This is a genomic window from Massilia sp. TWR1-2-2 (assembly GCF_049897565.1).
Lineage (GTDB): Bacteria > Pseudomonadota > Gammaproteobacteria > Burkholderiales > Burkholderiaceae_D > JAFCUW01.
On sequence record NZ_JAFCWM010000001.1, the window covers coordinates 222250 to 277041 of the forward strand.

The 54792-nt window shown below is 66.7% G+C and carries 59 protein-coding genes, 1 tRNA gene and 2 pseudogenes (2 of these 62 cut by a window edge); 37 read left to right on the forward strand and 25 right to left on the reverse strand.

Annotation, left to right across the window (positions count from 1 at the left end):
- A pseudogene (locus ACP7DD_RS01180) lies at positions 1–13 on the reverse strand (LysR family transcriptional regulator) (its annotated part extends 98 nt beyond the left edge of the window); the annotation flags it as partial.
- Between the two features lie 43 nt (positions 14–56).
- Between ACP7DD_RS01180 and ACP7DD_RS01185 the strand changes: the two are divergent.
- Positions 57–182 carry a hypothetical protein gene (locus ACP7DD_RS01185; RefSeq protein WP_426172852.1) on the forward strand — a complete coding sequence of 42 codons (126 nt, stop codon included), beginning with the start codon at positions 57–59 and terminating at the stop codon, positions 180–182.
- A gap of 110 nt (positions 183–292) precedes the next feature.
- On the opposite strand, the gene ACP7DD_RS01190 is transcribed toward ACP7DD_RS01185, so the two are convergent.
- Positions 293–1108 carry a TlpA family protein disulfide reductase gene (locus ACP7DD_RS01190; protein WP_426172853.1) on the reverse strand — a complete coding sequence of 272 codons (816 nt, stop codon included), beginning with the start codon at positions 1106–1108 and terminating at the stop codon, positions 293–295.
- Between the two features lie 134 nt (positions 1109–1242).
- On the opposite strand from ACP7DD_RS01190, the gene ACP7DD_RS01195 reads away from it, so the two are divergent.
- The 8 genes from ACP7DD_RS01195 to ACP7DD_RS01230 all read left to right on the forward strand — a co-directional run bounded on the left by ACP7DD_RS01195 (position 1243) and on the right by ACP7DD_RS01230 (position 7513).
- A complete protein-coding gene (locus ACP7DD_RS01195; RefSeq protein ID WP_426172854.1) occupies positions 1243–1392 on the forward strand; it encodes a hypothetical protein in 150 nt (49 codons plus the stop codon).
- Positions 1393–1400: 8 nt separating this feature from the next.
- Positions 1401–1571, forward strand: coding sequence for a hypothetical protein (locus tag ACP7DD_RS01200; RefSeq protein WP_426172855.1), 171 nt, complete (start codon positions 1401–1403; stop codon positions 1569–1571).
- A 36-nt stretch (positions 1572–1607) separates the two neighbouring features.
- A complete protein-coding gene (locus tag ACP7DD_RS01205) occupies positions 1608–1820 on the forward strand; it encodes a hypothetical protein (RefSeq protein ID WP_426172856.1) in 213 nt (70 codons plus the stop codon).
- A 98-nt stretch (positions 1821–1918) separates the two neighbouring features.
- The gene (locus tag ACP7DD_RS01210) at positions 1919–2998 is read left to right on the forward strand and encodes a hypothetical protein (protein ID WP_426172857.1); all 1080 of its coding nucleotides are present in this window, start codon (positions 1919–1921) and stop codon (positions 2996–2998) included.
- Complete coding sequence (locus tag ACP7DD_RS01215; RefSeq protein WP_426172858.1) at positions 2991–4205, forward strand: cation:proton antiporter; 1215 nt, start codon at positions 2991–2993, stop codon at positions 4203–4205. The genes ACP7DD_RS01210 and ACP7DD_RS01215 overlap by 8 nt, the downstream gene beginning before the upstream one ends.
- Positions 4198–5439, forward strand: a complete 1242-nt coding sequence (locus tag ACP7DD_RS01220; RefSeq protein WP_426172859.1) for a YbdK family carboxylate-amine ligase — start codon at positions 4198–4200, stop codon at positions 5437–5439. The genes ACP7DD_RS01215 and ACP7DD_RS01220 overlap by 8 nt, the downstream gene beginning before the upstream one ends.
- Positions 5436–6098 carry a response regulator gene (locus ACP7DD_RS01225; RefSeq protein ID WP_426172860.1) on the forward strand — a complete coding sequence of 221 codons (663 nt, stop codon included), beginning with the start codon at positions 5436–5438 and terminating at the stop codon, positions 6096–6098. The genes ACP7DD_RS01220 and ACP7DD_RS01225 overlap by 4 nt, the downstream gene beginning before the upstream one ends.
- Positions 6074–7513 (forward strand): sensor histidine kinase, encoded by a 1440-nt coding sequence (locus ACP7DD_RS01230; protein WP_426172861.1) that lies wholly within the window; start codon positions 6074–6076, stop codon positions 7511–7513. Before ACP7DD_RS01225 ends, ACP7DD_RS01230 begins: the two co-directional genes overlap by 25 nt.
- Here ACP7DD_RS01230 and ACP7DD_RS01235 read toward each other — a convergent pair.
- From ACP7DD_RS01235 to ACP7DD_RS01245, 3 genes are read right to left on the reverse strand one after another with little or no spacing between them, the layout of a single operon-like run.
- On the reverse strand, positions 7449–7649 hold the full coding sequence (locus ACP7DD_RS01235) for a hypothetical protein (RefSeq protein WP_426172862.1): 201 nt from the start codon (positions 7647–7649) through the stop codon (positions 7449–7451). The genes ACP7DD_RS01230 and ACP7DD_RS01235 overlap by 65 nt on opposite strands.
- Positions 7586–8233 carry a histidine kinase dimerization/phospho-acceptor domain-containing protein gene (locus ACP7DD_RS01240; protein WP_426172863.1) on the reverse strand — a complete coding sequence of 216 codons (648 nt, stop codon included), beginning with the start codon at positions 8231–8233 and terminating at the stop codon, positions 7586–7588. Before ACP7DD_RS01240 ends, ACP7DD_RS01235 begins: the two co-directional genes overlap by 64 nt.
- 43 nt (positions 8234–8276) lie before the next feature.
- Positions 8277–10217, reverse strand: coding sequence for a diguanylate cyclase domain-containing protein (locus ACP7DD_RS01245; protein ID WP_426172864.1), 1941 nt, complete (start codon positions 10215–10217; stop codon positions 8277–8279).
- A 256-nt stretch (positions 10218–10473) separates the two neighbouring features.
- Between ACP7DD_RS01245 and ACP7DD_RS01250 the strand changes: the two genes are divergently transcribed.
- The 3 genes from ACP7DD_RS01250 (at position 10474) to ACP7DD_RS01260 (ending at position 11583) form a co-directional block, all read left to right on the forward strand.
- Positions 10474–10547: transfer RNA gene (locus tag ACP7DD_RS01250), tRNA-Cys, on the forward strand.
- Positions 10548–10726: 179 nt separating this feature from the next.
- Positions 10727–11203 carry a hypothetical protein gene (locus ACP7DD_RS01255; protein WP_426172865.1) on the forward strand — a complete coding sequence of 159 codons (477 nt, stop codon included), beginning with the start codon at positions 10727–10729 and terminating at the stop codon, positions 11201–11203.
- Between the two features lie 2 nt (positions 11204–11205).
- Positions 11206–11583 (forward strand): four-helix bundle copper-binding protein, encoded by a 378-nt coding sequence (locus tag ACP7DD_RS01260; RefSeq protein WP_426172866.1) that lies wholly within the window; start codon positions 11206–11208, stop codon positions 11581–11583.
- A 42-nt stretch (positions 11584–11625) separates the two neighbouring features.
- Here ACP7DD_RS01260 and ACP7DD_RS01265 read toward each other — a convergent pair whose 3' ends face one another.
- The 3 genes from ACP7DD_RS01265 to ACP7DD_RS01275 form a co-directional block, all read right to left on the reverse strand.
- Positions 11626–13260, reverse strand: a complete 1635-nt coding sequence (locus ACP7DD_RS01265; RefSeq protein ID WP_426172867.1) for a M28 family metallopeptidase — start codon at positions 13258–13260, stop codon at positions 11626–11628.
- On the reverse strand, positions 13257–14441 hold the full coding sequence (locus tag ACP7DD_RS01270; RefSeq protein WP_426172868.1) for an acyl-CoA dehydrogenase family protein: 1185 nt from the start codon (positions 14439–14441) through the stop codon (positions 13257–13259). The genes ACP7DD_RS01265 and ACP7DD_RS01270 overlap by 4 nt, the downstream gene beginning before the upstream one ends.
- Positions 14442–14506: 65 nt before the next feature.
- The gene (locus tag ACP7DD_RS01275) at positions 14507–15004 is read right to left on the reverse strand and encodes an ASCH domain-containing protein (protein ID WP_426172869.1); all 498 of its coding nucleotides are present in this window, start codon (positions 15002–15004) and stop codon (positions 14507–14509) included.
- Positions 15005–15361: 357 nt separating this feature from the next.
- On the opposite strand from ACP7DD_RS01275, the gene ftsZ reads away from it, so the two are divergent.
- Positions 15362–16576: a cell division protein FtsZ gene (gene ftsZ / locus ACP7DD_RS01280; protein ID WP_426172870.1), complete on the forward strand. Its 1215-nt coding sequence runs from the start codon at positions 15362–15364 to the stop codon at positions 16574–16576.
- Positions 16577–16668: 92 nt separating this feature from the next.
- Here the strand turns inward: ftsZ and cphA are convergent, their stop codons facing one another.
- The 3 genes from cphA to ACP7DD_RS01295 are packed head-to-tail and all read right to left on the reverse strand — an operon-like array spanning position 16669 to position 20614.
- A complete protein-coding gene (gene cphA, locus ACP7DD_RS01285) occupies positions 16669–19374 on the reverse strand; it encodes a cyanophycin synthetase (protein ID WP_426172871.1) in 2706 nt (901 codons plus the stop codon).
- Positions 19371–19616: a hypothetical protein gene (locus tag ACP7DD_RS01290; protein ID WP_426172872.1), complete on the reverse strand. Its 246-nt coding sequence runs from the start codon at positions 19614–19616 to the stop codon at positions 19371–19373. The genes cphA and ACP7DD_RS01290 overlap by 4 nt, the downstream gene beginning before the upstream one ends.
- Positions 19613–20614 carry a methyltransferase gene (locus ACP7DD_RS01295; RefSeq protein WP_426172873.1) on the reverse strand — a complete coding sequence of 334 codons (1002 nt, stop codon included), beginning with the start codon at positions 20612–20614 and terminating at the stop codon, positions 19613–19615. Before ACP7DD_RS01295 ends, ACP7DD_RS01290 begins: the two co-directional genes overlap by 4 nt.
- A 298-nt stretch (positions 20615–20912) precedes the next feature.
- On the opposite strand from ACP7DD_RS01295, the gene ACP7DD_RS01300 reads away from it, so the two are divergent.
- The 13 genes from ACP7DD_RS01300 to ACP7DD_RS01360 all read left to right on the forward strand — a co-directional run bounded on the left by ACP7DD_RS01300 (position 20913) and on the right by ACP7DD_RS01360 (position 33435).
- A complete protein-coding gene (locus ACP7DD_RS01300; RefSeq protein ID WP_426172874.1) occupies positions 20913–21308 on the forward strand; it encodes a hypothetical protein in 396 nt (131 codons plus the stop codon).
- A 131-nt stretch (positions 21309–21439) separates the two neighbouring features.
- Positions 21440–23017, forward strand: coding sequence for a methyl-accepting chemotaxis protein (locus ACP7DD_RS01305; protein WP_426172875.1), 1578 nt, complete (start codon positions 21440–21442; stop codon positions 23015–23017).
- A 146-nt stretch (positions 23018–23163) separates the two neighbouring features.
- Positions 23164–24579, forward strand: a complete 1416-nt coding sequence (gene hemN / locus ACP7DD_RS01310) for an oxygen-independent coproporphyrinogen III oxidase (RefSeq protein WP_426172876.1) — start codon at positions 23164–23166, stop codon at positions 24577–24579.
- Between the two features lie 10 nt (positions 24580–24589).
- Positions 24590–25351: a sulfite exporter TauE/SafE family protein gene (locus ACP7DD_RS01315; RefSeq protein WP_426172877.1), complete on the forward strand. Its 762-nt coding sequence runs from the start codon at positions 24590–24592 to the stop codon at positions 25349–25351.
- Positions 25348–27747 (forward strand): heavy metal translocating P-type ATPase, encoded by a 2400-nt coding sequence (locus tag ACP7DD_RS01320; protein WP_426172878.1) that lies wholly within the window; start codon positions 25348–25350, stop codon positions 27745–27747. Before ACP7DD_RS01315 ends, ACP7DD_RS01320 begins: the two co-directional genes overlap by 4 nt.
- A gap of 2 nt (positions 27748–27749) precedes the next feature.
- Positions 27750–27899 carry a cbb3-type cytochrome oxidase assembly protein CcoS gene (gene ccoS, locus ACP7DD_RS01325; RefSeq protein WP_099787611.1) on the forward strand — a complete coding sequence of 50 codons (150 nt, stop codon included), beginning with the start codon at positions 27750–27752 and terminating at the stop codon, positions 27897–27899.
- A gap of 151 nt (positions 27900–28050) precedes the next feature.
- Positions 28051–29511: a cytochrome-c oxidase, cbb3-type subunit I gene (gene ccoN / locus ACP7DD_RS01330; RefSeq protein ID WP_426172879.1), complete on the forward strand. Its 1461-nt coding sequence runs from the start codon at positions 28051–28053 to the stop codon at positions 29509–29511.
- Positions 29495–30109 (forward strand): cytochrome-c oxidase, cbb3-type subunit II, encoded by a 615-nt coding sequence (ccoO, locus tag ACP7DD_RS01335; RefSeq protein WP_426172880.1) that lies wholly within the window; start codon positions 29495–29497, stop codon positions 30107–30109. The genes ccoN and ccoO overlap by 17 nt, the downstream gene beginning before the upstream one ends.
- Position 30110: 1 nt before the next feature.
- On the forward strand, positions 30111–30278 hold the full coding sequence (locus ACP7DD_RS01340) for a cbb3-type cytochrome oxidase subunit 3 (protein ID WP_426172881.1): 168 nt from the start codon (positions 30111–30113) through the stop codon (positions 30276–30278).
- Complete coding sequence (gene ccoP, locus ACP7DD_RS01345) at positions 30271–31209, forward strand: cytochrome-c oxidase, cbb3-type subunit III (protein WP_426172882.1); 939 nt, start codon at positions 30271–30273, stop codon at positions 31207–31209. Before ACP7DD_RS01340 ends, ccoP begins: the two co-directional genes overlap by 8 nt.
- On the forward strand, positions 31206–32627 hold the full coding sequence (ccoG, locus tag ACP7DD_RS01350) for a cytochrome c oxidase accessory protein CcoG (protein WP_426172883.1): 1422 nt from the start codon (positions 31206–31208) through the stop codon (positions 32625–32627). The genes ccoP and ccoG overlap by 4 nt, the downstream gene beginning before the upstream one ends.
- A gap of 14 nt (positions 32628–32641) precedes the next feature.
- Positions 32642–33190: a FixH family protein gene (locus ACP7DD_RS01355; RefSeq protein WP_426172884.1), complete on the forward strand. Its 549-nt coding sequence runs from the start codon at positions 32642–32644 to the stop codon at positions 33188–33190.
- Complete coding sequence (locus tag ACP7DD_RS01360; RefSeq protein ID WP_426172885.1) at positions 33187–33435, forward strand: hypothetical protein; 249 nt, start codon at positions 33187–33189, stop codon at positions 33433–33435. Before ACP7DD_RS01355 ends, ACP7DD_RS01360 begins: the two co-directional genes overlap by 4 nt.
- Positions 33436–33444: 9 nt before the next feature.
- Here ACP7DD_RS01360 and fnr read toward each other — a convergent pair whose 3' ends face one another.
- The 3 genes from fnr to ACP7DD_RS01375 all read right to left on the reverse strand — a co-directional run bounded on the left by fnr (position 33445) and on the right by ACP7DD_RS01375 (position 34986).
- Complete coding sequence (gene fnr, locus ACP7DD_RS01365; RefSeq protein WP_426172886.1) at positions 33445–34221, reverse strand: fumarate/nitrate reduction transcriptional regulator Fnr; 777 nt, start codon at positions 34219–34221, stop codon at positions 33445–33447.
- Between the two features lie 143 nt (positions 34222–34364).
- Complete coding sequence (locus tag ACP7DD_RS01370) at positions 34365–34814, reverse strand: hypothetical protein (RefSeq protein ID WP_426172887.1); 450 nt, start codon at positions 34812–34814, stop codon at positions 34365–34367.
- Position 34815: 1 nt separating this feature from the next.
- Positions 34816–34986: a hypothetical protein gene (locus ACP7DD_RS01375; RefSeq protein WP_426172888.1), complete on the reverse strand. Its 171-nt coding sequence runs from the start codon at positions 34984–34986 to the stop codon at positions 34816–34818.
- A gap of 233 nt (positions 34987–35219) precedes the next feature.
- Here ACP7DD_RS01375 and ACP7DD_RS01380 point away from each other — a divergent pair, with 233 nt between their 5' ends.
- Positions 35220–35831, forward strand: coding sequence for a DUF805 domain-containing protein (locus ACP7DD_RS01380; protein WP_426172889.1), 612 nt, complete (start codon positions 35220–35222; stop codon positions 35829–35831).
- A 217-nt stretch (positions 35832–36048) separates the two neighbouring features.
- On the opposite strand, the gene ACP7DD_RS01385 is transcribed toward ACP7DD_RS01380, so the two are convergent.
- The 4 genes from ACP7DD_RS01385 to ACP7DD_RS01400 all read right to left on the reverse strand — a co-directional run bounded on the left by ACP7DD_RS01385 (position 36049) and on the right by ACP7DD_RS01400 (position 40077).
- On the reverse strand, positions 36049–37869 hold the full coding sequence (locus ACP7DD_RS01385; protein ID WP_426172890.1) for a S8 family serine peptidase: 1821 nt from the start codon (positions 37867–37869) through the stop codon (positions 36049–36051).
- 413 nt (positions 37870–38282) lie between these two features.
- Positions 38283–38633, reverse strand: a complete 351-nt coding sequence (locus tag ACP7DD_RS01390; protein ID WP_426172891.1) for a hypothetical protein — start codon at positions 38631–38633, stop codon at positions 38283–38285.
- Between the two features lie 221 nt (positions 38634–38854).
- Positions 38855–38998: a hypothetical protein gene (locus ACP7DD_RS01395; protein ID WP_426172892.1), complete on the reverse strand. Its 144-nt coding sequence runs from the start codon at positions 38996–38998 to the stop codon at positions 38855–38857.
- A gap of 101 nt (positions 38999–39099) precedes the next feature.
- Complete coding sequence (locus tag ACP7DD_RS01400; protein ID WP_426172893.1) at positions 39100–40077, reverse strand: GGDEF domain-containing protein; 978 nt, start codon at positions 40075–40077, stop codon at positions 39100–39102.
- A gap of 385 nt (positions 40078–40462) precedes the next feature.
- Here ACP7DD_RS01400 and ACP7DD_RS01405 point away from each other — a divergent pair, with 385 nt between their 5' ends.
- The 5 genes and pseudogenes from ACP7DD_RS01405 to ACP7DD_RS01425 form a co-directional block, all read left to right on the forward strand.
- The gene (locus ACP7DD_RS01405; RefSeq protein ID WP_426172894.1) at positions 40463–41566 is read left to right on the forward strand and encodes a hypothetical protein; all 1104 of its coding nucleotides are present in this window, start codon (positions 40463–40465) and stop codon (positions 41564–41566) included.
- A gap of 15 nt (positions 41567–41581) precedes the next feature.
- On the forward strand, positions 41582–42424 hold the full coding sequence (locus tag ACP7DD_RS01410; RefSeq protein WP_426172895.1) for a GNAT family N-acetyltransferase: 843 nt from the start codon (positions 41582–41584) through the stop codon (positions 42422–42424).
- Positions 42421–43638, forward strand: coding sequence for a lysophospholipid transporter LplT (gene lplT, locus ACP7DD_RS01415; protein WP_426172896.1), 1218 nt, complete (start codon positions 42421–42423; stop codon positions 43636–43638). Before ACP7DD_RS01410 ends, lplT begins: the two co-directional genes overlap by 4 nt.
- Positions 43635–44423: a lysophospholipid acyltransferase family protein gene (locus ACP7DD_RS01420; protein WP_426172897.1), complete on the forward strand. Its 789-nt coding sequence runs from the start codon at positions 43635–43637 to the stop codon at positions 44421–44423. The genes lplT and ACP7DD_RS01420 overlap by 4 nt, the downstream gene beginning before the upstream one ends.
- 29 nt (positions 44424–44452) lie before the next feature.
- Positions 44453–44584 (forward strand): annotated as a pseudogene (locus ACP7DD_RS01425) (glutathione binding-like protein); the annotation flags it as partial.
- Positions 44585–44742: 158 nt separating this feature from the next.
- On the opposite strand, the gene ACP7DD_RS01430 reads toward ACP7DD_RS01425, so the two are convergent.
- Positions 44743–45087, reverse strand: coding sequence for a zinc ribbon domain-containing protein YjdM (locus ACP7DD_RS01430; RefSeq protein WP_426172898.1), 345 nt, complete (start codon positions 45085–45087; stop codon positions 44743–44745).
- Between the two features lie 162 nt (positions 45088–45249).
- On the opposite strand from ACP7DD_RS01430, the gene ACP7DD_RS01435 reads away from it, so the two are divergent.
- The 5 genes from ACP7DD_RS01435 to ACP7DD_RS01455 all read left to right on the forward strand — a co-directional run bounded on the left by ACP7DD_RS01435 (position 45250) and on the right by ACP7DD_RS01455 (position 50107).
- Positions 45250–46674, forward strand: a complete 1425-nt coding sequence (locus tag ACP7DD_RS01435; RefSeq protein WP_426172899.1) for a cytochrome ubiquinol oxidase subunit I — start codon at positions 45250–45252, stop codon at positions 46672–46674.
- A 3-nt stretch (positions 46675–46677) separates the two neighbouring features.
- The gene (cydB, locus tag ACP7DD_RS01440; RefSeq protein WP_426172900.1) at positions 46678–47685 is read left to right on the forward strand and encodes a cytochrome d ubiquinol oxidase subunit II; all 1008 of its coding nucleotides are present in this window, start codon (positions 46678–46680) and stop codon (positions 47683–47685) included.
- A complete protein-coding gene (locus ACP7DD_RS01445; protein ID WP_426172901.1) occupies positions 47682–47807 on the forward strand; it encodes a DUF2474 family protein in 126 nt (41 codons plus the stop codon). Before cydB ends, ACP7DD_RS01445 begins: the two co-directional genes overlap by 4 nt.
- An 83-nt stretch (positions 47808–47890) precedes the next feature.
- Positions 47891–49567, forward strand: coding sequence for an AMP-binding protein (locus ACP7DD_RS01450; protein ID WP_426172902.1), 1677 nt, complete (start codon positions 47891–47893; stop codon positions 49565–49567).
- Positions 49568–49600: 33 nt separating this feature from the next.
- Entirely contained in the window at positions 49601–50107 is a 507-nt protein-coding gene (locus tag ACP7DD_RS01455) for an SET domain-containing protein (protein ID WP_426172903.1), read from the forward strand.
- 225 nt (positions 50108–50332) lie between these two features.
- Here ACP7DD_RS01455 and ACP7DD_RS01460 read toward each other — a convergent pair whose 3' ends face one another.
- The 6 genes from ACP7DD_RS01460 to ACP7DD_RS01485 form a co-directional block, all read right to left on the reverse strand.
- A complete protein-coding gene (locus tag ACP7DD_RS01460; protein ID WP_426172904.1) occupies positions 50333–51694 on the reverse strand; it encodes an erythromycin esterase family protein in 1362 nt (453 codons plus the stop codon).
- A gap of 14 nt (positions 51695–51708) precedes the next feature.
- Positions 51709–52389: a phosphoribosyltransferase gene (locus tag ACP7DD_RS01465; protein WP_426172905.1), complete on the reverse strand. Its 681-nt coding sequence runs from the start codon at positions 52387–52389 to the stop codon at positions 51709–51711.
- Between the two features lie 110 nt (positions 52390–52499).
- Positions 52500–52979 (reverse strand): Hsp20/alpha crystallin family protein, encoded by a 480-nt coding sequence (locus ACP7DD_RS01470; protein ID WP_426172906.1) that lies wholly within the window; start codon positions 52977–52979, stop codon positions 52500–52502.
- Positions 52980–53095: 116 nt separating this feature from the next.
- Positions 53096–53935 carry an S-formylglutathione hydrolase gene (fghA, locus tag ACP7DD_RS01475; RefSeq protein ID WP_426172907.1) on the reverse strand — a complete coding sequence of 280 codons (840 nt, stop codon included), beginning with the start codon at positions 53933–53935 and terminating at the stop codon, positions 53096–53098.
- A gap of 65 nt (positions 53936–54000) precedes the next feature.
- A complete protein-coding gene (locus tag ACP7DD_RS01480; protein ID WP_426172908.1) occupies positions 54001–54564 on the reverse strand; it encodes a DUF1353 domain-containing protein in 564 nt (187 codons plus the stop codon).
- Positions 54565–54638: 74 nt separating this feature from the next.
- Positions 54639–54792: the end of a chromate transporter gene (locus ACP7DD_RS01485; protein WP_426172909.1), read on the reverse strand. It continues 431 nt past the right edge of the window; the window shows 154 of its 585 coding nt (coding positions 432–585); its start codon lies beyond the right edge, outside the window; its stop codon occupies positions 54639–54641.

Consider the following 54792-nt stretch of genomic DNA (forward strand, 5'->3'; position numbering starts at 1 on the left):
CGGCGGCCAGCACGCAGGTCGCGATCACCTGGCTCCTGCGCAGCTCGCCCGACGTCTTGCTCATCCCAGGCACGTCTTCCAGCGCTCACCTTCGCGAAAGCATCAAGGCGGCAGAGCTGGTGTTGTCGGATGAGGTCATGAACAGGTCAGCGGGCCTTGCGAGCCAGGAAGGCGACCGATAAGGCGGTGGCGCTGTCAGCGGGTTCGAGCAAAATCTGGCAACATTCATGTCTAAGTGGAATCCGTCAGGCAGACACCTGAGGTTGCACCATTCATGTTTTCGGCCGAGAATTCAGGGACGAGCCCGAATTTTTGCCAGCTTTTGCTCGAGCGAGGCTTCCGACAGCGGGCCAAGATGCGCATCGACCAGCTGGCCTCGCGCATCGAAGAACAATGTCGTTGGCATGCCCGCCGAACCGACCGCGCGCGACGTGGCCGATTGCCGGTCGATCAAGACGTTTTCCATCTTCAAACCCCGAGCGCGCAGGAAGCTTTGCACCGTGTCGGCCGATTCGCCCTGGTTGGCAAAGGCGTAGTGGACGCCGCCATCCCGGCGCTGTGCTGCCGCAAGCACCGGCATTTCGCGGATGCATGGTGGACACCAGCTGGCCCACAAGTTGACGACGGCAGGCTGTCCGCGCACCAGTTCCGGCAGCCGCACAGCGCCGCCATCGAGTGCGGCGAGGGCTACATCCGGCACCGACTTACCTGCTTGCACCTGGGTCATCGCGGGGCCTCCCGACATGAACCATGCAAGCGTGCCCGCCAGGATGCTTGCAATCAGCGGCTGGAGCAGGGCCCGCTGCCGCATCGCGCGCCATGTACCGAATGCCAGCGCCGCGCCGAGGGCGGCCGGCACGTGGAAGCCGCCGTCGCGGATGTCGAGCATCGTCAACGGCGCCTTGCTGTACTGCTCGAACCAGATGGTGACGAAGACCAGGCGGCCGGCAACGAGGCCAGCGAGCAGCATGTCCGCCAGAACGGGGAGGACCTTCACGTTGGCGCGCCGTCCGGCAACCATCCCCACGGCAGCGGCTGGCAAAAGGCTGAGCAAGAGCATCAGGTGAGCACCAAGAATGCTGACTGGTCCGATGTTGAAAGTATTCATGGCGGCATTTTAACGCGGGGCTGGAAGACCTGAACCAGTCGCCGCATTCTTAGGGCGCAATGCGCGTAGAGCGTGTGCCTGCAGGTGCCGGTGACGATGGAGGCCGATTACGCCACGCCGGGCGGCAGCGCGCCGTGCGCCGGCATCGTTCGCGCCTGCACCAGCGCGCCGCGCAACACCGAGTAGCGATCGTCGACGTCTGGAGCGTGCACGCGCTCGAGACGTCGGCCCGGGTGTCGGCGTATGCGGCGGCCAAGGCGGCGCTGCTGTCGCTGACCCGCTGATCGCGCGCGTGCATGCCGAGGCCGGCCAGGTCATTGATGGCGCCGACGCCAAGGCGCTGGCGCAGATGGGCATCACGCGCACCAATGATGGCTTGACGCTCAACGTGGCGACGCTGAACGCGGCGATCGCGGCGACGCCGGACAAGGTCGCGCAGCTGTTCAGCGCGCCCGGCACGTGACTGGCGCAGCAGCTGTCGGCGCGCGTGTCGGAGCACATGGCGAACGGCGGCAGGCTGGCTAACCAGGCCGTCGCCGCGCAGGGATCGGTCGACAAGCTGGCCGCCAAAAAAGCCCAGATGACCGAGGCAATCCAGCGCCAGGCCAGCATCTTGGTGCAGCAGTATTTCCAGGCGGCGAGCGGCGGCAACTCGCCGTTCGGCACCGATGGCGCGAACAAGGCGATGTCGCTGTTCGATATCCTGTCCTGAGCCGCCGTACTAAGTATTCGCTAAGTGTCGCCCTTTATTATTGCTGAGCCGGCAAGCCAGATTGCCGCGCGCCTTCAATCAGCAAAAAGGGCTGCACATTGTTTCAAATCTTTATTTCCGGCAAAACAGCAGTAGCGTTCAGCGTGCTGTCCGCGCTCGTGTGGACGGCCGCTTCGCCGGCCAGCGCGGCGCGACCGCGACCGCGAGCGCTGCCGGCCGCCGTTGACTTCACGGCAGACTTCAAGGCGCTGGCCCGGCAACGGCCATGGACCTGTGCGGCGCAGCCGGCCATCGGCGTGCCGCCAACCGGCTGGGCCGCGGTAGCCGATGAGTGCGCCTGGCAAAACCGGCTGCGGATGCGGCGCTGGAGCGGACCGGGCGACGCCAAACCGGGCGCATGTGGCAGCGCGCAGGCGCAGTGGTGGGCCTGGGCGCGCGGCGCCGCGCCGGCCACCGCCGCGCCGGCAGGCTGGCGCACAACGTGGGCAATCCAGAGCCTCATCGACGAACGCGGCGCGGAAAAGCGCATCGTGGTTATGCGGCGCCTGCCAAGCGGCGAGTGGAGCGCCACCGAATGGCGCTGGAATCCGTCGCCGCGCGCCGCCACCCGGGCCTGGCAGGAGGGCCGCTGGAAATTGCTGGCCGAGCGCGCCGCCGAGCTGCGTGCGCCCGTCGAGGCCGCCCAGGGAGCGCCGCAGGCGCGCATGCTGAGCGGCGTGCTGGAAGCGAACCTGGGCATGCGCGCCGGCGAAATCGGCGAGCACGGCTGGAAGTGGCAGCGCGACGGGCTCTGTCTGGCCGTCGACGAAGTAGGGCTTGGCCAGCAAATCATGCAACTGCCGTATTCGAGCGACGACAGCCGCCTCGAACAGCGCGCCGCGATGCAGCTGCAACTGGCGCGGCGCTATCCGAAAGCTGTCTGGCTGACCAATTTCAGCCTGGTGCCGGCGCCGCCGAACGAGCGCGGCGGCGCCAAGTTCTACGCGATCTGGACCGAGCAGGCCACGCTCAAGGGGCAGCTGTGGATTCCGACCAGGGGCGACGGTCCGCTGGTGCGGCTGCGCCTCACCGCCGCGCTGCCAGCCGCACCGGATGCGCCGGCCGTCGCGCGCGCCGAACAGGCGATGCAGCGCGAACTGATGGCACTGGCGTCGCGCTGGGCAGCCCGGCATGAATGACGACTTCGGCGCCATGCCGTTGTGGATGCTGTCGCCGCTGGCGGTGGTCGGCGCCGGCCTGCTGCTGTCGCAGGTGTTCGGCGTGCTGATGCAGGCGCGCGGCTGGCCCAGGCTGTATGGCGCGGTGATCGCCGGTCTGATCCTCGGCGTGAGCGGCCTGGGCATCGTCGATGCCGCGCTGCTGACGCAGTTCCAGGAACTGTTCAACGCCGCCTCCGCGCTGGTGCTGTTTGAAGTGGGCCGCAAGATGGACCTGGCATGGCTGTGGCGCAGCGCTCGCCAGGGCGGGGTGCTGGTGCTCGGCTGCGTGCTGCGCGGCCTGGGCGCGTGCGCGCTGCTGGTCGCGTTCGGCCTCGGCTGGGGCGAAGCGGCCTTCATCGCCGCCATCCTGATCGCGGTCAACCCGGTCGTCTTCACGTCGATGGTGTCGGACTCGAACGCCAGCGGCGTGGCCACCTACGCCGCCGCCAACACGGTTGGCATCAGCAACCTGATCGCCTTGCTGGCCCTGTCGGGATCGCTGGCGTGGATGCGCAGCCACAGTATCAACGCCGAACTCGGTTTCTCCGGCGAGCTGTTGCGCCAGGCCAGCAAGCTCGCGCTCGGCGCAGGCATTGCCGTCTTCTGCTATGGTCTGTATGCACTGGCCACCCGTATTTCAAAAGCGCAAGCAGGCCTGCGCCCCGGAATCCTGCTCGCTGCGCTGATGATGGACCTCGGCCTGTGCTCGGTGAGCTCGTCGAGCGCGCTGTTGTCGCTGCTGTTGATGGGATTGCTGCTGCGAAACGTCGAGACGCGTGAAAACGTCTTCCAGGCCCAGGTCAAGACGGCGCAGGACATCGGCTACGCGCTGCTGTTCATGATGTCGGCGGCGCTGGTGCAGATCCAGCAGCTGTTCGAATGGGTGCCGTTGCTGGCGGCAATCTTGGTGTTCGCCTCGCGCATCGGCCTGACCCGCCTGGCCTTGCTGCCGAGCGGCGCCTGGAGCGGCGACAAGAAGCATGCGATCGCGCTGTCGCTCTGTTCGCTGGTCGGCTTCGGCTCGCTGGTGGTGGACAATTCGATGACCGGCGCGTCGTACATGAGCGAGAGCGCGGCGAGCATCATGGCCGCGCTGCTGGCGCTAAATGTGTTGGTAGGGCCCGGTCTCACCTGGTGGGGGCTAAAGCTTGCCGGCGAGACACACGAAGGAGACAAGCATGGCTGAAGCCACCCTCGAACAGGAACGTTTCGACGCCGCCCAGGCGCTGGCGGTGGCCGGCCAGGGACCGGCCTTCCTGCCGCCGTTCATGGCGTCGCAACTGGGTACGATGGGCATCGAACTGGAATTGATGGTGCTCGACCGGCTGACGTACGACCTGATGCCGGCCGCACCCGACATCCTGCGCCTGCTCGACCAGCAAACCAAGAAATGGGTTGCAACGCCCGAGATCACTACGTCGATGCTGGAGGTGGCGACGTCGATCCTGAACGGCTACGACGGCGCCGCCGCCGAGATCGAGGAAATCCGCGCCAGCGTGCAGCGCGCCGCATTCCAGGTCGGCGCGGCCATTTCGGGCGGCGGCGCCCACCCGTTCCAGAAGTGGAATGAACAGCGCATTTATCCGAAGGAGCGCTACCGCGAATCGGCCAAGAAGTACGGCTACCTGGCCAAGATGTTTACGGTGTTCGGCATGCACGTGCACATCGGCATCCCCAACGCCGACGAAGCGATCCGCACCTGCGCCTGGCTCACGCAGCGCGCGCCGCTGTTCATCGCGCTGTCGGCCAATTCGCCGTGCTGGCAAGGCGAGGATTCCGGCTTTTGCAGCGCGCGCAGCAATGTGGTCGGCGCCTTCCCGATGAGCGGCACGATGCCGTCGCACATCCGCAGCTGGCACGATTTCGACCAGCACTTCGAGCGGCTGGCCGCGCACGGCATCGTCAACAGCATCAAGGATTTTTATTGGGACGTGCGGCCCAAGCCGGAATACGGCACGGTCGAACTGCGCGTGCTCGACACGCCGCTGCAACCGGCCCACGCCGCCGCGCTGGCCTGCTACGCGCGCGAGCTGTGCGTGGAAGTGGCCGACAACGAAGGGCGCTGGCCGCGCGACGATTCGCGCGAGCTGTATGCGTGGAACCGCTTCAACGCGGCCAAGGAGGGCGTCGCGGCGAACTGGATCAATCCCTGCACCGGCGTGGCGCTGCCGGTCGGGCAGGTCGTCATGCAAGACCTGGAGCGGCTCGCCGGGCGCACGACCGATCCCGGTTTTTTCGAGGCGTGCCGGATGATCGAAGACCTGATGCGCGGCGGCGGCCAGGCGCGCTGGCTGCGCTCGCACATGGATGCCGGTTCCGGCATGAACGACCTGTCGCGCGTGGCCAGCGAACTGTTCGAGCAGCCCTTTGCCAGCACCCGGCGCAGCCACGAGCCATTGGCCGCGGGAGTGCCGCCATGAGAGTGCTGGTGGTGGAAGACGATCCGATGATCGGCAGCGTGCTGCAGCAGGAGCTGCGCGACGCCAGCTATGCGGCCGACTGGGTGTGCGACGGCCAGGCGGCCTTGAACAGCATCGCCGCGCTGACGTACTCGCTGATCCTGCTCGACCTGGGACTGCCGAAGATGGACGGCATGGATGTGCTGCGCGCCATCCGCCTGGCCGAGAACGATGTGCCGATCCTGGTGCTGACGGCGCGCGACGCGACGGAAGACCGTGTCGCTGGCCTCGACGGCGGCGCCGATGACTACCTGGTCAAGCCGTTCGCGATGAGCGAGCTGCTGGCGCGAATGCGCGCGCTGACGCGGCGCAAGGAAAGCGCGGTCGGGCCGAAGCTGTCGAACGGGGTAGTCAGCCTCGATCCTGCCACCCACGTCGCCAGCGTCGATGGCGCCGAAGTGCGGCTGACCGCGCGCGAATTCTCGCTGTTGCAGTCGCTGCTGCTGCGCCCGGGCGCCATCCTGTCGCGCGCGGAACTGGAAAATCGCCTGTACGGCTGGAACGAGGAAGTCGAGAGCAACGCCGTCGAGTTCCTGATCCATGCATTGCGCAGGAAACTGGGCGCCGAGATCATCAAGAATGTCAGGGGCGTGGGATGGATGGTTTCGAAAGGCCGCTAGCCGCGTCGCTCAAGCTCAAGCTGTCGCTGTGGCTGACACTGGCGATCGTGATCATCGCCGCCGCCGCCGGCGTGATCTCGTTCGTGTCGGCCACCGCCGAAGCGAACAGGATGCAGGACAACCAGTTGCTGCAAACGGGCTACCTGATCAGCCGACTCGACGCGGTGCCGGCGTCGCCATTGGCGCGCGAGCGCGCCGGTGACGTCGATTTCGATGCCCGCGTCGTCGTCCGCTTCCTGCAGACCGGGCCCGGACTGCTGGCCGCGCCGCCGCCGCGCCCGCCGGTGTTTTCCAACCAGCTGGGCGACGGCCTGCAGACGGTCTTCGTCGGCAAGGAGCGCTGGCGGGTGTTCGTCAAGACCAACGCCAAGGGCGTGCGCGTGGCGGTGGGCCAGCAGACTTCGGTGCGCGATGCCGCCGCCAGCGCCAGCGCGCTGCGCACCTTGACGCCGATCCTGATGCTGGTGCCGGTGCTGGTGCTGCTGGTCGGGGTGCTGCTGCGCCAGATGTTCAAGCCGTTCAAGGCGCTGGCCGATGAACTGGGGCGCCGCACCGAGGCCGACCTGGGGCCGCTCGACCACGCCGGCCTGCCGTCGGAAGTGTGGCCGTTCGTCGTCGCGATCAATGCGCTGCTGGTGAGGATGGGGCGCGCGCTGTCCTCGCAGCGCAGGTTCATCGCCGATGCGGCCCACGAATTGCGTTCGCCGTTGACGGCGATGTCGTTGCAGGCCGAGCGCCTGGGCGCGGCGAACATGCCGCACGAAGCGCGCACGCGGCTGCAGGCGCTAAGCGCCGGGCTGCAGCGCACCCGCCTCCTGCTCGACCAGATGCTGGCGCTGGCCAGGGCGCAGGAGTCGCGCTCGGATATGGCCACCAAAATATCGCTGCAGCACACTATCCGCGACGTGCTCGAGGACCTGGTGCCGATCGCGGAAGCGAAAAACGTCGACGTCGGCGTCATCGGCGACGCCGACGGCGAAGTCGATGCCCGCGGCATCGACCTGAAGGTGCTGGTCAAAAATCTGCTGGATAATGCAATCCGCTACACGCCGCCGGGCGGCCGGGTCGATATTACGGTGCACGGCAAGCCAGGCATGGTGATGCTGCAGGTGGACGACACCGGTCCCGGCATCGCGCCGGAAGAACGCGAGCGCGTGTTCGATTCGTTTTACCGGGTGCTGGGAAACGGCGAGATCGGTTCCGGCCTGGGGCTGGCGATTACCCGTACCGTCGCCGACAGCATGGCCGCGACCATCGAGCTGTCGGACGCGCGTGCGCCGCGGAGCGGACTGCGGGTACTGGTGACGTTCGGGACGGCGCCTGACGGTTCGCCGCAACCGGTGGCATCAACTAGGGACCGGCCCGACGCAGCGGCACCAGAAAATCGACCAGTGCCGACGAATCGATCGGCTTGACCAGGTGGTGATCGAAGCCGGCAGCCAGCGTATTTTCCCGGTCCTGCGCGCCGCCGTAGCCGGTTGCTGCAATCAGCAGATCGCCGGCGGTTTCCGGGTGCTGGCGCAATCGCCTGGCCAGATCGTTGCCATCCATGTCCGGCAAACCGATGTCTTGCGAATCCGCTCGTCGCCCAGGTTGGCGATGGCCAGCAGGTCGGCTGCCGCGCGGATCGGCGCGAGCGGATTGCGCAGTTCGTGGGCGAGCATCGCCAAAAATTCATCCTTGCGCCGTTGCTGTTCCTGCAGCGTTTCGTACAGGCGCGCGTTTTCGAAGCCGCTGGCGGCGATCGATGCGAGCTGCTTCATGATGGCCTGGCCTTCGGCGGTGAAGTCGCCCTCGCCCTTGTCGCACGCCTGCACGATGCCGATGTTGCTGCCGTCCTGGGCCTTCAACGGCACCGCCATCCAGCCGACCGCTTCGCCGGCGAAGGCGCGCAGCAGGTAGGCAGTGATGCCCTTGGCCTGCAGCTGCGGGTCGGTCAGCACGTTGTAGCCGCCATGGAGCACATACTCATTCAGGGCGTCGCCCAGCGAGCCTTGCCACATCGTCTCCCAGGCCTTGTTTACTTGCAGCGTACGGCCGTCGGCGGCCAGCAACTGCATGCTGATCGGCGCCTGGTCGAACACTTCGCGGAACCTGATCTCCGGGGTCATGGCGGGGGGACGGGTAACGCTCATCGTTCAGTCGTCATTCGAGTGGTCGTCAGGGATACGCCGATCGTTACTGTGCTACCGCGCGCGTTTCGCGCCATGGTCCCGCTCTCGATGCCAGCGCGATGACGCAAAACTGGCTCTTGCCGTGGCGCTTGGATGTGTACAGCGCCGCATCGGCTTCGTGCGCAAGCGAATCGGCCGTTGCATCGGCGCCGAGCGCCACGCCAATGCTGACCGATACCTGGATCGCTTTTCCGTTCACCGAAAAAGGTTTTTGCAGCACGTCGAGGATTTTTCGCGCAACCGCTTCGCAATCTTCGACCGTGCCGACGCCTTCAAGCACCACGGTAAATTCATCGCCGGCCAGACGCGCCAGGATGTCCGATTCGCGCAACGCGGACTTGACGCGCTTGCCGAACTCGATCAGCACCGCATCGCCGGCGCCGTGGCCATGGGTATCGTTAATTTTCTTGAAATTGTCGAGGTCCAGGTACATCAGGCCGAGCCGGGTGCCCTGGCGGCGCGACAGCGCCAGCGCTTTCTGCAGGTGGAATTCGTACACGCGGCGGTTCGGCAGGCCGGTCAGCGCATCGGCGTTCGCCAATGCCAGCAGCTGCCGTTCGTGTTCGCGCGACGCGGTCGAATCGGTTGCCAGCACGTAGATGCCGACCACCTCACCGTCGCGGTGGTGCGGAATGTACGTGGTATTCAAGATGCGCTCGTGGCCTTTGCGCTGCACCTTCGCTTCGAAATTGGTCATATGGCCGGCCAGCGCCTGCATCAGGCTGGGCTTTTGTTCCTCGTAAAAGGCGGTGCCGAATACGGCTTCGATCGTATTGCCGATCATGTCGGCGTTGCGCTGTCCCAGCCACTCCTTGTAGACCGCATTGGCGAACTGGAACCGAAATTCCACATCGAGGTAGGAGATAAGGACCGGCACATTATCGGTTATGGTGCGCAGCATCTGCTCGCTGCTGTGCAGCTTGTGCTGCCATTCATCGAGGTCGCTGATGTCTTTCAAGGCCACCACGGCGCCCAGGCGCTCGCCGGCGCAGCTCTGCATGCGCCGGCCGCTGGCGAGCACGGTGCGCCGCTTCATGCCGCGCGGCGCGATCACCATGCGGACATCCTTGACGGTGTCGCCGGCGAGCGCGCGCAGCAGCGGAATGCCGGCAGGCGCGAGGCGCGTTTTGCCGTCTGCTTCGTACAGGTCGTAGTGGTCGGCCCAGTCGCTGGCATCGAGCTGGCTTGGCAGCTGGCCATGAAATTCGCTGGCAGCACGATTGAAGAACGTCAGGTTGCCGTCGGCGTCGCACGCGATCACGCCCATGTCGACCGTGTCGAGTACGGCGTCGAGCAATTCTTCGCTGCGGCGCAGGCTCGTCTCGACTTCAGTGCGCTGGCGAATTTCGCGGTTCAGCGCGTCGTTCTTTTCCTGCAGCGCCAGCGTGCGTTCGCGTACGCGATTGTCGAGCGACGCGTTGAGCGCATGCAGGGCGCTTTCGGCATTGCCTCGCGCGAGCATGACGGCGTCGTGATTGAGTTCATGCTCGACCAGTTTGGCCAACGACCGCAACATCGACAATTGCTCATCGGTCAAGTTGCGCGGCCTGGTATCGATGATGCACAGGGTGCCGACGGCAAAGCCGTCATGCGAACGGATCGGCTGGCCGGCATAGAAGCGGATATGCGGCTCCCCGAGCACCAGTGCGTTGGCGGAAAATCGCGCATCTTGTCGCGCATCTGCCACAACCAGGGTTTCCTCGGACTCGATGGCATGGCTGCAGAACGAGACCGAGCGGTCCGTTTCGCCGGCCCCCAGGCCAACGCGCGACTTGAACCACTGCCGGTCGCTGTCAATCAGCGAGACGAGCGCGATGGGCACGCCGAATGCTGCGGTGGCAAGCAGGGTGAACTGATCGAAGCGGTGTTCCGCGGGGGTGTCCAGAATGGCCAGGCCGCGCAACGAGCGCAATCGGTAATGTTCATTAGATAATTTGTTGTCCATCAAGCACCGTAGAGTTGAGGTGCCTCTGGACGAGGCACGCAAAAAAGCATCCGGTGTTTGGCCCGATGGGCAGGATGAGTTTTCGGCAGCGGGAAGTTGGCTGGGTATCCATGGTAGCGCGGCACTTGCCATAGGTACAGTTTTATCTCATTTCTGGCAATAAAAGCGCAGTGGCAACGTTGGCACCGCGCCACTGCTGCGCTCATTTTTGATCTGGCACTTAACCGGTTTGCGGGGCAAGTCTAGTATTGGTTCTGGCGAGGTAGCAAAGAGGTCATGCAGCGGCCTGCAAAGCCGTCCAGACAGGTTCGATTCCTGTCCTCGCCTCCAGGATCCCGGATAGCCCACTTTCGAGTGGGCTATTTTTTTATGTTGATAAAAGAATCAATCGGTGCACTGATGGCTCGCCGCCGCCGCCGTGGTGTACCAGAGCACGGTAGGCGGGCGCCAGGGAGGCCTACCTGGTCTACTGCCATACGCTCGACATCGGCAAGATATCGGGCGCTGACTTGAAGATCGGCCCGCTGCGCGGAGCAGGATTGACATTGAGGTTCGACTGGAACACCAACAGCGATGTCGGCTACATCTCGCGCATGCTCGTCGCCGGACCCACCCTGATCAATACCTCCGTCTTGCTGCTACGCGAAAGCAATGCGCCGAGCGGCGCCTTCCCGCCGATCTCTGCCGTTCGGGGACGCTACACGTACAAGGCGCACCCGATGCTGAGCGCCGACTGGGGCATTGTCCTGAGCCCGCTGCTCTCCCTGGACGGCTATGCGAACTTCATCGCCAACAAGGGCCGCGACGAGGTCGACAATGCGACGGGAGCAGAAACGACTATTGACCTGCAACTGATGTTTGACGTCGGCGCCATGGCGGGAGGGCGGAAGAAGATCATTGCCGTCCATGACGAATGCGCGGAAATAATCAGCGGTGTCGGAACTCGGGCCGGTTTTGGGTGCCTAATACCGACCGGGAGGAGGTGACCATGCAAAACCAACGGTACCGTGCATGCATCGACGCGTGCAACGATTGCGCCGACAATTGCGACGCGTGCGCCGTCGCATGCCTGCAGCAGGCTGATCCGAAACCGATGGCGCGCTGCATCGCGCTCGACATCGATTGCGCGCAGCTTTGCCGCGTGGTGGCTGGGTTCACGGCGCGCGGCAGCGAGGCGGCGGTCGACTTGTGCCAGGCGTGCGCCGAGGTGTGCGACATGTGCGCCGGCGAGTGCGCCAAGCATGCGATGCAGCATTGCCAGGAGTGCGCTGAGGCGTGCAGGCGCTGCGCCGACGAATGCCGCAGGGTCGGGTCGATGCCGCCGGCGAATGCGCCGGGAGCGGGGGCGGCGTCATCCGGGGTGTGAACGGCGGCAACGGCGACCCCATGTCGACACCAGCTACCGGCGTTACTTCTTGAACGTATCGCCGAAAAAATCGCCCTGGTTCCACGTCGGCTTCGCGCTGGCGTTGGCAATCTCCAGCGCGATGTTGTAGTTCAGCTGGGCGAAGCGGGCGGCGGCATCGAAATTGAACGGCAGCCTCAGGTCGTCGCTCGGCTGGTGGTAGTGCGTCGCCAGGAACGTCGCCCACAGCTTGGCGCCGTCCTCGTTCTTGTTGAACGAATTCTGCCCCGGCACCAGGAAAATTGACGGTACGCCCTGCCTGACGAACATGTAGTGGTCGGACCGCGTGAACAGGCCTTGCGCCGGCCACGGATCGGCAATCAGGCCGAGTCCCATCTTCGCGGCCGCCCGCTGGACCGACCCCTTCATGCTGGAATGCTCGGCGCCGAACGCGACCACGTTCTTGAAGTCAAATGTCAGCAGCGGCATGTCAAGGTTGACGTTGGCCACCATCGCGCCGGCCGGCACGGTGGGATTGGTGGCGAAATAATCCGACCCCAGCAAGCCCTTTTCTTCACCGGTCAGCGCGACGAACAGCACCGAGCGCCTGGGCCGGGTCGCCGACTGGCTGAACAGGCGCGCCGTTTCGATCAGCGTCGCCACGCCGGAGGCATTGTCCATCGCGCCGTTGTAGATATTGTCGCCGGTCTTTTCCTTGACCTGGCCGATATGGTCGAGGTGGGCGCTGAAGACGACGTACTCGTTTTTCAGGCGCGGATCGCTGCCCTCGATCATGCCGACCACGTTGCTGCTGCGAACCTCGCTCAGCACGCGCTTGTGCGACAGCAACATCGACATCTTCAAATCCATCTGCGGCACCGGCTTGTTGGCCGCCGCCAGCGCATAGATGTCGTCGAGTCTGGCGTCGACCTGGGTGAACAGCTTCTTCGATGCCGCCAGGCTGAGCGCGACATCGTCCTGCAGCGCCGGCAGGCTGTGGGCCGGCTTGCCGGCCGAGTCCAGCCAGCTCATGCTGGGGAAGGCGTTGCGTTCCAGTACTTTGGCGAACGGCATCGCCTTTTCGGTATCGGGCGTCCACAGCGTGACGATGCCGACGGCGCCAAGTTGCGCTGCCAGCTTGCGTTTTTCGCGGCCGCTGCCGAAGTGGGCGCCTTCCTCGGTCGGGAAGCGGGTTGGCTTGCCTTGCAGGACGACGACGATCTTGCCCTTGACGTCGATGCCGGCGTAGTCGTTGTGGTTGAAGCGGTCGGCGCGGATGCCGTAGCCGACGAACACCAGCGGCGCCGCCGCCGCGGCGCGCGGCTCGAGCACATCGGCGCCGATGACAAAATCAGTGTCGGCCGACAGCCGCTCGACGCCGGCGGCCGAGCTCAGTTCGACCACGCCAGACCCCGCCACCGCGCGCGACGCGCGCAGCGGCACGCTTTGCAGGTAGCTGCCCTTGCTGCCCTTCGGCGCCAGGCCGTACTGCGCAAACTGGGCGGCGACGTAATTGGCGGCGATGTCGTAGCCGCGGCTGCCGGTGTCGCGCCCTTCGAGCAGGTCGTCGGCCAGGAACGCCAGGTGGGCGCGGATCGCCGCCTTGTCGGCCTTCGGAGTGGCGCCGGCGGCATGCGCGGCGCTGGCGGCGGCCAGCAGCAGCAACGCAGCGGCCAATGTGGAACGGTAGCGCATCATTGTGCTTTCTCGTTCGTGGTACGGAAGGGCCGCATGATGTCCTTGGCGATGCTCCAGCGGTGCACCTCGGACGGGCCGTCGTAAATGCGGAAGGCGCGCGCATCGGCAAAAATGCGCGCGACGATCGTCTCGTGGGTGACGCCCTGGCCGCCCAGCACCTGCACGCTGCGGTCGACCACGCGCCAGATCGCTTCCGACGAGATCACCTTCGCCACACTCGATTCGTGCTTGCCGAGGTGGCCCTGGTCGAGCACCCAGGCGCAGTGCCAGATCGACAGGCGCGTCACGTGCAGGTCCATTTCGTTGTCGGCCAGCTGGAAGCCGACGCCTTCATGCTGGCCGAGCGACTTGCCGAATGCCTGGCGCTGCGCGGCGTAGCGCACGGCGACGTCGTGCGCGCGGCGCGCCTGGCCGAGCCAGCGCATGCAATGCGTCAGGCGCGCCGGCGACAGGCGCACCTGGGCGTAGCGGAAGCCTTCGCCGGCCGCGCCGAGGATGTCGGCCGCGGGAATGCGCAGGTTCTCGAAGCGCACCACGCCGTGGCCGCCGGCAAAGCACGAGTCGAGCGAATCCATCAGGCGCTCGAGCACGATGCCCGGCTGGTCCATGTCGGCCAGGAACATCGTCGCGCTGCCGTCTTCCAGCTTGGCCATGATGATCGCGAACGCGGCGCCCTCGGCGCCGGTGATGAACCACTTGACGCCGTTGATGATGTAGTCGTCGCCGTCGCGCACCGCGGTCGTGGCAAGCATGCTCGGGTCGGCGCCGGCGCCGGGCGACGGTTCCGTCATGCAAAAGCACGAGCGGATGTGGCCGGCGGCGAGCGGGCGCAGCCAGCGTTCCTGCTGCGCCGGCGTGGCCACTTCCTCCAGCAGGTGCATATTGCCCTCATCGGGCGCGTGGATGTTCAGCGCGACTGGGCCGAGCGGCGAATAACCGGCTTCCTCGAACAAGATCGCCTTGGCGCGGTGGTCCAGCCCCAGGCCGCCCATCGCCACCGACACGTGGCTCGACAGCAGGCCGGCCGCGCGGCCGAGCGCGACCAGCTCGCGGCGCAAGTCTTCGGTCGGGCCATGCGGCGTGCAGCGCGGATCGCTTTCGAACGGGATGATCTTGTCGGCGATGAAACTGCGGGTGCGCTGCTGTAGTTCGAGCAGCGCGGGAGAAAGCGCGAAGTCCATGGTGGTCCCGGTCATGAGGTTGGCGGGCCGGCGGATCGCCGCCCCGAAGTTGCTGCAATATTACTTCACTTGGCGGCGGGCCGTGGCTCGGCCAGCTGCGCCATGACTTGCTGCTCGATTGCCGGCGGCACCGTCCATAGCCCCAGCATGCCGCGCGCCGGCACCGCGCTGGGCAGCGCGCGCATGGCGGCCATGACGAAACCGAAGCGGCCGGCCGACAAGTCGCCGAACGCCAGTTCGTCCGGCGGCAGCACGCCGGCGCGCGATTGCCGCGTCACCGATGCCGCGCTCGCCTGGTCGCAGCGAAGCAGCTCATCGAGCACGCCGACGCTGATGATCTTGCCTCGCGGCAGGTCGGCGGCGCTGTGGTAGCCGGCCGCGGCGAGCGCCTCGGCGTACGGGGACCGGCGGCACAGGGCGGCCGCATGGGGCGGAAACCCGAGCGCCGCATGGATCGCCAGTGGCCCGCGAAAATTTGTCGGCCAGCTGCGCGTTTCGATGCGGTTGGCGCCCACCGCCAGCAGGGTCGCCCATGGCTGGGTCATCGTGATCGCTTTCATCATCGGCGGCGCGGCTCCGGGTCCGTGTTGTCCAACATGCAGTAGAGCATAAATAGACGGGGGGGCGCTCTCGAGGCGCCGTGGGCCGCCTGCGCCTTATGCTTTAACAACTTTCAAACCGCTGAGCGGATTCTCTGGCGAGCGCCTCTTTATCGAGGATTGCACGCGCTTTTACAAATGGTTGCGAATGAGTTTTTTTACCCCTTTCGCGTGCGCACGTTGAGGCAGTAGTCTATTGCAACGCGACACGTATGCACATTTAACTGAGCGCGCGCACCCCTCGCGCGCGTGGCGGCGCCCCGCTGGCGGCCGAAAGGCCAGCCCCCGGGCGACGCAATCCCAACCCAACAGGAGCCCTCCTTGTCCGACCTCAAAAATCCAAAGCCTGAAACAGTCATCAAAGTCATCGGTGTCGGCGGCGCCGGCGGCAATGCCGTCAATCACATGGCGTCTTCGGGCCTGTCCGGCATCGAGTTCATTTGTGCCAACACCGATGCCCAAGCGCTGTCGCACACCGGTGACGCCACCCGCATCCAGCTTGGCGAAAGCGGCCTTGGCGCCGGCAGCGACCCGGTGGTCGGGCGCGAGAGCGCCATCCGCGAGCGCACCATCATCGCCGACGCGCTCAAGGGCGCCAACATGGTGTTCATCACCGCCGGCATGGGCGGTGGCACCGGCACCGGCGCCGCGCCGATCGTCGCCGAAGTGGCGCGCGAGATGGGCATCCTGACCGTCGGCGTGGTCTCCAAGCCGTTCGAATTCGAGGGCGCGCGCCGCATGCGCGTGGCCGACGAAGGCATCGCGCTGCTGTCGAAGTGCGTCGACTCGCTCGTCATCGTCCTCAATAGCCGGCTCGAAGAAGTGCTCGGCGACGACATCACGCAAAAGCAGGCGTTCCGCGCTGCCGACGAGGTGCTGAGCAAGGCCGTTTCCGGCATCGCCGAAATCATCAACGTGCCCGGCATGATCAACGTCGACTTCGAGGACGTGCGCACGGTGATGCGCCAGACCGGTACCGCCATGATGGGCTCGGCCGAATACGCCGGCGAAGACCGCGCGGTCAAGGCGGCGGAGGAGGCGATCTCCTGCCCGCTGCTCGACGGCTCGAACCTGCATGCCGCGCGCGGCCTGCTGGTCAACATCGCCGCATCGGAAGAGACGCTCAAGCTGCGCGAGACCAAGCTGGTGATGAACGTCATCTGCGCGCAGACGAGCGACGACGCGATCATCAAGTTCGGCGCGGTGTTTGACGATTCGCTCGGCGACGCCATGCGCGTGACGGTGGTCGCCACCGGGCTGTCGCGGCCGATGGAGGTGGCGCCGCCGCCGGTGCAGTCACCGATGTCGCGGCCGATGCCGGGCCAGCCTGGCTTGGGGCCGAACGTGGGCAACGTGGCGCGCGCCGCCGGCATGCGCACGGCCGTGCCGGCGTACGCGGCAAATCGCCAGAGCACGCTGCCTGGCGCAGCCCCCGGTTCGCGCCTGGGCACGGCGCCGCGCCTTCCAGCTTCCAACAGCGGCGAAGAGGCCGAACAGGCGGCCGCATCGCAAACCGCGCAGCCGGGCAACCACTAAGCCCTAAGGCTGGCGGGTAGAACGGGTCCGTGCCTTGGCGCAGGGATGCCGTGTCGATTTGCCGATGAAGTGGCTATCGTCGAAGCCGCGCTTTACGGCGCGGTGTTTTGCACCCCGGCCCCGCGGCGGTGCGCCGGCCGCCGTTGGTTCGGCGTGCACGCCGGCTCCGACACCTCGGCGGCGATTCGCGCGGCGCTCTCGGGATCGGTGCGGCGCAACGCTTCCGCCAGCTCCATCGGCGACGACGGACACGCAAAGATCAGCACATCGCCCTCGTGGCACAGAGCCAGGCCGAAGCGCAGCGCCTCGTGCATGTTGAGCTTGCAGTGATGCTCGTGCTGGCCGTCGTCCTCATTGCGAGCACCGTCGAGGATCACGCGCGCGGTCTCTCCGGGCGGCCGGCCGCGTCCGTCCGATTCGTATACCACCAGCGCGTGGAAAGCGCGCGCGCAAGTCCTGCCGATGTCGCGCAGGTCCTCCTGGCGCCGGTCTCCCGGCGCCGTCAGCACCGCCACCACGCGGTTCGCCCCCATCGAGGCGCCCATTTCTCCCAGAGCCGCATACGCGGCCGGATTGTGGGCGTAGTCGACGATCACGCGCACGCCGCGCACATCGAAGCTGTTCGCTCGCAGCGGGTTGTTGCGCCCGTTCGAGACGAAGCTCGACAGGCATGCCGTGATGTCGACAAGGCCGAAGCCGACCGCGAGCATGCCGGCCGCCGCCGCCAGCGCGTTGGCGATGTTGAATTTCGCGTGGCCGCCCAGCGACACCGGCATCGCTGCCGCACCGATCAGCGAATGGCGCCGCGCGCCGTCGGCCAGGATGACGGCGCCGTCTTCGAGGTAGGCGCCGCGCCCGCCCTTGTCGAGATGGCGCAGCAGCGCCGGATTGTCGGCGTCGGTCGAAAAACACAGCACTTCGACGCCCTTGCGGCGGATCTTCGCCATCGCAAGGCAGCGCGGATCGTCGGCGTTGAGCACCAGCGCCTTCGACGCCGAGCGCGCCACCACCGCCTTGACGCGCGCCAAATCGGCCAGCGTCTCGACGCCGTCAAGCCCGAGGTGGTCGGCCGTGACGTTGAGGACAATGGCGACGTCGCAGCGGTCAAAGCCAAGCCCGCGCTTGAGGATGCCGCCGCGCGCCGTTTCGAGGATGGCGATATCGACGTCGGGCGCGCTGAGCACATTGCGCGCCGACCAGTAGCCGGAGCAGTCGCCCTTGACCGCCTGCACGCCGTTGATGAAGACGCCTTCGGTGGTGGTGGCGCCAGTCGAGTGGCCGGCCAGGCGCGCGCCGTGGGCGAGCATCAGCGTGGTGGTGGTCTTGCCGTTGGTGCCGGTGACGGCGATGATCGGGATGCGCCCGTCGCTGGCGCCGAACATCGATTCGACGATCGCGTCGCCGGCGTCGCGCGCCTGCCCGCGGCTTGGGTACTGGTGCATGCGGATGCCCGGTGCGGCGTTGACTTCGATGATGCCGCCGCTCTGCTGCGCCAACGGCAGCGAAATGTCGCGGCAGACGATGTCGATGCCGGCGACGTCAAGGCCGATCTTTTGCGCCGCGCGCACGCACAACTGGCGCGTGCACTCGGGCAGCAGGTCCGTCACGTCTTCGGCGGTGCCGCCGGTGGACAGGTTGGCGTTGCCGCGCAATTGCACCACCGCTCCTGGCGAGGGCACGTCGTCGAGCGCGTAACCCTGTTCGCTCACGACGTTCTGCGCGTGCTCGTCGAACGTGATGCGGGTCAGGATGTTGGCATGGCCGGCGCCGCGCGCCGGATGGCTGTTTTTCAGCGCCACCAGCGCGCGGATCGACCTGGCGCCGTCGCCGGTGACGCTGGGCGGGCGCCGGAGCGAGGCGGCCGCCACCTTGTCGCCGGCGACCAGCACGCGGTAGTCATTGCCTTCCAGGTACTGCTCGACGATGACGCCGCGGCTGAACTTGCGTGCGTGCGCGAACGCCGCCGTCACCTGGTCGGCGTTGCGGCAGGTGGTCGTGACGCCCTTGCCCTGGTTGGCGTCGAGCGGCTTGACGGTGACGGCGCCGCGCAGCCGGCGCGCCGCCAGCACCGCTTCAGCGGCGCTCGACACCGTCTGCCCCTTCGGCACCGGGATGCCGCACTGCTCCAGCTGCGCTTTCGTCAGCTGCTTGTTGCTGGCGACGTGGACGGCGATGTTGCTGGTGGCGCCAGTGATGGTCGCCTGCAGCCGCCGCTGCCGCTTGCCCCAGCCGAGCTGGAACAGGTTCGCGTCCTCGGTGATGCGCACGCTGGGAATGCCGCGCCGGCGCGCCGCATCGAGCACCGCCGCGGTGCTGGGGCCGATGGTGCGCCGCGCCGCCGTCTGCGCTATCCGGGCCAGTGGCTCCTCGAGCGCGAACGCATCGCCGCGCGCCAGCGCCGTCACCGCGTCGACGGCAACCTGGAACGCCAGCTCCACCACCTTCTCGAGCTGGTAGGCGCACACCACGCGGAACTGGCCCGGCGCGCCGGCGACCTTGCGCGTACGGCCAAAGCCGGCGGGCGAGCCGGCCAGGCATTGCAGTTCGAGCGTGACGTGTTCGACGATGTGCGCCATGTAGGTGCCGTCGCGCAGCCGCAGCGCAAAGCCGCCGGCGCGCCCGACCGAGCAGCGGTGCTGGTGTAGGGTCGGCATCAGCGCCAGCAGGGCGTCGACGAAGCCGGGCACGCTGTTCGACGCCACGCCATCGAGGTCGCCCAGGTCGACGATGCTGAGCAGGCATGGCGTGTTTGCATACAGGTTCGGTCCGCGCAGGAACCGCTGTTGGATGATCTTCATGCTTGCGCAGTCCTTCGGGTAATGATCTCGACGAAGTGCCGCAGCGGCGCGGGCGCCTCGGCAACGCTGTAGCGCGAACCGGACGGCAGCAGGTGCAGGCGCACGTCGATCAGTTCTAGGCAGCCGCGCTCGCCCACGTCGGCGCGGTTGGAAATCGCGTCGCGCCCGTCGACCACCGTCACCGCGCCCACCGTGCTGCCGCCGATCACCGCCAGCAGCCGCTTCGGGTCGCCGCCTTTCACCAGTACACCTGGTGCGACGCCGGCTTGGTCGCGCGCAGCCACACCGCGGCGATGCGGTCGGCCGCCTGGTAAGCCGGGTTGTCGAGCTCCTCGCCGAAAATGTCGGGATCGATCTCGTCGTAGGTCCAGTGCATTTCGGCGCGCTCCAGGCGCCGCGCCACTTCGGCCCCGAGCGCGTCGACGCCGTCGACGATGGCCGCGGCGGTGTACAGCAGCAGCGAGCCGCCCGGCGACAGCCGGCCGATCGCCGCGTTGACGATCGCCAGCGACAAGCCGGCGCCAAGGTCGCCGCCGCCGTTGCGGTAGGCACGCGCGCCTTCGTCGACCAGGTAAGGCGGGTTGGCGACGATCAGGTCGAACGTGCCGTCGACGTTGGCCAGCAGGTCGCTGTACTCGGGCAGCACGCTGCGCGTGTCGGCCAGCAGGGCGTTGACGCGCGTGAGCGTCAGCGCGGCCGGGTTGATGTCGACGGCGTGCACCGACGCCGATGGACACATGCGCGCCAGTTCGATGGCGCCGGCGCCGGCGCCGCAGCCGATGTCGACGCAGCGGGTGACGCGCCGCGCCAGCGCGGGCACGCACGCGCCCAGCTGGCGCGCGAAGCGGTAGGTATCGGGCCCGAAGAACACCGAGTCGGTCGCTTCGGTCGGAAAGGCTGAATGGAAGTACAGCTGCCCGCCGAGCGAAGACACGCGCAGCGTACTGCGCAAGCCGCTCGCGCACTCCTCGATGACGCCGGCGTCGCGCATGGCGCCGAGAATGGCCTCGGGGATCAGCACCGGATTGAACGGGCGGTTCCAGCCGAACACGTCGGTCAGGCTGCGCGCGCGTGCATTGCCGGGACGGGCGTTGACGCGCGCGATGGTGGCCGGCGTCGGCGTGACGAAATGGTAGTTCGCACGGCGCAACTGGTTGCCGAGTTCGACCAGGGCCATCGTCGCGGACGGCAGGGCGGCGCTGCGCAAGGATGTCATTTCTATTACGGGAAATTCAGCCATCATACACTCCGGCAAAGATCAGGCCGCTACAGGTGGTAGCAGCAGCGTACATCCTAGCGAAAATGCCAATCGCTCATCGTGGGCCTACCAGCCACATCTTTGTAGGAACAGTCCGGCAAGGCGCGCGGCAGATTGCCATGGCGAACTCGGCCTTTCCTGCTCGAAACGGTCCGCAATTTGTCGGTCAATGCAGGGCCAATATTTCTGGCTAACCATCTTGAGTGATCGAATCGTGCGCATTAACATTCGCCAAATATTGCACTGACGGCAGTGCAGAAATTTCAAGAAGGACATGCAATTGGATTCAAAATTGAACAGCGTGGAAATGCAGGCGCTGCAGTCCCTGGATGCGTATCGCGATGGCGACGTGCCGCAGCGCCTGTTTGCCTTCAACCTGGTGATGCGCCAGCCGTCCGGCGCCACCGTGCTGACCAGGCACGGCGAGCGCACCTTGTTTCGTCAGGCCTGTCTGGCATCGCTGCAGGCGCTTGACATTACCGAGGGCACCGACATGGCGACCGGCGTCAAGAAATGGCTGCTGGCGAGCGGCTTCGTCAGCGAAGCCGGCGGCGCCGCGGTGGCCCTATCGATCACGCGGCGCGGCAAACTGTGGCTGGCCTCTTTCGACGCCGATGACAACGTCGAACGCGAAGCGGCGCTGACGGCGTCGGATTTCGCCCGGCGCCGCGCCTGACCGGCCCACGACCGGCTGATGCGAAGACGTCGATGACTTCTCGATTTGATCCATATCAAGGAATATATAACTTGCCTTGAATAAACTTCGGCAAAGCAAAATTACTTGCTTTCTGGAAATATGGAGTCACCGTGCGCACCAATCTGCCCGTTACCGGGATCGAATACGAACTGAAGGACGGCCAGGCGATCGTCTCGACCACCGACATCAAGGGCAGGATCACCTACGTCAATCCCTGCTTCATCGAAGTCAGCGGCTATGACCGCGAGGAGCTGATCGGCAAGGCGCACAACCTGGTGCGCCACCCGGACATGCCGCCCGAAGCGTTCGCCGATATGTGGCACTCGCTCAAAGCCGATGTGCCATGGACGGGGCTGGTCAAGAACCGCCGCAGGAATGGCGACTTTTATTGGGTCGTCGCCAACGTCACCCCGGTGATGGAACAGGGCCGCACGGTCGGCTTCATGTCGGTGCGTACCCGTCCGGCCAGCGCCGACGTCCAGGCAGCGGCGGCGCTGTACCTGCGCATGCGGCAGGGCCAGCACGGCGGCATGCGGATTCGCGCCGGCACGGCGGTGGGCACTGGCGCGCGCGGCCTGCCTGCGCGCCTGCGCGCGCTGCCGGTCAGCGTGCGCCTGGCCGTGGTGATGGCGCCGCTGGCGCTGCTGATCGCGGCGCTGGCGCTCGCCGCCGCGCATCCGGTGGCGCGCATCGCCGCCGCCGCCGGCGTGCTGCTGGCGCTGGCCGGCTGGCGCGATCTGCACCGCGCCGTGGTGGCGCCGCTGCGCGCGGCGACCGACGCGGTGCGCGCGCTGGCCGGCGGCGACCTGTCGCGCGAGATCGACGCCGGCGGCGCCGGCGACGGCGCCCAGCTGCTGCGCGCGCTGCGCCAGCTGACGGTCAACCTGCGCGCCATCATCGGCGACGTGCGCACCAACGTCAGCTCGATCGAGACGGTCACGCGCGAACTGGCCGACGCCAATGGCGCCCTGTCGGGCCGCACCGAATCGCAGGCAGCCAATCTCGGACAGACGGCGGCCAGCATGGCGCAGTTCGCGGCGACCGCGCAGCAGAACAGCGCCGGCGCGCTGCAGGCCAACGCGCTGGTCGAAGCGGCGGCCACGCTGGCCGGCCAGGGCGGCACCGCGGTCGCCAGCGTCGGCGCCACGATGCAGCAGATCAGCGCATCGGCGTCGCGCATCGTCGACATCATCAGCCTGATCGACGGCATCGCCTTCCAGACCAATATCCTCGCGCTCAACGCGGCGGTGGAGGCGGCGCGCGCCGGCGAGCAGGGCAGGGGCTTCGCCGTTGTCGCCGGCGAGGTGCGCAGCCTGGCGCAGCGATCGGCGCTGGCGGCCAAGGAAATCAAGACGCTGATCGACGAATCGGCCCGCCAGGTCGGGCACGGCGGCACGCTGGTCGACGCCGCCGGCGCCACCATGACGCAGGCGGTCGGATCGGTGCGCGACGCCACCGCGCTGATGCACGACATCGCGCGCGCCGGCGTCGAACAGGCCGGCGCCATCGCCCAGGTCAACGCGGCGCTCGGCGAACTCGATGCGATGACGCGCCAGAATGCGGCGCTGGTGCGCCTATCGGCGGCGGCAACAGCCAGCGTCGCCGACGACGCGGCCGGCCTGGCCGAGGCGTTGTCGGTGTTCAAGCTGGAGCGGCGTACGCTGGCCCTCGGCGGGCGTGCCGCCTGATGCTCTTGCCACTATTGCCACCCCTTGACGGGCGGCGCCTGCCGTTTTTGATGCATGTCAAGGATTTTGTGGCCCCCGCTCAATACACTTGCCGGCAAATGAGGACATGGCCGCGTGTGGGCATGGCCGGCCGCCGGAGTCAATTGATGTCACATGCAACAACCGCTTCCACCGTTCCGACGGTGCAGTTCGATGCCCAGCTGGTGCGCAAACTGAGTAAGCCAGGACCGCGCTATACGTCGTATCCGACGGCGGACCGCTTCAGCACCGATTTCGGCTACCGCGACTACCTGCAGGCGGTGGCCAGCGTGCGCACGCGCGGCGCCGCCAAGCCGCTGTCGCTCTACCTGCACATCCCGTTTTGCGACACCGTCTGCTACTACTGCGCCTGCAACAAGATCGTCACCAAAAACCGCGACAAGGCATCGGTCTACCTCAGCTACCTGAAACGCGAAATCGACATGCAGGCGTCGCTGTTTGCGGGGATGAACCAGGTCAGCCAGCTTCACCTGGGCGGCGGCACGCCAACCTACCTGTCCGATGCGCAGATGGACGACCTGATGGCGCACCTGCACCGCCGCTTCCAGTTCGCTCCTGATGCGGAAGGCGAATATTCGATCGAGGTCGATCCACGCACCGTCGACCGCGCGCGTGTCCACAGCCTGCGCCGACAAGGCTTCAACCGCATCAGCCTGGGCGTGCAGGACTACGACGACCAGGTCCAGCGCGCCGTCAACCGCGTCCAGCCCGAACACGAGACCCAGGCCATCATCGACGCCGCGCGCGAAGCCGGCTTTCGCTCGGTCAGCATCGACCTCATTTACGGCCTGCCGAAACAGACCCCGATGAGCATGGCGCAGACGCTGGCGAAAGTGATCAAGGCCGGCCCGGACCGCATTGCCGTCTACAACTACGCCCACCTGCCGCACCTGTTCAAGCCGCAACGCCGCATCGCCGAGGCTGACCTGCCAAGCGCCGACAGCCGGCTCGACATGCTGGGACTGTGCATCCGCCGCCTCTGCGAGGCCGGTTACGTCTACATCGGCATGGACCATTTCGCCAAACCGGGCGACGACCTGGCGGTGGCGCAGCAGCAGGGCCGCCTGCACCGCAATTTCCAGGGCTATTCGACCCATGCCGATGCCGATCTGGTGGCGTGCGGGGTGTCGGCCATCGGCGCGGTCGGCAGCACGTACAGCCAGAACGTCAAGACGCTCGAAGCGTACTACGCGCGCATCGACAGCAACGAGCTGCCGATCGAGCGCGGCATCGCGCTGACGATGGACGACGTGCTGCGGCGCTGCCTGATCCAGATGCTGATGTGCCATTTCGAGCTGTCCGTCGGGGCGATCGAACAGGCCTTCCCGATCGTGTTTGCCGATTACTTCGCGCCCGAAATCGAACGGCTGCGGGTGCTGGCCGGCGATGGCCTGCTCACCGTCGGCCCGGAGTGGATCAGCGTGACGCTCAAGGGGCGGCTGTTGATCCGCAATATCTGCATGGTGTTCGACCGCTACCTGGCCGGCGAGCCGGCCACGCCGCGCTTTTCGAGCACCATATGAGGGCGCCTCCATGAGTACCATCAGCCTCGCGCCGGTGTTCCTGATCGGCCTGTTGGGCAGCGTCCACTGCGCCGGCATGTGCGGCGGCATCGTCAGCGCATTTTCGATCGCGCCGGCGCGCCGCTTTCCGGTTGCGGTGGTGAGCCTGCGCAGCGCGGCGCCCGGACCGGCGCTGGCGCGCGTGCTCGCTTACAACAGCGGGCGCATCGCCAGCTACATGGCGGCCGGCGCGCTGGCCGGCGGCCTGGCCGGCGCCGCGCGCACGCTGTCCGGCCTGGCGGCGATCGAAACGGCCGCCTACTGGCTGGCGAACCTGATGCTGGTGGTGCTCGGCCTGTACCTGATGGACGCCTGGCGCGGCCTCGCGCGCGTCGAGCAGCTCGGGCGCACGCTGTGGCGCCGCATCGAACCGGCCACCGCGCGGCTGCTGCCGCTCGATTCGCCGGCCAAGCTGCTGGCGATGGGCGCGGTGTGGGGCTGGCTGCCGTGCGGGATGGTCTACAGCGTGCTGCTGACGGCGATGCTGAGCGGCTCGGCGCTGTCCGGCGCCGCCGTGATGCTCGCGTTTGGCCTCGGCACCTTGCCGATGCTGCTGTCGATGGGGATGCTCGGCGCGCCGCTGCGCAACGCGATCGCCCGCCCGCTGGTGCGGCGCGCCTGCGGCGCGGTGGTGCTCGCCTTTGGCGTCGTCGGCATGCTGCGCGCCGCCCGCGGTGTCGACCACGGCTGGATCGATGCGCTGTGCGTCGCCGTGCCGGGGCTGCTGCCATGAACGCCGTGCTGGCGCCGTGCGCCTGCTTTCACTGCGGCCTGCCGGTGCCGGCCGGCAGCCGCTGGTCGGTCGCCGTCGACGGCGCGGCGCGCGCGATGTGCTGCCCCGGCTGCGAAGCGGTCGCCGCCAGCATCGTCGCCAGCGGCTGCGCCGACTACTACCTCAGTCGCACCGAATTTGCCGCCCCCGCCGACCTGGCCGCGCTGGCGCCGCCTGAACTGGTGCTGTATGACGCCGGCGCAGCCGTCGGTGACGCCGTCGTCGACGCCGTCTACTCGGTCGACGGCATCCGCTGCGCCGCCTGCGTGTGGCTGATCGAGCGGCGGGTGCGCGGCGTGGCCGGCGTGCGCGCGGCCGACATGAACGTCACCACCGGGCGCCTATCGGTCAGCTGGAACGATGCCGAATGCCGCCCAAGCGCCATTATCGGCGCGCTGCGCCAGATCGGCTACGCGGCCTATCCGTTCGACCCGCAGCGCCACGGCGAGCAGCTCGAACGCGAACGCAAGAAGCTGTTTCGCCAGCTGTTCATCGCCGGCCTGTCGATGATGCAGGTGATGATGTACGCGTTGCCGGTCTACCTGGCCAACGACGGCACCATGGACGCCGACATGACGGCGCTGATGCACTGGGCCTCGCTGCTGCTGACCTTGCCGGCGCTGCTGTACTCGGCGCAGCCGTTCTGGCGCGGCGCCTGGATCGGCCTGAAGACGCGCATGCCCGGCATGGACGTGCCGGTAGCGCTCGGAATCGCCGCCGCCGCCGGCGGCAGCATCGTCGCGCTGCTGCGCGGGCACGGCGACGTCTATTTTGATTCGGTGACGATGTTTATCTTCCTGCTGCTTGGCAGCCGCTACCTCGAGCTGTCGGCCCGCCGCGCCGCCGCCGGCGCGCTGGAAAACCTGCGCCACGCCCTGCCGGCGGCGGCCGCCCGAATGCCCGCCTATCCGTCCTCGCGCCGCACCGACCTGGTAGCGAGCAGCGCGCTGCAGGCCGGCGACATGATCCTGGTGCGTCCCGGCGAAGCGGTGGCCGCCGACGGCGTCATCGTCGAAGGCGACACCGACGTCGACCTGGCGCTGCTGACGGGCGAAAGCCGCGCCCAGCGGCGCGCCGTCGGCGCCGAGCTGCCGGGCGGCGCCGTCAACACCGGCCAGCCGGTGGTGCTGCGCGTCACCCGCGCCGCGCGCCAGAGCACGATGGCGCTGCTGGTCGAACTGGTCGAGCGCGCCGGCATGGGCAAGCCGCGCATCGCCCAGTGGGCCGACCGCGTGGCGGCATGGTTCGTCGCCGCGCTGCTGCTGTTCGCCGTGGCGGTGTGGGTTGCCTGGCAACTGAGCGACCCTGCGCGCGCCTGGCAGGTGGCGGTAGCGGTGCTGGTGGTGTCGTGCCCGTGCGCGCTGTCGCTGGCCACGCCGACGGCGCTGGCGGCGGCCACCAGTCGCCTGCTGCGCCACGGCGTGCTGGTGGTGCAGCCGCACGTGCTCGAAACGCTGCACCGTGCCACCCACATCATCTTCGACAAGACCGGCACGCTGACGCGCGGCCAGCCGGCGCTGCGCGCCGTGCGGCTGCTCGGCGCGGCCACGCGCGCCGACTGCCTGGCGATCGCCGCCGCGCTGGAGGAATCGAGCACCCATCCGCTCGGCACGGCATTGCGCGCCGCCGCCGGCGGAGCGCGGCGCGACGCGCGCGAACTGCGCCAGACGGCCGGGCAGGGCATCGAGGGCGTCGTCGACGGCGTGCACTACCGGCTAGGCAGCGCCGCCTTCGCCGGCGCCGGCGACGCCGGCGCGCCATCCGACGACGCCTCGCAGGTCTTCCTGGCCGGCCCCGGCGGCGTGCTGGCCTGCTTCGAGCTGGCCGACGCGCTGCGCGAAGACGCCGGCGACGTCGTGCGCCAGTTCCAGCGCCGCGGCATGGAAGTGATCCTCCTCAGTGGCGACGCGCCGGCGCTGGCCGCGCGCGTGGCCGGCCAGCTTGGCATCGCGCGCGCCCTGGGCGGCCAGATGCCCGAGCAGAAGCTCGCCTTCGTGCAAGCGCTGCAGGCGCAGGGCGCGGTGGTGGCGATGGTCGGCGACGGCGTCAACGACGCCGCCGTGCTGCGCGCGGCCGACGTCTCGTTCGCGATGGGCGGCGGCAGCGACCTGGCGCGCATGCACGCCGACTGCGTGCTGATGTCGAACCGGCTGGCCGACCTGGGCGACTGCGCCCAGACGGCATCGCGCACGCTGGCGGTGGTGCGCCAGAACCTGGCCTGGGCCACGCTGTACAACACCTGCGCCATCCCGGCCGCGGCACTCGGCATGCTGAACCCGTGGATGTCGAGCATCGGCATGTCGGTCAGTTCGGCGGTGGTGGTGATCAATGCGCTGCGCCTGCGCGCGAAGGACTGACGATGGAAGCACTGTACCTGCTCATTCCCCTCAGCGTGTGCCTGGTCGCACTGGCCATCTGGGTGTTTTTCGGCGCCTCCGACAGCGGCCAGTTCGACGACCTCGAAGGACCCGGCATCCGCGTCCTCCACGACGACGACAGCGTCGAATGATTCGCGGTCTGACCTATGGTCAGACCCCAAACCGACGAAGAAGTTTGGCCTGTTGGCGCCGATCTTGGCCAATTTGATTCACATCAAGGATTTTTGAACTGCAGAAATTTACTCTGCGGAGTGTCAACGATGTATTTTCAGGAGAGTAGCAGTGGACACAGGTTTGAACTACAACTACAAGATCGTCAAGCAGTTCACGATCGCCACCGTGGCATGGGGGGTGATCGGCATGCTGGTGGGCGTCATCATCGCCGCGCAGCTGGCCTGGCCGGCGCTCAATTTCGACGTGCCGTGGCTGACGTACGGGCGCCTGCGCCCGCTGCACACCAACGCCGTCATCTTCGCCTTCGGCATCTGCGGCCTGTTCGCCACCTCGTATTACGTCGTGCAGCGCACCTGCCAGGTGCGGCTGTTTTCAGACACGCTGGCCGCCTTCACGTTCTGGGGCTGGCAGGCGGTGCTGGTGCTGGCGGCGATCACCTTGCCGATGGGTTTCACGCGCGGCAAGGAGTACGCCGAGCTGGAATGGCCGATCACGATCCTGATCACGGTGGTATGGGTGGTCTACGCAGTCGTCTTTTTCGGCACCATCGTCAAGCGCAAGGTCAAGCACATCTACGTGGCCAACTGGTTTTTCGGCGCCTACATCATCGCCGTGGCGGTGCTGCACGTGGTGAACGGCGCGAGCATGCCGGCCTCGCCGATGAAGTCGTACTCGGCCTACTCGGGCGTGCAGGACGCGATGATCCAGTGGTGGTATGGCCACAATGCGGTCGGCTTCATCCTCACCGCCGGCTACCTCGGCATGGTCTACTACTTCATCCCGAAACAGGCCGAACGCCCGGTGTATTCGTACCGGCTGTCGATCGTCCACTTCTGGGCTTTGATCTTCACCTACATGTGGGCCGGTCCTCACCACCTGCACTACACCGCGCTGCCTGACTGGACGCAATCGATCGGCATGGTGTTCTCGCTGATCCTGCTGGCGCCGTCGTGGGGCGGGATGATCAACGGGATCATGACCTTGTCGGGCGCCTGGCACAAGCTGCGCACCGATCCGATCCTGAAGTTCCTGATCGTGTCGCTGTCGTTCTACGGCATGGCCACATTCGAAGGTCCGATGATGTCGATCAAGACCATCAACTCGCTGTCGCACTACACCGACTGGGGCATCGCCCACGTCCATGCCGGCGCTCTGGGCTGGGTCGGGTTCATCACGATGGGATCGATCTACTACCTGATTCCGCGCCTGTCGGGCAAGAAGGAAATGTGGAGCGTGCGCCTGATCGATCTGCACTTCTGGGTCGCCACCATCGGCATCGTGCTGTACATCGCCTCGATGTGGATCGCCGGCGTGATGCAGGGCCTGATGTGGCGGGCGGTCAATCCGGACGGCACCTTGACGTACACCTTCGTCGAAGGCGTCAAGGCGACCTATCCGTACTACGTGATTCGCTTCGGCGGCGGCCTGCTGTACCTGTCGGGCATGCTGATGATGGCCTACAACACGCTGATGACGATGCGCGGCACGACAGCGGTCGACCCGACCATCCCGTCGATCACGCCTAAAAAATCGCACAAGACAGGAGCAGGTAATGAAGTTTTCGCATGAATGGATCGAGAAGAACCCTTGGCTGCTGATTGGCCTCGTGCTGCTCGTAATCTCGGTGGGCGGGCTGGTTGAAATTGTGCCGCTGTTTTTCCAGAAGTCGACCACCGAGCCGGTGGCGGGACTCAAACCGTACTCGCCGCTGCGCCTGGTGGGCCGCGACATCTACGTGCGCGAAGGCTGCTACAACTGCCACTCGCAGATGATCCGGCCGTTCCGCGCCGAGACCGAGCGCTATGGCCACTACTCGGTGGCCGGCGAATTCGTCTACGACCGGCCGTTCCAGTGGGGCTCGAAGCGCACCGGTCCCGACCTGGCGCGCGTCGGCGGGCGCTATAGCGACGAGTGGCATCGCACCCACCTCGACAGCCCGCGCGACCTGGTGCCGGAATCGAACATGCCGAACTACCCGTGGCTGGCAAAAGCGCGGCTGGTGCCGGCCGACGTGGTGCCGAAGATGCGCGCGCTGCAGCGCCTGTCGGTGCCGTACAGCGAGCAGGAAATCAACGACGCGCCGGCCACGCTGGAAGGCAAGACCGAGCAGGACGCGCTGGTGGCCTACCTGCAGGGCCTCGGCACGCAGATCAAGACAAGGAACTGACATGGCAATCGAACATATTTTTGACAGCGCGAGCAGCGTGATGACGGTGATCAGCTTCACCACTTTCGTCGGCATCCTGCTGTGGACCTTCGTGCTCAAGCGCGGACAGGATTTTGCGACGGCGGCGGCACTGCCGTTCGCCGACGAGGAGGACAGCGGTCATGGCTGATTTCACCAACGGCTTCTGGGACTACTACATCGCCGTCATCACGCTGCTGTCGATCGCCGGCTGCGGCCTGCTGCTCTGGTCCCAATCGATCCACCGCGTCAAGGAGATCCCGGAAGGCTCGCCCGCCGGTCCCGGCACCACCGGCCACGTATGGGATGAAGACCTGACGGAGCTGAACACGCCGATGCCGCGCTGGTGGATGTGGCTGTTCTACCTGACGATCGTGTTCGCGCTGGTGTACCTGGTGCTGTATCCGGGCCTGGGCAGCTACGCCGGCAGCTTCGGCTGGAAGTCGTCGGGCGAATACCAGACCGAACTCAAAAAGGCGGACGCCGAATACGGCCCGCTGTTCGAGCGCTACGCCAAGCTCGATCTGAAGACGGTGGCGGCGGACCCGCAGGCGCAGGCGATCGGCGAGCGGCTGTTCCTGACCTACTGCGCCCAGTGCCACGGCTCTGACGCGCGCGGCAACAAGGGCTTTCCGAACCTGACCGACGGCGACTGGCTGTACGGCGGCGACGCGGCGATGATCAAGACGACCATCATGCACGGGCGCAGCGGCATGATGCCGCCGATGGGCGCTGCGGTGGGGTCGGACAAGGACGTCGAGAACGTCGCCCATTACGTGCGCAGCCTGTCGAACCTGACCACCGATCCGATCAAGGTCGCCTTCGGCAAGCAGAAGTTTGCCGCCTGTGTCGCCTGCCACGGCGCCGACGGCGGCGGCAACCAGGCGCTGGGCGCGCCGAACCTGACCGACAAGGTGTGGCTGTACGGCGGTAACGCCGACACCATCATCGAGACGGTCAACAAGGGCCGCAGCAATACGATGCCCGCGTTCGACGCCTTCCTCGGCGAGCCGAAGGTGCACCTGCTGGCAGCGTACGTGTGGGGCCTGTCGAATCAACCGGCGGCGGTGCCGAAAAAATGAACGAGGCAGCGCCGCGCGAGGCAATCATCAAGATGTACGCCAAACGCGAGGAAATCTATCCGCGCGAGGCGAAGGGGCCGTATGCGACGCTGCGCTGGGCCTGCGTGTGGCTTACCCAGCTCGTGTTCTACGGCCTGCCGTGGCTGAACTGGAACGGCCGCCAGGCGGTGCTGTTCGACCTCGGTGAGCGCAAGTTCTATATTTTTGGCGTGGTGCTGTGGCCGCAGGACTTCATCTACCTGGCCGCGTTGCTGATCATCTGCGCCTTTGCGCTGTTCCTGGTGACGGCGGTGGCAGGACGGGTGTGGTGCGGGTTCGCCTGCCCGCAGACGGTGTACACCGAGATTTTCATGTGGATCGAGCGGCGCATCGAAGGTGCGCGCAGCGCCCGCATCCGGCTCGACCGCCAGCCCTGGAGCGTCGGCAAGGCCGCGCGCAAGGTCGCCAAGCATTCGGCCTGGCTGGCGGTGGCGCTGTTGACGGGCCTGAGCTTTGTCGGCTACTTCGTGCCGGTGGAGCGCCTGGCGAACCAGTTGTGGAATCTGCAGTTGTCGTCGTGGGAGACGTTCTGGGTGCTGTTCTATGCGCTGGCAACCTACGGCAACGCCGGCTGGCTGCGCGAGCAGGTGTGCAAGTACATGTGCCCGTATGCGCGCTTCCAGAGCGCGATGTTCGACCAGGACACGCTGATCGTCACGTATGACGTGGCGCGCGGCGAGCCGCGCGGCGCGCAGGCCAAGGCGGCGCCGGAAAAAAGCTTCGCCACGCTGGCGCTGCCGAAAGCGGGCGACTGCATCGACTGCAGCCTGTGCGTGCAGGTGTGCCCGACCGGCATCGACATCCGCGACGGCCTGCAGTACGAGTGCATCGGCTGCGCCGCCTGCATCGACGCGTGCAATACGGTGATGGCCAAAGTGGACAAGCCGCCAGGACTGATCCGCTATTCGACCGGCAATGCGATGGCCAACGGCTGGAGCATGGCGCGGGTGCGGCGCCAGCTGGTGCGCCCGCGCATCCTGGTTTACTGCGCGCTGCTGGGGGCGATCGTGTTCGCCGTCGGCGCCGCGCTGGCGCTGCGCACGCCGCTCAAGCTCGACGTCATCCGCGACCGCGGCGCCATGGGGCGCGAAGTCGAGGACGGCATCATCGAAAACGTCTACCGGCTGCAGGTGATGAACACGGCCGAGAAGGCGCATACGTTCCGCGTGTCGGTGTCGGGGCTGGCGTCGATCAGCCTGGCTTCGCCCGAGCTGGCGCGACTCGAAGGGGCCAGCGCGCGCGCCGTGCCGGTGCGGGTGAGGGTGCCGAGGAGCGCCGCCGCGACCGGATCGAACCAGATCGAGTTCGTGCTCACGGCGCTCGACGACCCGGCGCTGAAGGTGACCGAAAAAGCGGTCTTCATCGTTCCGAAACCATGATCAAGGAAATCTCCATGCCAATCGCATCGACTGTCGCATCCCCGGCCGCAGCGCCGGTCCGTCCGTGGTACAGCCACCGCTGGCCGTGGTTGCTGATGATCGGCCCTGTGTTCGTGCTCGTCGGCGGCGGCGTGGCCGGCTCGCTGGCGCTGTCGCGGCCCGACGCGATGGTGGTCGACGACTACTACAAGCAGGGCAAGGCGATCAACCAGGATTTGCGGCGCGACCGCGCGGCGACGGCGCTGGCGATCGCGTTCGAGGCAAGCTACGACGCCGGCGCGGGGGTGCTGAGCGGCGCGGTGACCAGTGGCGGCGCGCCGCTGCAGGCGCCGCTGCACATCTACCTGGCGCACCCGACCCAGCCTGGCAAGGACCTGCAGCTGCTGGCGCGGCCCGGCAGCGACGGCCGCTTCGCGGTGCCGGTGGCAAAGCTCGAAGCGACCCACTGGCAGGTGGTGGTGGAGGGCGCGCGGCGCGAATGGCGGGTGGCGCGCAGCTGGAGCTGGCCGCGCGAGAGCGCGCTGGCGATCCACGCCGACGCACCGACGGCGCCGGCGCCGTGAGGGGCAGCATGCGGCGGCTGGCGATGACGGTATTGTGGCCTTCGTTCCTGGCGGCGGCGCTGGCGGAAGGCTGCGTGTTCTCGGTGTTCGATCCGGCCGACCTGGCGTACCTGGCGGCGTCAGGCATTACGCCGACGGCGGTCTACAGCGTCGGCTTTTTTGCGTTGTGGAGCGTGTGTGCCCTGTCGAGTTTGCTGACGATGTATCTGGTGGTCACGCCGCCCGACCAGCGGGCGCCGTTTTAATCGTGGGCTTTACGCCATCGGGCTGCAGCGCTCGGTGCCGGCGGCCATTGCCTTGAGCAGCGCCGGCTGCAGCAGCGTCACTTCGCGCTTGTCGACCTTGAGCAGGCCCTGCTTCTTGAAGCGCGACAGCAGCCGGCTGATGCTCTCGATGGTCAGGCCGAGGTAGTTGCCGATGTCTTCGCGCGACATGCGCAACTGGAACGCGGTGGCCGAATAACCGCGCGCGGCGTAGCGGGCCGACAGGTTGGTGAGGAAAACGGCGAAGCGCTGCTCAGCCTGCATGTTACCGAGCAGCAGCATGACGTTTTGCTCGCGCGTGATTTCGGTGCTCATGATGCGGTGGAAATGGCGCAGCAAGGTCGGCACGTGCGCGAACAGGTGCTCGAGGCCGTCGAACGGAATCTCGCAGACCTCGCTGTCTTCGAGGGCGACGGCGTCGCAGTGGTGGCGTTCGCCGCTGATGGCGTCCATGCCAAGCAGTTCGCCGGCCATCTGGAAGCCGGTAATCTGCTCGTCGCCGGCGGCATTGACCTGGTAAGTCTTGAAGTGGCCGAAGCGGATCGCGTACAGGCTGCGGAATGGCTGGTCCATCTGATACAGGCGCTCGTCGCGGGCGATGCGGCGGCGCAGGCCGATCACTTCGTCGAGGCGGACGATTTCCGCCGCGTCAAGGCCCATCGGCAGGCACAGCTGGTGCATGCTGCAGTTGGCGCAACTTGCCTTGAGGGCAGTGATGTTCAGCTGCGGCAGAGCGGTTGGTGACGAAGAAGCAAGCATTGGCGGCATTCAAGTTGCGGCATGTCCGCGGCGCGGACATCCACGTTCATTATACGCCTGCGTATGGACGAATTCGCCGCAGCCGCGTCAATGCGCTGGCGGAGACGTGAATCTGTCGCGCCAAGCCGCGCAAACCACAGGGCAGCGCCGCGTCAGCGCTCCTGCCAGCGTCCCATCGCGGCAAATGACAGCGTGACATGCCGGTTCGCCTGCGACAGGAAACCGATCTCGGCGCTGCTGTCTTGCAGATGCAATAACTGGCCCGCCATCACGTCGTACATCGGCAGGCTGCCGGTGGGCCGCGCGCACAGGTGATAGCGGATGATGCCGTGTTCGCCGAGGACGTCGATGTTGACGGCCGAGTCGAGCCGGATGCGGTAGCGGTCGCCGGTGCTGCCGCCGATGACGTGAAAGTAGCCGTGGGCCTGGAATTCGCGGCGCTGCTCGGCGTTGAGCAGGCCGAGCAGGAGCGACAGCGCCCGTTGCTCGGCATGGGCCCGTTGCAACGCCTCTTGCCGCAGCTTTTCGCGCGTGCGCCGTGCTGCCTGCCACCACGCGGTGCAGCGCGCGAAAAGCCAGCTTGCCCGATCCAGCACTGGCAACTTAGCCGCCGACGATACGCGGCACCATGACCACTTCTTCCATGGTCGGATCGAAGGCCGTGATCGCCCGCTTGGCGTCGGTGCGGCTGATGGCGCCGAACGCGGCGTATCCCTGCTTGACCAGGCGGTCGAAAGTCTTCTGTGCGGCGGCGATTTCCCTGGAATTGGCCATGTTCCAATTCATTTGCCGGTGACCAGAGTCGTCCATGATATTCATTGCGCCAATTGGCGATGCGTGTGCGTTATCCATCATTCCTCCTCGACAGCTGAGACGTTACCGAACCACTACCTGCTGTAGACACCGGCGCAGCAGGCAAAGTGGCCCGGGATCAATGCAGAATTTGATGTAGATCAAGGAAATGTTTGAACAGTGAGCAGAACTGCTCGACAGCAGAGGAGACTCTCTTGCTCTACGCCAAGATGAGCTCCATGCAAATCGTCACTATCGACCCGGGTTCCTGGCCGGCCCCGACCGCGCCGCAGCAAAGGCGCTGCAGCCAGAAACGGCCGCTCATGCAGGGAGACATCTTGGAAACTACTTTTGGCGATGCCATGGCGAACCCGGCCGGTGCCGACCGCTACCAGCCCAGTTTGCTGACGGTGAACGGCAGGATCGGCCGCCTGCGTTACTTCACCTATTGCTGCGTGCTGACAATGGCGGTCTTGTGCGTAGCCACCGCCAGTGTCGCGGCTTTTTCACCGATGGTGGCGATGACGGTGATTTTGACCTCCTATCTGGCGTTCATCCCCGCGACGTTCGTGCTGATGATACGCCGCCTGAACGACCTGGACCGCTCGGGCGGGTGCTCGCTTGCGGCGATCGTGCCGTTCGACAACGTTGCGCTTGGGCTGTATGCGACCTTCGCGCGGGGCTCGGCGGGCGCCAACCGCTTTGGCCCAGCGCCCGTTCCCAATTCGCGCGCGACCGTCATCGCCGCAGTGGGCGCACCGGCAGGCGCATTTGCGCTCGGTATCATCGTTGGGCTGACGGGCGCGACGTTCAGGGACTTCGCCTGAGCGCACGCCCGAACAGAAGTGGCTTCCTAGTCAACATTATCTTTATAGAATTCTGTCCACAGATTCTGTGGGTAAGATGACCACATAAAACGCGCTTGTACCAGTACGAGTGACCTAATTATCGGCCTGCCTAAAAATTAAGCACGTTCAAGCGCGCAGCATGAAAGAAGGAGCGACGGCCATTACTGCCGTCGCCCCGTTACATGTTGCACTGCGATCAGCGCACGACCACGACCTGCACCGTCGAGCTGGCCCAGTTGCCGGCCGCGTCTTTCGCCACGACCTTGATGGCGTGCGAGCCGGTCATCCAGCGGCGCGTCTGCCAGGTGTAGGCGAGCGAGCCGCCGTTGCCATTGCTGACGAGTGCATTGTCGATGTAAATCGACTGAATCATTCCTGCCGTGCCGCTGTTATCGTTGGCGCTGACGCTGATGATGACGGCGCCGCTGACGGTGCCCGAAACCGGATTGTCGATTTTCACGGTCGGCGCCGTGGTGTCGGCGGCGGGCGGCGGCACCGCGTTGGCGACGCTGACCGACACCGGGTTCGACGCGGTGGCATTGCCGGCCTTGTCGTAGGCCGTGGCGACCAGCGTGTTCATGCCGTTCGGCACGCCCGCCGAATTCCACGCAAAGCTGAACGGGCTGGCGATGTCGGAACCGACGACGGTGCCGTTAGCCTTCAGTTCGACCCGGTCGACGCCGACATTGTCGGCGGCGTCGACAGCGACCGTGACGCTGCCGCTGACGCTGGAACTGGCCGCCGGCGAGGTGATTGCCGTGGTCGGCGCCTGGGTGTCGGCGACGACGACCTTGGCCAGCACGGCGCGCACGCCGGCGGCGGCGTCGACGCGGCCATAGCCGAACAGCGGATCGCGCCCTGCCGCACCGAGCGGCACGGCGGAGGCAAACAGCGCCTGCTCGATCGCGGCGCCGTCGAGCGATGGCGCGGCGGCCATCATCAGCGCGGCGACGCCGGCGGCGACCGGGCTGGCGAACGAGGTGCCGTTCCAGCCGTTGTAGGCGCCGCCTTGCGACGTGGTCCAGATGCCGGCGCCCGGTGCGGCCAGCGATACGAAGGCGCCGTAGCTCGACCAGCTGGCCTTGGCGTCGGCCGAATCGGTGGCCGAGACGGCGATCAAGGTGTTGGACGGCACGATGTTTTCATCGACGCCGTTGTTGCCCGCGGAAACGAATACCAGGCCGCCCTTGTTTTTCATGTACTGCGCGGCGCTCTGGATGGTGGCGCTGCCGGCCAGCGGACCGAAGCTGACGTTGGCGATGCGGGCGCCGTTGTCGGCAGCCCAGGTGATTCCGGCGGCGATCGTGCTGGTATAGGCATAGCAACCGCCGCCGGCGTCCTTGTAGGCGACGCGGATCGGCATGATCTTCGCCAGCCCGGCAACCCCGGCGACCCCGGCGCCGTTGTTGGTGCGCGCCGCGGCCGAGCCGGCGACGGCGGTGCCGTGGCCGCAGACGTCGGCGGTGTCGGTGTTGTTGCCGTGCGTGTTGTAGCCGGGCACCAGGTTAGGCACCAGGTCCGGGTGGCTGCCGTCGACGCCGGAATCGAGTATCGCGATGGTGACGCCGGCGCCCTGGGTGGTGTCCCACGCGGTGGTGGCGCCGATCTTGCCGAGGTGCCATTCGCTGCCGGCATACGGATCGTTGACGGCCAGCGTGCTTTTGACGCGGCGATCGAGTTCGACGTATTTGAAGGCGGGATGGCGGCGCAGCCGCTCGACGAGGGCCGCTTCCGACGCGCCGGCGGGCAGCTCGACGATGTTCAGGTTGCTCTGGCCCATCTTGCGTCGCTTGCCGCCGCCATGGGTCTTGAGGATTTTTTCCAGCTCGTCGCCGGACAGGCCGGCACGCGCCTCGAACAAGATGCGGCCGCGGGCGTACTGGTGGACGCCATCGCTGAAATCGGCGGCGGCGGCCGGCGTGACTGCGACCAGGACGGTGGCAGCGGCGCCGATGGCCGCTGCCAGCAGATGCATCGACGAGGTGACGGAACGTGGGGTGAGGCGGGTTTTCGGCATGCGTGATTTCCAGGTGAGGAGGGCAAGAAGGTTGCGGGCGGATTGAAACTTGCGGCGATGGTAATGGCCGAGACTGCCAGCCGCAAGCCGTCAAAACTGCCATGATGAGATCGACAATATCGGCTTGATAACCCGAACGGACACATGTCGGCGCGGGCCAACATTGTTCGATATCTATTTGATTAGATGGGGAGTTATCGGATCGTCACGGATTGACGTTGCTACCTCCGACGAGTTGCAGGCCGGCGGCCCAACACAAGTGTCGACCTTGTCAATTGGATACGGTACGGCCGACTGCCAAGCGCAGCCAGGTCCATACAATTGGTAACAATTATGTTTGACAACATCTTCGTTGGACAACGCGATTGGCGCGGCGCGGCTTACTCCGGGCAGTAGACCGAGCAACGCAATTTTCAGCGCGCCTGCACCAGTTTGCGGGTGCCGTTGTCGTGAATCGCCTGGAAGCCGGCGTTGAAGTTGCGCCGCTGCGCGTCGCCGTCGGCATGCAGTACGCTGAAGCCGATATACGCGCCCATCGGCGTACCCTGGAAGGCGAAGCCGATCTCCTTCACGCTGGCGTGCGCCTGAATCGGCTCCTCGCTGCGCATCTCGTCGGTCATGACCAGCGCGAAGTCGAGGCGGCCGGCGGCCAGCTTGCGCAAGTAGGCAACGTCGGAGCGGCCGTTATCGAGCACCACGCCGCGCGCCGCCATCTGCGCCACGAAAGGGGGATATTCGTCGCCGAGGACAATGCCAACGCGCATGCCGGCGCCAAGCTGCGCGACGAGTTGGCGCGCGGCGCGCGGCCCACATGGTAGTAACAGCGCGGCCTGACGCTGAACAGCGGCTTGTCGGAGAAGCGCACCAGCTTGGCCATGTCGAGATCGTCCGACATGCTGAAGCAGGCGACGGCGCCGCCTTGCTTGACCAGCGTCTTGCAGCGCGCGTAGGGCACCACGGTCAGGTCGATGGCAACGCCGGCCGCCTAGAAGGCGGCGCCTACCAGGTCGTTGGCATAGTCGGTGCCGTCGCGGTTCGACCATGGACTGGCGGCGTCTTCGGCCAGGATCTGCACCGGTGCGCCGGCCAGCGCGACGCTGCGGGGCAACAGCAGCAAGAAAGCCAGCAACAGGGGGACAGGGAAGCGCTTTCGGGTGGTGGGAGCGGAAGCGATGCGTGGACCGCCATTGTACGGCGCCGTCGCGGGGTGAGCGCCGCGCCGTCGCACGCTCACGCCGCCAGCACGCAGTTGCGGCCGTTGGCCTTGGCGCGGTACATCGCCTCGTCGGCGCGGTGGATCGCCTGGTCGAACCGTTCCAGCGGCAGCGAAGCGGCTACACCGGCCGAGAACGTGATCCGCAGTGCCGGATCGACGGCGGCGAGCGGCAGCGCGCCGATCCGCGCGGCCATCCGCTCGATCACGGCCACCGCCTCGTCGAGGCGCGTATCGGGCATCAGGAGCAGGAATTCCTCGCCGCCCCAGCGCGCCAGCGTATCGCCGGCGCGCAGCGTGGCGCCGGCCACGTCGGCGAATGACTTGAGGACGGCGTCGCCGGCGGCGTGGCCGTACTTGTCATTGATCGCCTTGAAGAAATCGATGTCGATCAGGGCCACGCAGACATGCTGCGGCGCGGCGGCGCGGCGGCTCTCCTCGAGCGCCAGCAAGTGGTTCATGTGGCGCCGGTTGGCCAGCAACGTCAGTTCGTCGGTCGTGGCCAGGGTGCCGATGGTGTCGACCGCGTTGACCAGCTGGCCGCGCACGCGGTGCAGTTCGCCGGTGATGGCGGTGACCGACACCATGCCGAATGTGGTCAGCGCAAAGTACACGCTTTCGGTATACAGCGGGTAGTGCGCCGGGTTCGACAGGACCATCGCCGTCATGGTCGCCGCCAGGCCGGCGATGGCGCAAGCGCTCAGCACGACGGTCTGGCGCGGGCGCAGCGCAAACGCGCAGAAAACGATGACGACCGGCAGGCCGATCAGCATGGCGCCGCGCAGCGTGTCGAGCACGGCGTACAGCGCCAGGTCGAAGACGATCGCGAACTGGGCTTGCCGGAGAGCCAGCTTCCAGTTCGGGATGTCGAAGCGCCGGGCGCAGCGCAGCAACACGTAGAACGTCAGCAGGCTGGCCAGGCCGAGGGCGATGACCAGCCAGGCCTGGATTGGCGGCACCACGCCGCCTGCCTGCTCGCGCGCCAGAATGCTCATGCAAAATCCGTACACCAGCGCAGTAGAGGCCCAGTACGCCATGACGCGGCGCATTTTCGGCGTCGACCCGAAGAAGAGCCTTGCAAGGAATTGAAGCAGACGCATTGCGTTTTTATTGCTACAGAGAATTCATTAGTCTACTTGAGTACCAACAAGTAGCAACAAGAAACGGGTGTGGAAGACAGCAATCTGCGCCCCGCGCAACACTCTGTTGTATGTGCGTTGCGCCACTATACGGCTGGTGCGAGCGATGCTGATTGGCTCTGCGCATCAGTTGGCGCTGATCGGCCCGTGCTGAATTTGTCAACGAGGGTGCGCGTCCGCACAGAGTATAGCGAGCTGATCTGTAAATCTGCACGATTGTCCCATTTGGCACAAGGATCATATGCTTGTTGACTCGCCCGGCCTGCCGCTGCCGCCCCGCACGGACGGCCAGCAGCCCGTCCCTCGCCGCAGCGCGCTCGAGCAAATGCCGAAGTGGCTGATCTGCATTCCGCTGGTGATCCAGTGGAGCTGGCTGGCGCTGCGGTACGGCAGCATTACGTTGCCGAGCGCGGCCAATCCAGGCATCACGGCCGGTGGCTTGGTCGGAGAGGGCAAACTCGAATATTTCAATGCGATGGGCGCGCGCGCGCGCGCCGTTACCGCCGCCCACATCGGCCTGCGTGATGCGGCGTGCTATTCGGACACGCAGTTGGCGGCGCTGCTGGCCAGAGCCGCACTTCAGTTCCCGCTGGTAGCCAAGCCCGATCTCGGCTTATGCGGCTACGGCGTCTGCAAACTCGATTCGCCAGCAGCGCTGCGCGCCTACGCCGACCGCTATCCGGCCGGCGAGGTTGTCGTGCTGCAGCAATACCTTGACGACGACAACGAGGCTGGCATTTTCTATGCCCGCGACCCGGTCAGCGGCGCCGGCCGGCTGATCGGACTGGCGCTGCGCGAATTCCCGCGTGTTGTCGGCGACGGCGCCTCAACTGTCCGCCAATTGATCGCCGCCGATCCGCGCGCCGGCCGCGTGCTCGGTTCGTCCGCCCACAGCAGCGGGCTCGACCTCGATCAGATCCCCGCCGCTGGGCAGCTGATACGCCTCGCCACCATCGGTTCGACCCGCGTCGGCGGGTTGTACCGCGATGGCGGCGCCCTGATCAGCGCCGAGCTGACTGCGGCAATCGATGCCATCGCGCGCGACATGCGCGAGTTTTACTTCGGCCGCTTCGACGTGCGCTTCGGCAGCGCGCGGCAACTGTCGCGCGGCGCCGGCTTCACCATCATGGAAGTCAACGGCGCCGGCTCCGAGGCGATCCAGGCATGGGATCCGGAAACCGATCTGGTGGCAGGCCTGCGCATGATTTTCGCCAAGCAGCGCCTACTGTTTGCGATCGGCGCAGCGAACCGCCGGCGCGGCGTGCGTCCGATCGGCACGCTGGCGCTGATGCGGCTGAACTGGCGCCAAAACCGCCTGATCAGTCTCTATCCGCCGTCAAACTAAGGAAGCGACTCGACCATGCAACTTGCAGCCGAATACCCTTGGTCACCGCGCGCGGCGCCGGCGCCGGCGCCGGTGCAGCCGAAACCAGGCAGTTGGCGTTTCGAAGCGAGCTGGGCCAGCTCGCCTGCTGAAGTGCGCGAGGCGCAGCAGCTGCGCTACGCTGTTTTCGTCGCCGAAATGGGCGCGCGTTTGAGCACGCCCGCCGGAACCGCGGCCGGACTCGACGTCGATGACTTCGACCGTCATTGCGAACACCTGCTGGTGCGCGCTCGCGAGCTCGGCAGCGACGCACCTGGCCAGCTGGTGGGCACCTACCGCGTCCTCGGGCCCGAGGGCGCGCGCCGCGCCGGCGGCTGTTATACCGAAAGCGAATTTGATCTCGCGCCGCTGGCGCCACTGCGCGCCGGCGCAGTCGAGCTGGGCCGCGCCTGCGTGCATGCCGGCTGGCGATCCGGCGGCGTGATCCTGGCGCTGTGGAGCGCACTGGGCCAACACATGCTCGAGCGCGGTCTCGATACCATGTTCGGCTGCGCCAGCATCGGGATGGCCGACGGCGGCCAGCTGGCGAGGCGAGTGTGGCGCCAGTTGCGCGACTCGTCGTACATGGTGCCGCCGGAATGGCGCATCGTCCCTTGGACGCCGCTGCCGATGGGCGACGCCGACCGCATCGCCACGCCCGCCAGCGACGCCGTACTGCGCGAGCTGCCGGCGCTGATCAAGGGCTACCTGCGCTGCGGCGCGCGGGTGGCGGGGCCGCCGTCATTCGACCGCAGCTTCAACACCGCAGACTTGCCGATCATGATGCGATTGGCCGATTTGCCGGCACGCTACAGCAAGCAGTTCCTGGCTCCGCGATGACGCGTGCGACGGCGCTGCGCGCGGTGCTGGCCTCGCAGTTTTTCACCTCGCTGGGCGACAATGCGTTGCTGATTGTCGCCATCGGTCTGCTCTTGGAGCGCGCTGCGCCGGCCTGGATGACGCCGGCGCTACGTATTTGCCTGTATTTGGCGTATGTGCTGCTGGCGCCGCTCGCAGGCGCGCTCGCCGACGCGTTCCCCAAAGGACGGGTAATGCTGCTGACAAACGTCGTCAAGCTCGGCGCATGCGTCCTGCTCGCCGCCGGCGTTCATCCGCTGCTGGCTTTCGGTGCGATCGGCATTATCGGCGTCATGTACGGACCGGCTAAATATGCCGTCCTGGCCGAATTGGTGCCGGCCGGGCAGCTGATTGCAGCCAACGCCTGGATCGAAATTTCCACCGTGGCGTCAATTATCGGCGGCACAGTGCTCGGCGGCCTGCTGCTCGCTCCCGGCTACGTTCTGACCGGCATGCGCTCGCCCGCGCACAGCGCCACGCTCGTCATCGTTGGCCTTTACGCGCTGTCTGCACTGTGCGCCGCGGCGATCCCGGCGCTCGCGAGCGCGGATAACGGCGACGCGCGCAGCGTGCGGGCAAAGGCGGCCAGCTTCGGCCATGCGTTCTCGCTGCTGTGGGCCGATCCACAAGGCAGGATTGCGCTGGCGGTGACGACGCTGTTCTGGGCGATCGCCGCGCTGTTGCAATTTCTCGTCATCGAGTGGGCCGGTACCGTGCTGGGGATGACGCTGTCGCAGTCGGCGCTGATGCAGTGCTTCCTGGCCGCCGGCATCGTCGCCGGCGCCGTCGCCGTCGCGCGGCTGGTACCCAGCGGCCGTGCGACGGCGGCGCTACCGGCGGGCCTTGCGCTGGGCGCCGCCATCCTCGCGATGACGCTGGTGCGTGAGCGCCTGGTGGCGTGTACGGTACTGGTACTCGCGGGCATCGTCGCCGCCATTGTGCTGGTGCCGATGAATGCCTTGTTTCAGCAGCGTGGCGAAGCGCTGATGGCGCCGGGCCTGTCGATTGCGGTGCAAAGCTTCAACGAGAACCTGGCGTCGCTGGTGTTCCTGGCCGCATACGGCGCGCTGCTGGCGCTGGCCGTGCCGGTACGGATGATCCTGGCCGGCTGCGGCCTGCTGACGATCGTGCTGATGCTGGCGATTATTCGCTGGCATCGAGCTGGGACGTGTGCCCCGGCAGGGGGGCGTACATGAGGGCCACGCTGACGGCCTGGCGCCTGGCATGCGTGCTTGGGCTCATCGTTCGCGGCCTGTGCACGTGCGTGTTCATCTTCCCGTGGATCGCGCCGGCAGCGCGCATGGGACACATCCAGCGCTGGTCGCTGCGCGTGCTGCGCACGTTCGGCGTCACGGTCGATGTTGCCGGTGCCGCGCCGGTGCCGGGCAACCTGCTGCTGGTGGCGAACCACGTTTCCTGGGTTGATGTGTTTGTCATCAATGCCTGCTTGCCGTCGCGCTTCGTGGCCAAGTCGGAAGTGCGCAGGTGGCCCCTGATCGGGTCCCTTGCCGCCTTGGCGGGAACCGTGTTCGTCACACGCGGCCAGCGCAGCAGCCTGCGCGACACGGTCGCCACGCTGGCCGCCAGGCTGGGTGCCGGTGAACGCATCGCCTGCTTCCCGGAAGGCACTTCGGCCGCGCAAGGCAAGCTGCGGCCGTTCAACTCCAACCTGTTCGAGGCAGCCATCGCCGCCGCCGTGCCGGTGCAGGCGCTGGCGCTCAGCTACCTCGACGATACTGGCGGGTGGCACGCGTCGGTCGAGTACATCGCCGACATGTCGCTCGCCGATAGCATGCTGGCCATCCTTAACGGCAAACCAATCCGGGCCTGCGTCAGCGCCCAGCAAGTGCTGAGCACGGCCGGCGCCACTCGGCGCACGTTGGCACTGGCCGCTCACGGGCAAGTTGCCGCTGCGCTCGCGTCGCGGATGCCGCCGGCCAGCGGCCGGGACGCCGCCTTGCACGAAGAAATTGCGTCATGATCAGAGACCGAATGACCAACGATGAAAACGATTACGAGGACAAGCGGCCGCGCGAGCGCTACGCGGCCGAAACGAAGCGGCTGCTCGGCGTGCTCGAAGCTCACCTCGCTGGACGCGACTGGATGGTCGGCAACGACTACAGCATCGCCGACATTGCCATCCGAGTGGCAACCGGCGCAGCGCGCGAAGGCGGCTTTGCCGAGCTTGAGGTCGGGCGGCGCTGCGAGGGCGCTTGTGGCGCCGGCCATCGTCAACCCAACGATCAGCAGTGAAGTGCGCATGCTGCTTGGACGCCGCCAGCGCGACGACGTTCCCGGGATTACACTTTCTTGACGAACTCGGTCTTCAGACTCATTGCGCCGAAGCCGTCGATCTTGCAGTCGATGTCGTGGTCGCTGTCGACCAGCCGGATGTTCTTGACCTTGGTGCCGATCTTGACGGTGGCGCCGGAACCCTTCAACTTCAAGTCCTTGATGACGGTCACCGTGTCGCCGTCCTGCAGCACGGTGCCGGACGAATCGCGGTACACGCGCGCGCCTTCTTCGGCCGTGTCGGCGGCCGCCGCCGCGCTCCACTCATGGCCGCATTCGGGACACACCAGCTGCACGCCGTCGTTGTAGGAGAATGCGGATTTGCAGTTGGGGCAGGCAGGCAGCGCGCGCATCGAGGTCCTTGTAGAGACAGGCGAAATGCCTGAAAACGCAAACAGTATACAGCGCCTGCGCGATGACCCGGTTGGTATCGGCCGGGCGCCAACGCGCATCTGCAAAGCGTGATAAATTAGCCGAGATGTTCCGCATCTGCGGGATCCCTCGGGAGCAGTCTGATGCTTGGTTTTACGGCGCTCGAACTGGCGCGTATCCAGTTCGCTTTCACGATGTCGTTTCACATCCTTTTCCCCGCCATCACGATCGGACTGGCCAGCTATCTGGCAGTGCTCGAACTGTGCTGGCTGCGCACCGGTCGCCAGGTCTATGTCGACCTGTACCAGTTCTGGCTCAAGATTTTTTCGGTCAACTTCGGCATGGGCGTCGTCTCCGGCCTCGTCATGGCCTACCAGTTCGGCACCAACTGGAGCGGCTTCTCCGAATTTGCCGGCAGCGTCACCGGACCGCTGCTGGCATATGAAGTACTCACCGCCTTCTTCCTCGAGGCCGGCTTTCTCGGCGTGATGCTGTTCGGCTGGACGCGCGTCGGCCCCGGCCTGCATTTCCTGTCCACCTGCATGGTGGCGCTCGGCACGCTGATCTCGGCCACCTGGATCCTCGCCTCGAACAGCTGGATGCAGACGCCGCAGGGCCACGCCATCATCAACGGCGCCGTCGTGCCGCAGGACTGGCTGGCGATCATCTTCAACCCGTCGTTTCCGTACCGGCTGCTGCACATGAGCGTGGCCGCCTTTTTGTGCACCGCGCTGTTCGTCGGCGCCTCCGCCGCCTGGCACCTGCTGCGCCGCAACGATACGCCGGCGGTGCGCAAGATGCTGTCGATGGCGATGTGGATGATCGTCATCGTCGCGCCGATCCAGGCAGTCATCGGCGACTTCCACGGCATCAATACGCTCAAGCACCAGCCGGCCAAGATCGCCGCGATGGAAGGCCACTGGGAAAGCAAGCCGGGCGAGGGCCTGCCGCTGATCCTGTTCGGCATCCCCGACATGGAATCCGAAACGACCAGGTACGCGATCGAGGTGCCGCGCCTGGGCAGCCTGATCCTCACGCACAGCCTGGACGGCCAGATCAAGGGACTGAAGGAGTTTGCGAAGCAAGACAGGCCGCCGGCGCAGATCGTGTTCTGGTCGTTCCGCATCATGGTCGGCCTCGGATTCGCGATGATCGCCCTCGGCCTGTGGAGCCTGGTCGGGCGGCGCGGCAACAAGCTGTACGCATCGCGCCCGTTCCTGTGGGCCGCGCTGCTGATGGGGCCAAGCGGCCTGGTCGCCATCCTGGCCGGCTGGGTCACCACCGAAGTGGGGCGCCAGCCTTGGGTGGTGTACGGCCTGATGCGCACCAGGGACGCCGTGTCGGCGCATGCGCCGGAGTCGCTGGCGCTGACGCTCGGCCTGTTCATCATCGTCTACCTGTTCGTGTTCGGCACCGGCATCGCGTATGTGCTGCGGCTCGTGCGCGGCGGGCCGAGCCACTTCGACGCTGCCGGCCATCCGCCCGAGGGCGGACCGGGCCACGAGCGCACGCCAGCGCGGCCGATGTCGGCGGCGCTGGACGAATCGGAATCGAAAGCGGGGCACTGATCAATGGGCATCGAACTTCCGGTCATTTGGGCCGTCATCATTTTCTTCGGCGTCTTCATGTACGTGGTGATGGACGGCTTCGACCTCGGCATCGGCATGCTGTTTCCGTTCGTGCCCGACCGCCACGACCGCGACGTCATGATGAATACTGTCGCGCCGGTGTGGGACGGCAACGAGACCTGGCTGGTGCTGGGCGGCGCCGGCCTGCTGGCGGCGTTCCCGCTGGCGTATTCGATCATCCTGTCGGGCCTGTACCTGCCGCTGATCTTCATGCTGCTCGGCCTGATCTTTCGCGGCGTCGCCTTCGAGTTCCGCTTCAAGGCGCTCGAGCACGAACGCCACGTGTGGGACAAGGCCTTCATCGGCGGCTCGGTGACGGCGGCATTTTTCCAGGGCGTCGCGCTCGGCGCCTTCTTGCAGGGCATTCCGGTCAGCGGGCGTGTCTACGCCGGCGGCCCGCTCGACTGGCTGGCGCCGTTTCCGTTGCTGTCGGGCGTCGGCGTCATGATCGCCTACACGCTGCTTGGCAGCACCTGGCTGATCATGAAGACCGAGGGCGACCTGCAGCAGCGCATGATCCATGTGGCGCGCCCGTTCAGCCTGATGCTGCTCGGCGCCATCGGCGTGGTCAGCGTGTGGACGCCGCTGACCCATCCGGAAGTGGCCGCGCGCTGGTTCAGCTTTCCCAACCTGGTGTATTTCGCGCCGGTGCCGCTGCTGGTCGGCGTCGGCATTTTCTGGCTGCTGCGCTCGCTCAAGGGCGCGCCGCATCGCAGCCCGTTCGTCGCCGCGCTCGGCCTCATCTTCCTCGGCTACACCGGCATGGCGATCAGCATCTGGCCGAACATCGTGCCGCCGTACATCACCATCTGGACCGCGTCGTCGCCGCCGCAAAGCCAGGGCTTCGCGCTGGTCGGTACGCTGTTCATCCTGCCATTCATTCTCGGCTACACGGTGTGGTCGTACTACGTTTTCCGCGGCAAGGTAAGGGTCGGGGAGGGCTACCATTGAAGCGCAAACGCTGGCTCTCGCGGATCGGCTGGCTGCTGCTCATCTGGGCGGCCAGCGTGGCGGCGCTGGCGCTGGCTGCAGCGCTGATGCGCCTGTTGATGCGCGCGGCCGGAATGTACTGACGGCGCACGCGCGGCCGCGCTGAAACGCGCCCGTCCGTGGCACAATGGACATTACTTGCCGACGCCGCACTGGAGACTGCTCGATGACCCCGTACCAACGCTTTGTCGATGCCCGCGACTTCCTGCAACGCCACCGCGACGACTACGACGCCGCCTACCGCGGCTACGTGGCGCCGGCGCTGACGACGTTCAACTGGGCGCTCGATTTTTTCGACGTCCAGGCGCAGGGCAACGACAGGCCGGCGCTGTGGGTCGTGGGCGAGAATGGCAGCGAAGAAAAAGTGACGTACGCCGAAATGTCGGCGCGCTCGAACCTGGTGGCCAACTACCTGCGCGAGCGCGGCGTCAGGCGCGGCGACCGCGTTCTGCTGATGCTGCCGAACCGGGTGGAGCTATGGGAAATCATGCTGGCCGGGATCAAGCTTGGCGCGGTGCTGGTGCCCACCAGCATGCTGGCGGCGCCGGCCGACCTGGCCGACCGCCTGCAGCGCGGCGCCGTGCGCCACGTGATCGCGCAGGCGTCCGAGTGCGCCAAGTTCGCCGGCCTGGCAGGCGAGTTCACCCGCATTTCCGTTGGCGGCAAGTGCGACGGCTGGTTTGCGCTCGGTCGCAGCGCCGGCCCCGACGCCGCCTTCGAGCCCGACGGCCCGACCATGGCGACCGATCCGCTGCTGCTGTACTTTACTTCCGGCACCACCGCCAAGCCGAAGCTGGTGATGCACAGCCACCAGAGCTACCCGGTCGGCCACTTGTCGACGATGTACTGGATCGGCCTGCAGGCAGGCGACGTCCATTGGAACATCAGCTCGCCCGGCTGGTCCAAGCACGCCTGGAGCTGCTTTTTCGCGCCGTGGAACGCCGGCGCCACGGTGTTTGTCTATGACTACGAGCGCTTCAGCGCCAAAGCCGCGTTCGACGTGATCCAGCGCTGCGGCGTGACGTCGCTGTGCGCGCCGCCGACGGTGTGGCGCATGATGATCCAGGAAGACCTGGCGGCCTGGCAGCTGCCGCTGCGCGAACTGGTCGGCGCCGGCGAGCCGCTCAACCCGGAAGTCATCGAGCAGGTCGAGCGCGCCTGGGGCATTCGCATCCGCGACGGCTTCGGCCAGTCGGAGACGACCGCGCAGATCGGCAACTCGCCGGGCCAGCTGCTCAAGCCCGGCTCGATGGGGCGACCGCTGCCCGGCTACAAGATCACCTTGCTCGACGCCGACGAACGGCCGGCCGACGAGGGTGAAATCGCCGTCGACATGACGGCCGACCTGGTCGGCCTGATGCGTGGCTACGAGGGCGAGCTCGGCAAAAACGCCGAGGTCATGCGCGACGGCTACTACCATACCGGGGACGTCGCCATGCGCGACGCCGACGGCTACTACTTTTATATCGGACGCAATGACGACGTCTTCAAGTCGTCCGACTACCGTATCAGCCCGTTCGAACTCGAGAGCGTGCTGATCGAGCACGACGCGGTGCTGGAGGCGGCCATCGTGCCCAGCCCGGACGCCTTGCGCCTGGCGGTGCCAAAGGCGTTCATCACCTTGCGCGCGGGCGTGCAGCCGGGCAACGAGGTGGCGCAGTCGATCTTCGCGTTCGCGCGGGCGCGCCTGTCGCCCTACAAGCGGATCCGCCGCATCGAGTTTCGCGATCTGCCGAAGACAATTTCAGGCAAGATTCGCCGCGTCGAACTGCGCAAGCAGGAAACTGCCGGCGCAGAAGACGAACGGCCGGCCGCCGAATACCGCGAAGACAATCCATCCTAACCCCTGCTATTTTCATCATTTACCGATTGTTCCATGACCACTACCAAGAGTTCCAAGTCAAAAACCAGCACGCCGCCGTGCAAGGTCCAGCTGTCGCCGGTGCACGGCAACGGCGTCTTTGCCACCCGTAAGATCGAGGCGGGCGAGCGCATCATCGAATACACGGGCGAACGCATCGATTGGCCGGAGGCGCTGCGGCGCACCGAGGCGAGCGACGGCCCGCTGAACCACACGTTCTATTTCAGCCTTGACGACGGCAACGTCATCGACGGCGGCAGCTGCGGCAACGACGCGCGCTGGATCAACCACGCCTGCGAGCCGAACTGCGAAGCCTACGAGGAAGACGGCCGGGTCTTCATCCACGCCCTGATGGACATCGATGCCGGCCAGGAGCTCAACTACAACTACGCGCTGGTGTACGAACCGCGCCACACCAAGGCCGTCAAGGCCGCGTTCGCATGCCGCTGCGGTGCGCCGGGCTGCCTGTGCACGATGCTGGCGCCGAAAAAGCGCAAGTCGCGCGCCAGGGCTGCCGCTTAGGGGCGCACGGTGTTCAGCATTGCGCCTGAATTGTTCGGCGAATGCCAGTTACGTACGAAGCCAGGACCGCAGTGGCGGGCCAGGCCAGGATCCTCGAGACGACCTACGTCGCCGACGTGCAGGCCGACGGCAACGTAGCCGGCTGCAGTCCAGTTCGTCATCCTCGCGAACGCTGGGATGACGGTTTTGAGGTCAACAAAGTAGTACGGGAAACGGTCCGCTTCGTCACAGCCCGACCGGGTACGTCTCGGGCGCTTCGCCGCTGTCCCAGTGGCTGGTCGGCTCGAGCGGGCGCACCGCGTCGGTCGTGTCGATGTGGATCACCGCGTCGAATTGATGGGGCAGCTGCGCGCTGAAGTAGTGGCTCTGGCGTTCGGTGCGCGGCAGGTACAGCACGCCGATGGCGCGCTCCAGGCGTGCCTCGAGCAGCGCATCGCGCGCCGCGCTGCGCGGACGCAGCGGCAGCATGAAGTTGCCAAGGCCGGTCTGGTGGAACAGGTCTTCATAGCTGCCCGCCAGCGCCGGACGCACCTGCTTGCGCTCGGCCGGGCCGTCCCAGTCGGACGCCGCGGTAACCCAGCCGTGGTAGGTCGAGAAGCCGACCAGGAATGCATCGTCGCCGTAGCGCTTGCGCGCCAGTTCGCCTACCGTCCATTCGCCGAGCCGGCCGACCTCGGTGGCGCGGGCGTCGCCGACGTGCGAGTTGTGTTCCCACACCACCACCTTGGCCGGCACGCCGCGCGTCTGCCCCAGGTGCTCGGCCAGCGCATCGAGCGTGTCGGCCATGTGGCGGTCGCGCAGGTTCCACGACGACACGCGGCCGCGGAACATGGTGCGGTAGTACTCCTCGGCGTTTTTCACCAGCCGCGCATTTTGCTGCGCGTAGAAAAAGGCGTCGCGGGCGCCAATGTCGTCGCGCCGCATGTCGGCAGCGGCGCGCTGCTGGATCTGCTCGAGTGTGGCGACCACTTCGCGCCGGCACGATTCGGAGCTGCCGAGCCCGGCGGCGTAAGCGTACTGCTGGCTGTCGTCGCCGTATTGGTCGAAGCAGGCGTAGCGCTTGCGCGCTTCCTCGGCGCCGGCCGGGTCGACCTGCTGCAGGTAGCGCAGCACTTCCTCCATCGACGTAAACAGGCTGTACAGGTCGAGGCCGTAGAAGCCGGCGCGCGCGGCGCCCTGGCGCTGGTCGTTACAGGCGCGCAGCCGGTCGATGAAATGGACGACGTCGTCGTTGCGCCACATCCAGCTGGGGAAGCGGCGAAAGCCACCGAGCGCGCCGAGCGCATCGACATCGTTGCCCTCGGCGCGCACGTAGCGGTTGACGCGGTAGGCGTCGGGCCAGTCGGCTTCGACGGCGACGGCGGTAAAGCCGTGCTCGCTGATCAGGCGCTCGGTAATGCGCGCGCGCTGTTCGTAAAACTCGTGGGTGCCGTGGGTGGCTTCGCCGAGCAGCACGAAGCGGGCCTCGCCGATCAGGTCGAGCAGGGCGTCGTAGTCGCCGGCGCCGCCGTCGAGCACGTGGGCGCTGTCGGCGATGGCGCGCGTCAGCGCGGCGGTGTCGGTGGAAGGGACGGAGGTTGGCGGCATGGCTGTCTCGCTGCTCAGTGGGTTGCGCTGGCACGGTGTGCCTGCCGGCGCCAGGCGAGCGCCAGCAGGTCCTGCACTTCCTCGTCGCCGGTCTGGTCGAAGTGGCGGTACCACTGGCTGACGGCGTGAAATTGCACCGGCGTGGCCAGGCAAACCATCTCGTCGACTTCGGCGGCCAGCGCTTCCACGGTTTCCGGCGGGCCGACGGGCGCTGCCACCACCAGCCGGGCAACGCCGGCGCGGCGCACTATTTTGATGGCGGCGCGCAAGGTCGAGCCGGTGGCGATGCCGTCATCGACGAGGATGACGCAGCGTCCGGCCAGCGCGGGCGCGGGGCGGCCGGCGCGGTAGAGACGGTCGCGGCGGGAGATTTCGGCCAGCGCGCGCTCGCTGGCCTGCTCGACTTCGTCGGCGCTGACGATGCCCGATTCGACCAGGCCGGCCTGGAGCACGCGCACGCCGCCGGCGCCGACGGCGCCGATGGCATATTCTTCATGGCCCGGCATGCCGAGCTTACGCACCAGCATGACGTCGAGTTCGACGCCGAGCGCTTCGGCAATGGCGAAGCCAACCGGCACGCCGCCGCGCGGCAATGCCAGTACCAGCACATCGGGCCGGTTGGCGTAAGTGGAGAGCCGCTGCGCCAGTTGTTTGCCGGCATGGCCGCGGTCCTTGAAACGGTCGGCACTGGACATCGGGCGTCCCTCGTCGCGTAAATAGGTTAGACATCGATGGCGAGCGACAGTTGCAGGGAATTGATGGAAGGGCGCCGCGGCAGCGTGGCCGCGGCGCCCGGATGGCGCGCTTACTGGATCGTCAGCTGCCTGGCTGCGCTCGCCTGCCTCTTCGGCAGCGTCAGCGTCAGCAGGCCATCTTCGAGCCTGGCGTCGGCGCCGGCGTCGTCGACGTCGGTGGGCAGCAGGAAGCTGCGCACGAACTTGCGCGCGACGCGCTCGCTGTAGACAACGCTTTCGCCTTCGCGCTGTTGGTCGTCCTGTTTGGCCTCGGCCTCGATGGTGACGCGCTGGCCATCGACGGAGACCTTGACGTCTTCCTTCTTGACGCCCGGCAATTCAGCCTCGACGCGGAACGTGTTGTCGTCTTCGGCGACGTTTACGCGCGGGCTGGCCAGGCTTTGGCGGGGCGCGCGGGCGGCCGCGGCAGCCTGGGCCACCGGCGCGATAAAGTCTTCGAACATGCTTTCGACCATGCGGCCGAGCTGGTCCTCGATGGAGCTGGGACGATAGCGGGCCAGCGGAGAACCGGTCCTTCTGGTGAGATTCATGGCAACCCCCTCGATATCAAGTGTTGTTGGGCGCGACCTGACGGGCCGCGCCCGCACTGTCTTTATATGACAGGCGGGCGCCGTTTTCAAGAGGTGTGGGCAGTGCCGCGGCGGCGTCAGCCGAGGTTTTGGCGGTGGAAGCGCAGGTGGTCTTCCATGAAGGTGGAGATGAAATAATAGCCGTGGTCGTAGCCGGCGTGGCGGCGCAATTCGAGCCGCTGGCCGGCCAGGGCGCAGGCGCTTTCAAACACCTCGGGTCGCAGCTGTGTGGCGAGGAATTTGTCGCCGAGGCCCTGGTCGATCAGGATGCCTTGCGGGAAGGGCGCGTGCATCATGCGCATCAGTTCGCTCGCGTCGTAGTGGCTCCACGCTTCCGCGTCGGCGCCGAGATAGCCGCCGAACGCCTTTTCGCCCCACGGGCACAGCGTCGGCGCGGCGATCGGCGCGAAGGCCGAGACCGAGCGGAACAGGTCCGGGTTGCGCAGGGCCAGCACCAGCGCGCCGTGGCCGCCCATCGAGTGGCCGAAAATACCGACACGCTCGGCGTCGACCGGCAAGGTGCGCAGCACCAGCGCGTGCAGTTCGAGGATGTAGCTGTACATGCGGTAATGCCGGCGCCACGGTTCGGTGGTGGCGTCGACGTAGAAGCCGGCGCCGGCGCCGAAATCCCAGGCGTCGGTTTCGCCGGCCACGCCGGCGTCGCGCGGGCTGGTGTCGGGCGCGATCAGGATCATGCCTTCGCGCGCGGCGTAGCGCTGGGCGCCGCCCTTGGTGGGGAAGGTTTCCTCATTGCAGGTCAGGCCGGCCAGGTAAAACATGGCTGGCAGCAGCGCGCCTGGGGCGACGCGCGGCAGAAATACCGAGAAGCGCATCGGCAGGCCGATGGCGGTCGAATCGTGGCGATAAAAGCGTTGCACCCCGCCGAAGCAGGCGTGTTCGCTGATGAGTTCTGGCATACGGCATCCGGATCGTGGTCGAGTGCGAAGTATGCCCTGCCGGCGCGAACTTTGCCAACGCGCCGCTAAGCGCGCCCGGGCAACGCGAGCTGGCGGGCAACGGCGGCGTGGATGGCGTCGAAGTCGTCGCCGGTGTCTTGCAATTCGGCCGCCAGCAAGGTGTAGCGGGCGCGCATTTCCAGTTCAGTCGGCGTCTGCTGGCCCGGCAGGCGCGGCGCCATCGGCGCGAACGTGAAGATGTTGGCGGCGTAGTCGCGCGTGGCCAGGCCCCAGGTGCCGATCCGTACGCCCGCGTACAGCAACTTGCTGTCCATCAGTGGGCAGCCGCCGGCGGCACAGGCGAAATAAAACATCGTGTCGGCGTCGTCGCGCAGCACGCCGGGCGTCTGGACGGCGAAGTCATGGACGATGGCGGCGCGCCGGTATTTGCCGGTGTACGGGCTGCCGATGTAGCTCCAGAGGGTGCGTGGAATGCTGGCGCCGTTGGTAATGCCGTCCTTCGGCGCATCCCAGCGCCGCCCCTGCGGGTCGATATACCAGAACGCTTCGAGCAAGCGCATGTTGCCGTCGTCGACGTCGTCACATAACCATTCGGTCTTGGGATTGCCGGAAAAGCTGCCATACAGCATGGTGTCACCTCCCTCGCGCCAGTACAGCACGGCGATGAGGACGGCACGATGGGCTGGCGCAAAGGCCGGTGGCGTCAGACCAGTTGCAGCGCGCCAAGCACGGCGCCGACGGCGAGCAGCCACAGCAGGTGGATCTTCGTGCGCCAGATGACCAGGCCGCTGGCCACCGCCAGCAGCCACAGCGGCCAGTCGTGGCCGGCATCGCGGCCGGCGGCGCCAAGGATGAAG

Coding starts and splice junctions, on each gene's coding strand:
- ACP7DD_RS01190 (WP_426172853.1), bottom strand. CDS start 1,108: ATGAATACTTTCAACATCGGACCAGTCAGCATTCTTGGTGCTCACCTG.
- ACP7DD_RS01205 (WP_426172856.1), top strand. CDS start 1,608: ATGGCGAACGGCGGCAGGCTGGCTAACCAGGCCGTCGCCGCGCAGGGA.
- ACP7DD_RS01215 (WP_426172858.1), top strand. CDS start 2,991: ATGAATGACGACTTCGGCGCCATGCCGTTGTGGATGCTGTCGCCGCTG.
- ACP7DD_RS01220 (WP_426172859.1), top strand. CDS start 4,198: ATGGCTGAAGCCACCCTCGAACAGGAACGTTTCGACGCCGCCCAGGCG.
- ACP7DD_RS01225 (WP_426172860.1), top strand. CDS start 5,436: ATGAGAGTGCTGGTGGTGGAAGACGATCCGATGATCGGCAGCGTGCTG.
- ACP7DD_RS01230 (WP_426172861.1), top strand. CDS start 6,074: ATGGATGGTTTCGAAAGGCCGCTAGCCGCGTCGCTCAAGCTCAAGCTG.
- ACP7DD_RS01235 (WP_426172862.1), bottom strand. CDS start 7,649: ATGGATGGCAACGATCTGGCCAGGCGATTGCGCCAGCACCCGGAAACC.
- ACP7DD_RS01240 (WP_426172863.1), bottom strand. CDS start 8,233: ATGAGCGTTACCCGTCCCCCCGCCATGACCCCGGAGATCAGGTTCCGC.
- ACP7DD_RS01245 (WP_426172864.1), bottom strand. CDS start 10,217: ATGGACAACAAATTATCTAATGAACATTACCGATTGCGCTCGTTGCGC.
- ACP7DD_RS01260 (WP_426172866.1), top strand. CDS start 11,206: ATGCAAAACCAACGGTACCGTGCATGCATCGACGCGTGCAACGATTGC.
- ACP7DD_RS01265 (WP_426172867.1), bottom strand. CDS start 13,260: ATGATGCGCTACCGTTCCACATTGGCCGCTGCGTTGCTGCTGCTGGCC.
- ACP7DD_RS01270 (WP_426172868.1), bottom strand. CDS start 14,441: ATGGACTTCGCGCTTTCTCCCGCGCTGCTCGAACTACAGCAGCGCACC.
- ACP7DD_RS01275 (WP_426172869.1), bottom strand. CDS start 15,004: ATGATGAAAGCGATCACGATGACCCAGCCATGGGCGACCCTGCTGGCG.
- cphA (WP_426172871.1), bottom strand. CDS start 19,374: ATGAAGATCATCCAACAGCGGTTCCTGCGCGGACCGAACCTGTATGCA.
- ACP7DD_RS01295 (WP_426172873.1), bottom strand. CDS start 20,614: ATGGCTGAATTTCCCGTAATAGAAATGACATCCTTGCGCAGCGCCGCC.
- hemN (WP_426172876.1), top strand. CDS start 23,164: ATGTCACATGCAACAACCGCTTCCACCGTTCCGACGGTGCAGTTCGAT.
- ACP7DD_RS01315 (WP_426172877.1), top strand. CDS start 24,590: ATGAGTACCATCAGCCTCGCGCCGGTGTTCCTGATCGGCCTGTTGGGC.
- ACP7DD_RS01320 (WP_426172878.1), top strand. CDS start 25,348: ATGAACGCCGTGCTGGCGCCGTGCGCCTGCTTTCACTGCGGCCTGCCG.
- ccoS (WP_099787611.1), top strand. CDS start 27,750: ATGGAAGCACTGTACCTGCTCATTCCCCTCAGCGTGTGCCTGGTCGCA.
- ccoO (WP_426172880.1), top strand. CDS start 29,495: ATGAAGTTTTCGCATGAATGGATCGAGAAGAACCCTTGGCTGCTGATT.
- ACP7DD_RS01340 (WP_426172881.1), top strand. CDS start 30,111: ATGGCAATCGAACATATTTTTGACAGCGCGAGCAGCGTGATGACGGTG.
- ccoP (WP_426172882.1), top strand. CDS start 30,271: ATGGCTGATTTCACCAACGGCTTCTGGGACTACTACATCGCCGTCATC.
- ccoG (WP_426172883.1), top strand. CDS start 31,206: ATGAACGAGGCAGCGCCGCGCGAGGCAATCATCAAGATGTACGCCAAA.
- ACP7DD_RS01355 (WP_426172884.1), top strand. CDS start 32,642: ATGCCAATCGCATCGACTGTCGCATCCCCGGCCGCAGCGCCGGTCCGT.
- fnr (WP_426172886.1), bottom strand. CDS start 34,221: ATGCCGCCAATGCTTGCTTCTTCGTCACCAACCGCTCTGCCGCAGCTG.
- ACP7DD_RS01375 (WP_426172888.1), bottom strand. CDS start 34,986: ATGGCCAATTCCAGGGAAATCGCCGCCGCACAGAAGACTTTCGACCGC.
- ACP7DD_RS01385 (WP_426172890.1), bottom strand. CDS start 37,869: ATGCCGAAAACCCGCCTCACCCCACGTTCCGTCACCTCGTCGATGCAT.
- ACP7DD_RS01390 (WP_426172891.1), bottom strand. CDS start 38,633: ATGCGCGTTGGCATTGTCCTCGGCGACGAATATCCCCCTTTCGTGGCG.
- ACP7DD_RS01400 (WP_426172893.1), bottom strand. CDS start 40,077: ATGAGCATTCTGGCGCGCGAGCAGGCAGGCGGCGTGGTGCCGCCAATC.
- ACP7DD_RS01405 (WP_426172894.1), top strand. CDS start 40,463: ATGCTTGTTGACTCGCCCGGCCTGCCGCTGCCGCCCCGCACGGACGGC.
- ACP7DD_RS01410 (WP_426172895.1), top strand. CDS start 41,582: ATGCAACTTGCAGCCGAATACCCTTGGTCACCGCGCGCGGCGCCGGCG.
- lplT (WP_426172896.1), top strand. CDS start 42,421: ATGACGCGTGCGACGGCGCTGCGCGCGGTGCTGGCCTCGCAGTTTTTC.
- ACP7DD_RS01420 (WP_426172897.1), top strand. CDS start 43,635: ATGAGGGCCACGCTGACGGCCTGGCGCCTGGCATGCGTGCTTGGGCTC.
- ACP7DD_RS01430 (WP_426172898.1), bottom strand. CDS start 45,087: ATGCGCGCGCTGCCTGCCTGCCCCAACTGCAAATCCGCATTCTCCTAC.
- ACP7DD_RS01435 (WP_426172899.1), top strand. CDS start 45,250: ATGCTTGGTTTTACGGCGCTCGAACTGGCGCGTATCCAGTTCGCTTTC.
- cydB (WP_426172900.1), top strand. CDS start 46,678: ATGGGCATCGAACTTCCGGTCATTTGGGCCGTCATCATTTTCTTCGGC.
- ACP7DD_RS01450 (WP_426172902.1), top strand. CDS start 47,891: ATGACCCCGTACCAACGCTTTGTCGATGCCCGCGACTTCCTGCAACGC.
- ACP7DD_RS01455 (WP_426172903.1), top strand. CDS start 49,601: ATGACCACTACCAAGAGTTCCAAGTCAAAAACCAGCACGCCGCCGTGC.
- ACP7DD_RS01460 (WP_426172904.1), bottom strand. CDS start 51,694: ATGCCGCCAACCTCCGTCCCTTCCACCGACACCGCCGCGCTGACGCGC.
- ACP7DD_RS01465 (WP_426172905.1), bottom strand. CDS start 52,389: ATGTCCAGTGCCGACCGTTTCAAGGACCGCGGCCATGCCGGCAAACAA.
- ACP7DD_RS01470 (WP_426172906.1), bottom strand. CDS start 52,979: ATGAATCTCACCAGAAGGACCGGTTCTCCGCTGGCCCGCTATCGTCCC.
- fghA (WP_426172907.1), bottom strand. CDS start 53,935: ATGCCAGAACTCATCAGCGAACACGCCTGCTTCGGCGGGGTGCAACGC.
- ACP7DD_RS01480 (WP_426172908.1), bottom strand. CDS start 54,564: ATGCTGTATGGCAGCTTTTCCGGCAATCCCAAGACCGAATGGTTATGT.